This is a genomic window from Streptomyces sp. NRRL S-340 (genome assembly GCF_000720185.1).
Taxonomy (GTDB): domain Bacteria; phylum Actinomycetota; class Actinomycetes; order Streptomycetales; family Streptomycetaceae; genus Streptomyces.
The window spans coordinates 1-56176 of the sequence record NZ_JOIY01000046.1 but is presented as its reverse complement, the minus strand read 5'-3'; the positions used below and the strand labels follow the sequence as shown (position 1 = coordinate 56176).

The following is a 56176-nucleotide window of genomic DNA, read 5'->3' as shown; positions in this document are numbered from 1 at the left end:
CCCGCCTCCGGAACACCCCACCCCACCCGCACCGCCACCCCGCACTGCGCCGCATACGGCCCCAGCACCCCCCTCGTCACCGCCGTCACCGCGCTCGTGTGCGCGGCCCTCGCCGCCGCCACCGGGCCGCGCCCCGAGGCGGCGGTCTGGCTGCTCGCCGCGCCGACCGGTGTGCTGCTCGCGCTCGTCGACCACCGCGTCCACCGGCTCCCGGACGTCCTGACCCTGCCGCTGGCCGCCGCGACCGCGGCGCTGCTGGGCGTCGCCGCGCTCGCACCCGCCGCCTCCGGTTCCTGGCCGGGAGCGCTGCTCGGCGGTCTGGCGCTGGGCGCCTGCTACTTCGTGCTCTTCCTCGTCAACCCGGCCGGCCTGGGCTTCGGCGACGTCAAGCTGGCCCTCGCGCTGGGCACGGTCCTCGGCTGGTACGGCTGGCCGGTGCTGGTCACGGGCGGCTTCGCCGGGCTGTTCTACGGAGCCGTGTACGGGCTGGGGCTGATCGTGCTGCGCGGGGCGGGGCGCGGCGCGACGATGCCGCTGGGACCGTTCATGATCGGCGGTGCGTTCACGGGAGTGCTGCTGGGGGCGGCTGCCGTGGCATGAGACGGGCGGGACGTGGGGAGGAGGGCCGCATGACCGGACTCGGCGTTGTCTTCCGCCCCCAACTGCCCCCCGAGCGGCTGCGTTCGATCGCCCGCCTCGCCGACGAGGCGGGGCTGGAGGAGCTGTGGCTGTGGGAGGACTGCTTCCTGGAGGGCGGGATCTCCACGGCCGCCGCCGCCCTGGCCTGGACGGAGCGGGTCCGGGTCGGCGTCGGCCTGCTGCCCGTGCCGCTGCGCAACGTCGCCGTCACCGCGATGGAGGCGGCCACGCTGCACCGGCTCTTCCCCGGCCGCGCCCGGCTCGGCGTCGGGCACGGCGTGCAGGACTGGATGGGGCAGGTCGGGGCGCGCGCCGAGTCCCCGCTGACGCTGCTGCGCGAGCACCTGGACGCGCTGCGCGCCCTGCTGGGCGGTGAGCGCGTCACCACGGACGGCCGGTACGTGCGGCTGACCGACGTGGCCCTGGACTGGCCGCCGCCCGCGGGCGGCGACGTCCCGGTCCTCGCCGGCGCCACCGGGCCGCGCACGCTCCGCCTGTCCGGTGAGGCGGCCGACGGCACGATCCTGACCATCGCCACCTCCGCGGAGGGGGTCCGCCGGGCCCGCCGGCTCATCGACGAAGGACGCGAGGCAGCGGGCCGCGACGACCCGCACCGCGTCGTCGTCTACCTGCTCACCGCCACCGGCCCCGACGCCGAGCGGCGGCTGCGGGCCGAGCTGGCCGCCGAGGGGCTGTCGGCCGTCCCCGGGCTGGGGGTCGCCGGTGACGCCCCGGACGTCGCCAAGGCCGTGTCGGCGCTCGCCGACGCCGGTGCCGACACGGTGGTCCTCCAGCCGACGGCCGACGAACCCGACCCGGAGGGCTTCGTCCGGTTCGCCGCCCGGCAGGTGCGCCCGCTGGTGTCCTGACGGGACCGGAACGCGCGGAGCGGCGGCGGCCGGTAATCCGGCGGCGGTCCAGGCCCGTACCTGGGAAGATCGCTGCCATGGCAGACCGTCAGGACCGTACGTTCGAGGACCTCGTGGCAGAAGGGGCGGCCGTGCCCACCGAGGGGTGGGACTTCTCGTGGTTCGCGGGGCGCGCCACCGAGGAACGGCCCTCCTGGGGGTACGCCGTGTCGGTGGCCGGCCGGCTGGCCACCGCGGAGGCCGTGCTCGACGTGCAGACCGGGGGAGGGGAGGTGTTCGGCTTCGCCCTCGGCCGGGCCGCCCGCGTCCCGGCGCTCCTGGCCGCCACCGAGGGATGGCCGCCCAACGTGGCCAAGGCCACCGAACTGCTGCGCCCGCACGGTGTCGTGGTCGTCGCCGTGGACGAGGACGCGCCCCTGCCGTTCGCCCGGGGCGCCTTCGACCTCGTCGTCAGCAGGCACCCCGTCCGCCCGCACTGGACGGAGATCGCCCGCGTGCTGCGCCCCGGCGGTACGTACTTCGCCCAGCACGTCGGACCGGCCAGCGTCTTCGAACTCGTCGAGTACTTCCTGGGCCCGCAGCCCGAGGAGGTCCGCCGGGCCCGCCACCCCGAGCAGGAGCGGGCACAGGCCGAGGCGGCCGGTCTCGAGGTGGCCGCCCTGCGGTCCGAGCGGCTGCGCATGGAGTTCCACGACATCGCGGCCGTCGTGCACTTCCTGCGCAAGGTGGTCTGGATGGTCCCCGGCTTCACGGTGGAGGCGTACGAGCCCCGGCTGCGGGAGCTGCACGAGCGGATGACCGCCGACGGCCCGTTCGTGGCGCACAGCACCCGCCATCTCTTCGAGGCCCGCAAGCCGCGCTGAGGGGCCCGCGACGGCCCCGGTGGCCCTCCCCGGCAGCCACAGTTTCCACATCGTTATCGCTTTCCTCTCCCGTCACTGCTCCGTCTGGCGTAAGTTCAGACCAACGAAATTCGCGTGAGCAAAGCCGCGCGGGTGGCATCGCGCAGTGGAGGGGGCTGCGCGGCGCCGGGCCCCCTGATGGCGGCCGCCGTGCCCCGCCCGGCCGTACGCGGCCCCGAGCGCTCTCGGCGTCAAGCGGGTGTGAACGGCGGGGTCGCCCGGGAGGGGTAAGCGAGGACAACTCGCCGAGCGCTCCTCAGATGGCGCAAACCCTTCACATCCTGTCTCATCCGGCCGAATTTCCCTGTGAATTCGCTGTGATCCGGCCAGGACCGGCCAGGGAATGGCAGGTTCCGTACTCGTCGGCCCGTCGCCGGGTGATTCCGGAGAGTAGTTGTGGCGCGCTGATGCACGCAGCATCACTTACGAAGGGTTATGGTGGAAACCCCCCCTCGGGCCGGTCCGTCTCCCCCCCACGGACCGGCCCGTTTTTCTTTCCGCTTCCCTCCGTCCCCTCCGCCCCCTCCGCCTCCTCGGCACCGGTGCCCGTGCGGCGCGGAGCACGGGTCAGGGAGCGGCCGGACGCCGGGGCGCGCGTGAACGCCCGTTGGGGGACCCTGGGGGTGCCGGGGGTAGGCTTCGCCCCGGGGACCGCCATACGGACGAGGCCGCCGCACGGGCAGGGAACGCCCCCGGCCGCGCCTGTCCGATCCATACGGAGGGGCTGACGAACACGTGAACCTGCGCGACAAGCTGCGCAGCCTGCTGGTCAGGCTGTACGCGCGCCGGGTGGAAGGCCACCTGGACCACGCTCAGGTGCCCAAGCACATCGGCGTCATCATGGACGGCAACCGTCGCTGGGCGAAGGCCTCGGGTTCCACCACCGTGCACGGACACCGGGCCGGCGCCGACAAGATCGAGGAGTTCCTCGGCTGGTGCACCGAGACGGACGTCGAGGTCGTCACCCTCTGGCTGCTGTCCACGGACAACTTCGACCGGCCCCAGGACGAGCTGGTCCCGCTGCTCGGCATCATCGAGGACGTCGTCCGCTCGCTGGCCGCCGACGGCCGCTGGCGCGTGCACCACGTCGGCACCATGGACCTGCTCCCCTCCGGCATGCAGGCCGTCCTCAAGGAGGCCGAGGAGGCCACCGCCGACGTCCAGGGGATAGTGGTCAACGTCGCCATCGGGTACGGCGGGCGCCAGGAGATCGCCGACGCCGTGCGCTCCATGCTGCACGACGCCCACGACCGGGGCGTGTCCATGGAGGACCTCGCCGAGGCCGTCGACGTCGAGATGATCGGCCGGCACCTCTACACCCGGGCCCAGCCCGACCCCGATCTGGTCATCCGCACCAGCGGCGAGCAGCGGCTGTCCGGATTCATGCTCTGGCAGACCGCGCACTCCGAGTACTACTTCTGCGAGGTCTTCTGGCCGGCCTTCCGCAAGGTCGACTTCCTGCGCGCGCTGCGCGACTACGCGGCCCGTCACCGCCGCTACGGCGGCTGACCCGGCCGGACGGCCCGCCGGGCCCGTACCCGTCTTCACGAGGAGTTCATCCGTGCGCCGTGCCCCGCTCCTGCATGGCGGTGCACGTTCGAGGGCATAACCCAGGCAGGTCGACACCCGAACCCCGGGTGTCGGATCTCAGCGGGCGGCTCGGGGCCGTCCGCCCGGGAGGCCCGTTGCACCAGCGCGACCGTGCGGTCACAGTGCGGACGAAGACGTGGAGGGCCGGTTCCCGGCCCGCACATCGCGGCCGGCGACCGGCCCCGATGCCCCCACCCTCCCGGCCCGGCATCCACCTCGTCGCTCCCCGACCTCATCCGAGGGGGTACGTCCTTCCGTGGTGACCAGCACAAAGCGCCACAAGCCAGACCGGCGCACCTACGTTCTCGACACCAGCGTCCTGCTGGCGGACCCGAACGCCCTGACCCGCTTCGACGAGCACGAGGTCGTGCTCCCCATCGTCGTGGTCACGGAACTGGAGGCCAAGCGGCACCATCCCGAACTCGGCTACTTCGCCCGGCAGGCCCTGCGCCTGCTGGACGACTACCGGGTCCGGCACGGTCGCCTCGACGCCCCCATCCCGATCGGGGACCTCGGCGGGACGGTCCGGGTCGAGCTGAACCACTCGGACCCCAGCGTGCTGCCCACCGGCTACCGCCTGGGGGACAACGACTCGCGCATCCTCGCGGTCGCCCGCAACCTGCAGGCCGAGGGGTACGACGTCACCGTCGTCTCGAAGGACCTGCCGCTGCGGATCAAGGCGTCCTCCGTGGGACTCCTCGCCGAGGAGTACCGGGCGGAACTCGCCATCACCGACGCCTCCGGCTGGACCGGCATGGCCGAACTGACCCTGCCCGCCGAACAGGTGGACATCCTCTTCGACCAGGGGCACCTCCACGTCCCCGAGGCCGCCGGGCTGCCCGTGCACACCGGGCTGACGATCCATTCGGAGCGCGGCAAGGCGCTGGGGCGTGTCACCCCCGACGGTGCCGTGCGTCTGGTGCGCGGGGACCGGGAGGCGTTCGGCATCAAGGGCCGCAGCGCCGAGCAGCGGATCGCGCTCGACCTGCTCCTCGACCCGGACGTCGGGATCGTGTCCATGGGCGGCCGGGCCGGCACCGGCAAGTCGGCGCTGGCGCTGTGCGCGGGCCTGGAGGCGGTGCTGGAGCGCCGCCAGCACCAGAAGGTGATGGTCTTCCGCCCGCTGTACGCGGTCGGCGGGCAGGAGCTGGGCTATCTGCCCGGCACCGAGGCGGAGAAGATGAGCCCGTGGGCGCAGGCCGTCTTCGACACGCTGTCGGCCGTCACCTCGCGCGAGGTCATCGAGGAGGTCACCGCGCGCGGGATGCTGGAGGTGCTGCCGCTCACGCACATCCGCGGCCGGTCGCTGCACGACGCGTTCGTCATCGTGGACGAGGCGCAGTCCCTGGAGCGCAACGTCCTGCTGACGGTGCTGTCCCGGATCGGCGCGGACTCGCGGGTGGTGCTCACCCATGACGTGGCGCAGCGGGACAACCTGCGGGTCGGCCGCTACGACGGTGTCGTCGCCGTCGTGGAGAAACTGAAGGGGCATCCGCTCTTCGCGCACGTCACGCTGACCCGGTCCGAGCGGTCGCAGATCGCCGCCCTGGTGACCGAAATGCTGGAGGACGGGCACCTCTGACCGTCGTTCGCACAACTGCTCCACTTGGGGGCATATGTGCGGGAGTTGGCGCCGTCCGGCAAAGGCCGAGAGCCTAGCCGGGCGGCGCCGTCGCGCGTGGGCCTTTCCCGGAATCCCGTGGGCCGAACGTGGTGTGAGCTTTCCCACGCAACTCAGAATTGCCTCTCGGCGTTCGGTTACGGCAGAGTCTCATTCCTGTCAGGCCCCGCATACGACACAGTTGTGCCCCCAGCGGCGCAGCGCCCCCAGAGCACCACCCTCAACTCCATAACGGCGTCGTATGCCGCCCGAAGCACCACGCGGCTCTCCCGTCACGGGAGTTGTCCACCGGGCCCGTGCCTCCGTGACCCGTAGTTGGGAGGCCAGTGCCAGGGGCACGATCGCGTCCGCGAGGGTCACCGAAGCGGGCGATGCTGGAAGGAAACCGTGTGAGCCGGATCTCGGTCCGGGGACTCGCAGTGGCCTCCGCCACCGCGGTCACCGCCGTCGGAAGCGTCGTGGGTGTTGCCTCGGGCAGCACCGCGCAGAACAACGACGCCGAAGCGATGGCAGCCGACGCCACCCTCCTCGCGGACATCCCGGTGGGCCAGCAGGCCCCCGTGCAGACCGCGTCCCTCACGCAGCAGGCCGACGCCCAGGCGATCGCCGCGGACGCCAGCGCCAAGAAGGACGCCGAGGAGGCGGCCCGCAAGGCGGCCGCCGAGACCGCGATCGCGAAGAAGGAGGCCGCCGAGAAGGCGGCCAAGGAGGCCAAGGAGCGGGAGGAGCAGAAGAAGGCGACCACCCGCAGCACGCGTGACGCCTCCGACTTCCCCGTCCAGGGCTCCTACACCGTGGCCCAGGTGCAGGCGATCGCCCGGCAGATCGTGCCGAGCGGCCAGTTCCAGTGCTTCAGCAACATCGTGAACCACGAGTCCACCTGGAACTACCAGGCGGTCAACCCCTCCTCGGGCGCCTACGGCCTCGTCCAGGCGCTGCCGGCGGGCAAGATGGCGTCCGCGGGCGCCGACTGGCGGACCAACCCGGCCACGCAGATCAAGTGGGGCCTCAACTACATGAACGTCCGCTACGGCAGCCCGTGCGACGCCTGGTCGTACTGGCAGGTGAACCACAACTACTGAGCCGCCCGGCGTGCTCAACCCCGCGCAGCCCCTCCCCGTCCTAGGGGGAGGGGCTTTTGCCATGTAGCGTCTGTCGGAACGACTCCAGGGGGCGTGGTGGTCAAGGACGGGGGAAGAGGACGGATCATGTCGCGAGTTCCAGGGTGGCTCGGCCGGCTCGGTGCCGGACTGACCGAGATGGGTGAGCGGTTGGACGAGCGTCGCGCCGAGGTGGAGAAGGACCACTCCGCTTCCGAGCCGGAGCCGTCCGCGGACCCGGTGCTGCCCGTCGATCACGTGACCGTCGTCCCCGCCCGTCCCGACCCCGCCCAGGCCGTGCCCTGGGGGGTGCGGGTGGCCGCGGAGGCCGGCTGGCGCGTGCTCGTCCTCGCCGGAACCGTCTGGGTGCTGATGAAGGTCATCAGCGCCGTGCAACTGGTGGTGCTGGCCTTCGTCGCCGCGCTGCTCATCACGGCCCTGCTCCAGCCCACGGTGGCCCGGCTGCGGCGCCACGGGCTGCCGCGCGGGCCGGCCACCGCGCTCACCGCGATCCTCGGCTTCGTCATCATGGGCCTGATCGGCTGGTTCGTGACCTGGCAGGTCATGGAGAACATCGACAACCTCTCCAACCAGATCCAGGACGGCATCGACGAACTGCGCAAGTGGCTGCTGAACAGCCCCTTCCACGTCACCGACAAGCAGATCAACCAGATCGCCAAGAGCCTGCGGGACGCCATCGGCGCGAACACCGACCAGATAACGTCCGCCGGCCTGGAGGGCGTCACGGTCATCGTGGAGGCCCTGACCGGGATCCTGCTGACGATGTTCTCGACGCTGTTCCTGCTCTACGACGGGCGGCGGATCTGGGAGTGGACGCTGAAGCTGGTGCCGGCGGCGGCCCGTCCGGGCGTGGCCGGGGCCGGCCCGCGCGCCTGGCGCACGCTGACGGCGTACGTGCGCGGCACGGTGATCGTGGCGCTGATCGACGCGATCTTCATCGGCCTCGGGATCTACTTCCTGAACGTGCCGATGGCGGTGCCGCTGGCCGTGTTCATCTTCCTGTTCGCCTTCGTCCCGCTGGTGGGCGCGGTGGTGTCGGGCGCGCTCGCGGTGGTCGTCGCGCTGGTCACCCAGGGCGTGTTCACCGCCGTGATGACGCTGGTCGTCGTGCTCGCCGTCCAGCAGATCGAGGGGCACGTCCTCCAGCCGTTCATCCTCGGCCGCGCGGTGCGGGTGCATCCGCTGGCGGTCGTCCTGTCGGTCGCGGCGGGCGGCATGATCGCGGGGATCGGCGGGGCGGTGGTGGCCGTGCCGCTGGTGGCGGTCACCAACACGGTGGTGGGCTACCTGCGCCAGTACTCCCGGGAGGCGGCACTGCGGCACGCCCGGCCGCGGGCGGCCGCGGCGGCCACAGGAGCCCCCGCGCCGGGTACGGCACCGGCGGCCGCCACGGAGGCGGACGCGGCACCGGTGGCGGCGCCCGCCGCGACCGCTCCGCCGGACGGAGGGCCGTCCGAGCCGCCGACGCCCACCGAGGAGACGTAGCCGAGCCGGACGGCGCCGAGGCCCGGGCCGGGATCCTGGCCTTCCGGGCGGGGGAGGCGGTCCCCGCCGCCGAGGCGCACACCACCGCGGCGGGCGGCCCCCGCCGCCAAGGCGCACACCACCGCGGCGCACCCGGCCGCCCGCGCGGGCCCGGACGGCCGGTGAGGGCGGGAGACGGGACGGCGTCCTGGCCCTGCTCCCGGGCACGCGGCTTCCGTAGCAGTGCGTGGCCCGCCGCACGGGCGGCACCACCCCGGTGTCCCGCCCCGGCAACGCGGAAGGGGCCCCACCCGATGCCCGGGCGGGGCCCCTCCTGCGGCGTTCCACGGAATCACTCCGCGAGGACGGCCTCCGCCTCCAGCGTCACACCGACGGCCTGGATCACCGAAGCGATCTTGAAGGCTTCCTGGACGACCTCACGCTCGACGCCCGCCTTGCGCAGGACCTGCTCGTGCGAGTCCAGGCACATGCCGCAGCCGTTGATGGCCGAGACCGCGAAGGACCACAGCTCGAAGTCGGTCTTGTCGACGCCGGGGTTGCCGATGACGTTCATCCGCAGACCGGCGCGCAGGGTGCCGTACTCGTGGTCCGACAGCAGGTGCCGGGTGCGGTAGAAGACGTTGTTCATCGCCATGATCGCCGCCGCGGACTTGGCCGCGGTGTACGCCTCCGGCGACAGGTTCGCCTTCGCCTCCGGCTCCAGCTCGCGCAGGACGATCGGCGACCGCGAGGCGATGGCCGTGGCCAGCACCGTGCCCCACAGCTGCTGCGCGGGCAGGTCGCTGTTGCCGATGACCGAGCCCAGGTTGAGCTTGAGGTCCTTGGCGTAGTCCGGGACGGCGGACTTCAGGGAGTCGAGGGACATGCCTCACTCACCAGCCAGCAGCGCGACCGGGTCGAGGGTCTCGTCGCCCTTGCTCCAGTTGCACGGGCACAGCTCGTCGGTCTGCAGCGCGTCCAGGACCCGCAGGACCTCCTTGGGGTTACGGCCGACCGAGCCCGCCGTCACCATGGTGAACTGGATCTCGTTGTTCTGGTCCACGATGAAGACCGCACGCTTGGCGAAGCCCTCCTCGTCCTCGATGCCCAGCTCGCGCATCAGCTCGTGCTTGGAGTCGGCCATCATCGGGAAGGGCAGCTCGAGCAGGTCCGGGTGGTCCTTGCGCCAGGCGTGGTGGACGAACTCCGAGTCACCGGAGAAGCCCAGGACCTGGGCGTCGCGGTCGGCGAACTCGTCGTTCAGCTTGCCGAAGGCCGCGATCTCGGTGGGGCACACGAAGGTGAAGTCCTTGGGCCAAGCGAAGATCACCTTCCACTTGCCCTCGTAGGTCTTGTGGTTGATCTTCTCGAACTCCTTGCCCTTCTCCAGCGAGACGCAGGCGGTCAGTTCGAACTCGGGGAACTTGTCACCGACAGTGAGCACACGCTCTCCTTGCAGCGAAGAAACACCGGCTTTGCCCGTGTTTCCCATGGGTTGGACCCTCATGATGTTGGCACAGAGTCAATTGATTACGGAAATAGCTACACTCGGTCGGGTTGATCGGAGGTGGTTATCAGTGACCGTCGGCAATGCCGCCAGGCGCAGGAGCCTGCCCAGCCTCTCCCAGTTGCGCGCCTTCGCGGCCGTCGCCGAGCACCTGCACTTCCGGGACGCCGCCGCCGCGATCGGCATGAGCCAGCCGGCGCTCTCCGGCGCCGTCTCCGCCCTGGAGGACACCCTCGGCGTGACGCTCGTCGAGCGTACGACGCGCAGGGTGCTGCTCTCGCCCGCCGGTGAGCGTCTGGCGGTGCGGGCCAAGGCGGTCCTGGACGAGGTCGGGGCGCTCATCGAGGACGCCGAGGCGGTCCGGGCGCCCTTCACCGGCGTGCTGCGCATCGGCGTCATCCCCACCGTCGCGCCCTACCTGCTGCCCACCGTCCTGCGCCTCGTCCACGACCGCTACCCCGACCTCGACCTCCAGGTCCACGAGGAGCAGACCGCGAGCCTGCTGGAGGGACTGTCCGGCGGACGGCTCGACCTGCTGCTGCTCGCCGTGCCGCTCGGCGTGCCCGGCGTCACCGAACTCCCGCTCTTCGACGAGGACTTCGTGCTCGTCACCCCGCTCGACCACCGGCTCGGCGGACGGGAGGGCATACCGCGCGAGGCCCTGAAGGAACTGAACCTGCTGCTCCTCGACGAGGGGCACTGCCTGCGCGACCAGGCCCTGGACATCTGCCGCGAGGCGGGCCGCGAGGACGCGCCGGTGACCACCACCGCCGCCGGGCTGTCCACGCTGGTCCAGCTCGTCGCGGGCGGCCTCGGCTGCACGCTGCTGCCGCGCACCGCGCTCAAGGTGGAGATCTCCCGCAGCAACCAGCTCCTCACCGGCTCCTTCGCCGACCCCGCCCCCGCCCGCCGGATCGCCCTCGCCATGCGCACCGGCGCCGCCCGAGGCGCGGAGTACCGGGAGCTGGCCGCCGCCCTGCGCACCGACCTGCGGGCGCTGCCCGTACGAGTGCTCGACTCCGACGACTGAGCCGCCGGCCGCCCCGGCCCCCGGGCGGCCGTCCCCCCCCCGGCGCACACCGCCCCGAACGCGCCAGGGCCCCTCGCCTCCCGGTGGGAGGAAAGGGGCCCGGGGCGGACGGGGGCCGGCCGGAGGTCACTCCGTGCGCAGGCCCTCCGGGCGCATCATCCGCAGCAGCGGAGGCAGGCTGAGCACGGCCACCGCCAGGGCGATCCCCGCGCCCATGCCGGTCATGGTCAGCACGCTCGGCCAGTCGATGCTCAGTGCCGTGGCCGTCATCTTCAGGAGCACCGCGCCCAGCGTCAGGCCGACCGCCAGCGACAGCAGCAGGCCGAGGGCGATCGGGACCGCGGTCTGCCACAGCACCGACAGGCTCAGCGTGCGCCGCCGGGTGCCGAAGGCGACCAGCGCCGACAGCAGCTTCCTGCGCTCGCGCAACTGCTCCAGCTGGGAGACCAGCAGGCTCGCGCCGATCAGCGCCAGCACACAGGTGGCGCCGACGAGCAGCCCGGTGCGGATGGAGGTGAACTTCTCCGACTGCTGGCTGGCCGTCCAGACCATCACGTCCGCGAACCGGTCCACGTCCGCCGCGGTGTTGCGCACGTACTCGTGCACGTCGTGCACGGAGGCGTCGATCGAGACGTAGACCTGGGCGGAGGGCTGCCCGGCCGCGGCCGGCAGTGCGCCCCGCGTCAGCAGGAAACCGCCGTGCTCCATGCCCGTGGGGTCCGTGATGGCGCGGACCTTCTTCAGGCCCCGCGGCACCGTCCAGCGCACCTCGTGGGGGGCCTCCATCCCCTGGGACGTGTCCATGTACAGCTTCTTGCCGGGCTTGGCCAGGGCCGGGGTGTCCGTGTCGTACTTGGCACCCTGGACGGCGAAGACGTCACCGTCACGGCAGGAGGACAGGGCCGCCACCTCGCGCAGCGCCGCGCAGTCGCCGATGGTCACCTCGGAACTCTGCTTGGGGCCGTCGGGCGAGGCGGCGGTCGTGCTGCCGACGCGGGCGTTCGCCAGCGCGACGGCCTTGCGTACCCCGGGCGTCTGCCGGAACTTCGCGAGGGCCGGGTCGGTCGCGACCCCGTGCGAGAGCTGCACCTGGATCTGCGCCCGGTCGAGGTCGTTCTTGGAGACCTTGGTGTAGTCGCCCTCGATCCCGGCGAACAGCATCTGCAGGGCGATGGCGCCGGCCACCGCGACCGAGATGCCGTTCACCGTGCGGGCCGCGGTGCCGCTGTTCAACTGGAGTCGCCGCACGGCCAGCTGCCAGGAGACCGAGCCGCGGCCCAGCCGGGCGACGACCGCCTCCACGATCCACGGGAGCAGCGCGGTCACCCCGATCAGCAGCAGGATGACACCGCCGGACACCAGGTACTGGTTGAAGTCGCCGTCGCCGCGTCCCTTGCCCATCATCGGGGCGAGCATCGCCAGGCCGGCCACCGGCAGCAGCAGCCGCCACCACAGGCGGCGCCGCGTGGGCTTGGCGGTGCGGACCACACCGAGCGGTTCGATGACCACTCCGCGCAGCGCGAGCAGGGTCACCAGCACCGCTGCCGCCGGGACGGCGACCGCGACCAGCGCGGCCAGCGCCGGAGACGGGTTGAGGTAGCTGGGGAACACGCTGATGCCCACGATCTCCACCGACCCCGCGGCCTCGCGGCCGAGCAGGAAGAAGACGGCGCCGAAGACCAGGCCGAGCAGGGCGCCCGCCAGGGCCTCGCCCGCCGCGATCCGGCGGGTCATCCGGCTGTCGGAGCCGACCAGCCGCAGTGCGGCCAGTCTGCGGTCGCGCCGGTCGCCGCCGAAGCGCACGGCCGCCGTGATGAACACCGCCACCGGCATCAGCAGCACCACGAAGACGACCAGTACCAGCAGGATCAGGACCGGGTCCTGGCGCTCGGGCGTCCGGTGGGGCGAGCCGTACTCGCTGATCCGCGCGGTCTGCCAGCCGTTGATGTGCGGGGCCAGGCCCTCTGCGCCGGCGTAGTAGGCGAGTTCCTGCGAACCGATGAGCCCGCTCTCACTGATCGTCCCGGTCACCCGGTAGGGCAGCCGGCCGCGCAGCAGCCTGCCGTCGTCGGAGTCGAGCAGCTTCTTCAGCGCGGGGGAGACCACCATGTCACCCGGTGCCGGGTAACTGCTGAGTCCGGGCGCGAGCGGGGCGCGCGGTCCCTCGGGCTCCACGAGCCGGCCGCGGATGTCCTTGTCCCCGAACGTCGTGTTGATGTCGGAGATGACGAGCGTGTTGTCGGCCTTGGGCTTGATCTTCTGGCTGTACGTGTAGTCGGAGCGGGCCTGGTCGCGTTCGTGCCGGACCGACAGCGCGGTCGGCAGCGCGGTCGTCAGCAGCAGCAGCGCGACGCCGAGCCCGACGCCGACGGCCGTCAGCAGCACCCGGGTCCAGCCCTCGCGCCCGCCGGTGAAGGCGAACTTGGCGCCCATGCGCAGGTCGCGCGCCCATCTCTGGACGAGGGAGGAGGCGCGCGGCGCCTCGGGCCGGGTGGCGGGGGGCGCCGGGTGGGCACTCATACGACGCGCTCCATGTCCCGTGACTTGCCGTCGCGGACGACGATCTCGCGGTCGGAGTACGCGGCCACCCGTGCCTCGTGGGTGACCAGCACGACGGCGGCGTTGGTGGACCGGGCGGCCTCGGTGAGCAGTTCCATCACGCGCTCGCCGTTGAGCGAGTCGAGTGCGCCGGTCGGCTCGTCGGCGAACAGCACCCGGGGACCGGTGACCAGCGAGCGGGCGACCGCGACGCGCTGCCCCTGACCGCCGGAGACCTCGCCGGGCCGCTTCTTGCCGAGGTCGTCGACCTCCAGCCGGCTCATCCAGGTGAGCGCGGTGCGTTCGGCCTCCTTGCGCGGGGTGCCGTTCAGCCGCAGCGGCAGGGCCACGTTCTCCACACAGGTCAGCTCGGGCACGAGCTGGCCGAACTGGAAGACGAAGCCGAACTCCGAGCGCCTGAGCGCACTGCGCTGCGCGTCGGACATGGTGGCCAGTTCCCGGCCGTCGTAGAGGATCGAGCCCGAGTCCGGGGTGACGATCCCGGCGAGGCAGTGCAGCAGCGTGGACTTGCCGGACCCGGAGGGTCCCATCACGGCGACGACCTCGCCGGGGTGGATGGAGAACTCGGCGCCGTCCAGCGCGGTGGTGGGGCCGTAGGCCTTGCGCAGGTCCTGGGCCGACAACAGGGAGCCGGGGGGAGGAGTCACCGGGTCACCGCCTCACGGAGTTTTTCGAGGCGCGCGGCGGTGAGTTCGAGCCACCGCAGATCGGCCTCCAGATGGAACAGGGCATGGTCGCAGATCAGCTGGTCGGCCAGGTCACCCTTGCGCTTGCGGTCGGTCAGGATCCGCATGCTGCGCAGGTGCTCGGCCCGCTGGGTGTCCAGCACGTCACCCGCGTCGCGCTCGGTGAGCAGGGCCAGGACGACCTTGGTGTAGAGGGTCGACTGGAGGTACGGCTCGGGCTTCTCGGGCGTGGCCAGCCACTGCTCGACGTCCGTGATGCCGGCCGCGGTGATGGCGTAGCGCTTGCGTTCGGGGCCGCCGCCGGCCTCGATCCCGTCGACTTCGACGAGACCGTGCTTCAGCAGCCGCGACATCGTCGAGTAGACCTGGCCGTAGTGCAGCGGCCGGTCGTGACCGAACGTCTCGTCGAAGGCCCGCTTCAGGTCGTAGCCGTGGCGCGGTCCGGACTCCAGGAGCCCCAGAAGGGTGTGACCGATGGACATGCGGAGCACTCTACACACCGTGTATACGCACGATGTATACGCCGGGTGTGCAGTGGGTGGCCCGGTGTCAGGGTGGAGGGTGGAACCGCAGGTGGGAGGCGTTTGTCACGGTTCTGCTACGGGCCGCGGGCGGGCCTGGAGGCCCGGTGGCCGCCGCCCTGTGCGGGCCGGGCGGCGCGTCCCCCGGCCGGGGGCGCGCCGTCGCTGGGCCGGAGGCGGTGGCTGCCGGGGCTACTGCGGTCCCGGCGGTGTCCTGCGCGGGGGCCGGCCCCGGCGGGGCAGCGGGCCGGTCCCGCCCGGCAGGCGGCCCGCGTCCGCGAGGGCGCGGCGCAGCAGGAACTCGATCTGGGCGTTGGCCGAGCGCAGTTCGTCCGACGCCCAGCGCGCGAGGGCGTCGTACACCGAGGGGTCCAGCCGCAGCAGCACCTGCTTGCGCTGCTGCGGCCGGCGCCGGGGGGCGGCTTCGGCGGCCCCCTCGGCTCCCGTGGTCCCCTCGGCCCCCTGGCTCCCCTCGGAGGGATCCGTCGCCGGGGTCACTGGTAGAGCGTCCCCGTGTTGAGCACCGGCTGCGGTGCCCGGTCCCCGCAGAGCACCACCATCAGGTTCGACACCATCGCCGCCTTCCGCTCCTCGTCCAGTTCCACGATGTCCTGCTCGGCGATGCGGGCGAGCGCCGCCTCGACCATGCCGACCGCGCCGTCCACGATCTCGCGCCGGGCCGCGACGACCGCGCCCGCCTGCTGCCGCTGGAGCATCGCGGAGGCGATCTCGGGAGCGTACGCGAGGTGGGTGAAGCGCGACTCGATGATCCGCACCCCGGCCGCCTCCACGCGCGCGTGCAGCTCGACGGCGAGCTTCTCGGTGATCTCCTCCGCGTTGCCGCGCAGGGACAGGCCCCCCTCGTCGTGGGCGTCGTAGGGGTACTCGATGGCGATGTGCCGCACCGCGGCCTCGGTCTGCGTGGAGACGAACTCCAGGTAGTTGTCCACCTCGAAGGACGCCTGCGCGGTGTCCTGGACCTTCCAGACCACGACCGCCGCCAGCTCGATCGGGTTGCCGTAGGCGTCGTTGACCTTCAGGACGGCGGTCTCGTGGTTGCGGACGCGGGTGGAGATCTTCTCGCGGGAGGTGAGCGGGTTCACCCAGCGCAGGCCGTCCTCGCGGATGGTGCCCCGGTAGCGCCCGAAGAGCTGGACGACCCTCGCCTCGCCCGGCGCCACCATGTTCAGCCCCGCCATGGCGAGCAGCGCCGCTATGCCGACCAGGACGCCGGCGACGATCAGCGCGGCCTTGCCGCCGCCGGTCAGGCTCGCCCCTCCGGCGACCAGGGCCACGGCCGCGAGCAGGCCGAGCAGGCCGAGCAGCAGGGCCAGGCCGCCCTTGATGCTGTGCGCCGCGAACTCCCGCACCCGGGGTGCGGGCATCTCGGGCGCGCCGGCCGTGGTCACCGCGGGCGGAGTGGCTGCGGACATGGAGGGTCCCCCGTTTCTCGTGGAGCGTGCGAACGGCAGTCGTAGAAGCTCCTGCCTATCTAAGTGATATCACTTTAACGGCGGACGGCAACCCCCGAACCCTCCCGGACGTCGGTTCACTTGGGGCCGGGTGCTGATTGTCACGTCCCCGAAGGCCCGGATCAGGGCCCCTTTGTCACAGAGAGCGGTGTTAGTTTTCTGAGCTGACCTGAACGACGTATGCGAGTGACAGCCGAGACATCCGAGACGGAAGCGGAGCGAACGGACGCATGGGACGAGCGGAAGAAAGACGAGCGCGACAGCGCGGTGGCCGCCGCGCGGCGCCCCGGCGCTCGACCGTGACACCGGCGACCGGCGTCGGGGACGGCGGCGGAACCGGCGGCGCTGCGGGCGGCCGGGCCGCGGCCCGGCGCGCGGCGGCCCGGCCCGCCAAGGCCAGGAAGAGCGGCATACGCCGCCTGTTCACCTGGAAGAAGATCCTCGGCACCTTCCTCGGCGTCTGCCTGCTCGGCATCGGCGCCTTCGTCGTGCTCTACATGCTGGTGGACATACCCAAGGGCAACGCCGCCGCCGAGCGGCAGAGCAACGTCTACAAGTACAGCGACGGCACCATCCTCGCCCGGGACGGCGAGATTAACCGCGAGAGCGTCTCCCTGGACAAGGTGCCCAAGGACGTCCAGCACACCTTCGTCGCCGCCGAGAACAAGTCCTTCTACCACGACTCCGGTGTCGACCTGCGAGGCACCGCCCGCGGTCTGCTCAACACCCTGACCGGCAAGGGCACCCAGGGCGGCTCGACGATCACCCAGCAGTACGTCAAGAACTACTACCTCACCCAGGACCAGACCGTCACGCGCAAGCTGAAGGAACTGGTCATCTCCCTGAAGGTGGACCAGCGGGAGAGCAAGGACGAGATCCTCGCCGGCTACATCAACACCAGCTACTACGGCCGCGGCGCCTACGGCATCCAGGCCGCGGCCCAGGCCTACTACCGCGTCGACGCCCAGCACCTGACCGTCGAACAGGGCGCCTACCTGGCCGCGCTGCTCCAGGCGCCGAGCCAGTACGACTGGGCGGTGGCCGGTCCCAACGGCAAGCGGCTGGTGCAGGCCCGCTGGAACTACGTCCTCGACAACATGGTCAAGCAGCACTGGCTCGATGCCGGCAAGCGCCAGGCGATGAAGTTCCCGGTGCCCAAGGAGCCCAAGGGCGCGCCCGGCCGCGAGGGCCAGAAGGGCTACCTGATCGAACTCGCCAACAAGCAGCTGGAACAGCAGCTGATGAAGGAACAGGGCATCACGCAGTCCCAGGCGGAGGCCGCGGTCGTGGACCGGGGGTGGACCATCACCCTGAACATCGACCGCAAGAAGCAGGCCGCGCTGGAGGACTCGGTCAAGAAGCAGCTCACCAGCAAGCTCGACCCGAAGAAGCGCAAGGTCGACGCCGACGTCCAGGCCGGAGCGGTCTCCGTCGACCCGAAGACCGGCCGCATCGTCGCGCTGTACGGCGGCCAGGACTACTTCAAGCACTACATCAGCAACGCGACCCGGCGGGACTTCCAGCCGGCCTCCACGTTCAAGCCGGTCATCCTGGCCGCCGCCATGGACGAGGGCGCCAAGACGCAGGACGGCCTGCCGATCGACGCCAACACGATCTACGACGGCACCAGCGAACGCCCGGTCGTCGACCACGGCGCCAAGGTCGGCTTCGCGCCGCCCAACGAGGACGACGTCAGCTACGGGAACATCACCGTCCAGTCCGCCATGAACAAGTCCGTCAACTCCGTCTTCGCGCAGATGGGTGTCGACGTGGGCATGGAGAAGGTGATGGCGACGGCGAAGAAACTCGGCATGGACACCGAGGGCATGCAGGCCGTGCCCGCCCAGACCCTCGGCTCCATGGGCGCGAGCCCCCTGGAGATGGCCGGGATCTACGCCACCCTCGACAACCACGGCAAGAAGGTCACCCCCGGCATCATCGCCGCCGCCGAGAACCGGACCCGGAAGGTCTCCGTCACCGACCCGATCGGGGACCAGGTCATCAGCCGCGAGGCCGCCGACACGGTCACCTCGGTCCTGACCGGCGTGGTCGACGACGGTACGGCGCGGACGTCGGTGGCCGACAACCCGCTGCGCGACGGCCAGCAGGTGGCGGGCAAGACCGGTACGTCCGACAACAACTGGTCGGCCTGGTTCACCGGCTACACGCCCAGCCTGGTCACCTCGGTCGGGCTGTTCGGTGAGAACCCCAAGACCAGCAAGCACACCTCGATGACCGGCGCCACCGGACTCCTCCCGGGCAGCGGACGGATCAACGGCGGTGGCTACCCGGCGCAGATCTGGGCCGGGTACACCTTCGGAGTCATGGGTGACACCAGCAAGTTCGACCTGGACACCACGCAGGGCGCGGCCAAGCAGATGCCGAGCCGGACGCCGTCGATGACCCAGTCGCCCAGCCACTCGCCGTCGATGTCGCCGAGCCACTCGCCGACGCAGCCGTCCCACTCCGCGAGCCAGCCGCCGCCGAGCCACTCGGCGACGCAGTCGCCCAGCCACTCGCCGTCGATGTCGCCGAGTCACTCGCCGACCGCGCCCGACCCGTCGACCAGCACCTCGACGGACAACCCGCTCGACCCGAACGACCAGCAGCACCTGCACGACCGGATGCCCGGGCAGTAGCCGACGCCAGGACACCGCGCAGACGGCGGCCGGGAAGCCGGGAGCACGACGGCGGAAAGCCGGGAAGGCCGGGAGGACGAGGGCGTCGCCCTCGTCCTCCCGGCCTTCCCGGCCCGTACGGTCAGCCGCGGTGCAGCTCGAACCACACCACCTTGCCGGTGCTCAGCCGGGTCGCGCCCCAGCGCCGGGCCAGCCTGTTCACCAGGTACAGGCCCCGGCCGCCCTCGTCGGTGGCCCGCGCCTGCCGCAGCCGCGGCAGCTGCGGCACGTCGTCGCCGACCTCGCAGCGCAGCACGTCCGTGCGCAGCAGCCGCAGCGTCACCGGGCGGGAGGCGTACCGCACCGCGTTGGTGACGACCTCGCTGACCAGCAGCTCCACCGAGTCGGTCAGCTCCTCCAGACCCCAGCGCGCCAGCGCCCGGCGGGCCAGCCGGCGCGCCCGCGACGGAGCGGAGTCCTCCGGCTCAAGGAACCAGTACGCCACGTCGCTCGGCGCGATCCCGTCGAAACGGGCGGCCAGCAGCGCGATGTCGTCGTCCCGGTCACCCGGGCCGAGCATGTCCAGCACCTCGTCGCACAGGGCTTCCAGGGGCGGTGGATGGTCGGGCCCGGTGAGCTGCGCGGTCGCCGCCAGCTTCTCGCGCAACTGCTCTATGCCGGTCCACACGTCCCGCAGCCGGGACTCCACCAGACCGTCGGTGTACAGCAGCAGCGTGCCACCGGCCGGCGCGTCCAGCTCCACCGCCTCGAAGTCCACGCCGCCCACACCGATCGGCGCGCCCGGCGGCACCCGCAGCACCTCGGCCCGGCCCCCCAGGTGCAGCAGCACGGGCGGCGGATGGCCGGCGTTGGCGATGGTGATGCGGTGCGAGACCGGGTCGTAGACCGCGTACAGGCAGGTCGCCATGCGGTCGGTGCCCAGGCGCTGCGCCTGTTCGTCCAGGTGGTGCAGCACCTCCTGCGGCGGCAGGTCGAGGCCCGCCAGCGTCTGCGCGGTCGTGCGCAGCTGGCCCATGATCGCCGCAGACGTCATGGAGTGCCCCATCACGTCACCGACGACGAGCGCGACCCGGCTGCCGGGCAGCGGGATCGCGTCGTACCAGTCGCCGCCCACCCGCGCCGTCTCGGCGGCGGGCAGATAGCGCGACGCGAGCCGTACACCCGTGGGGCGCGGCAGCGTCTCCGGCAGCATGGTGCGCTGCAGTTCGTCGGCGATGTACGCCTCACGCCCGTACAGCACCGCCTTGTCGACACCGAGCGCGCTGTGCGTGGCCAGCTGGGCGGCGACCAGCAGATCGTCGGCCTCGAACGCGGGGCGGTCGGGGCGCCGCAGGAAGAGCGCGGCACCGATGACACGGCGCCGCCCGCGCAGCGGCGCGAGGATCGTGCGCTGCCCGCCGGGCACCGCCAGCTCCGAGTCCTCGCCGAGGAGTTCGGCCAGCGCTGCGCCCGCGGACGGGGTGTCGGTGAACACCGGCCGCACCCCGCGCAGCACCTCACCGAGCGCACTGCCGGGCCGTACCTCGCACAGTTCGTTGGTGACCACGGACAGCTCCGCCGGCTGCTCGGGCGGCGGCACGGGCAGGAACCCGGCCTCCAGGTCCCGGTCGGCCGGGATCCGGTCGGTGCGGCGCAGCCGCAGCACGAGCGGGCCCACCGGCCGCTCGTCGCCCACCGGCAGCGGCTCGCGCAGATAGACCAGGATCGCGTCGGAGAACGTCGGCACGGTCGCCCGGCACAGACCCATGACGATCTCGTCCAGGTCCATACCGCGCGCGATGCGCCGCGTCGCCGCGCCCACGAACCGCAGCCGGTCGCCGTCGCGGCGCATCGGCAGCGGCCGCCCCGGCGGCAGGCCCTGCCCGGTCCGCCGGTCCGGCCCGTCGGATCCCTGCCGGTCCGGCCCGCCGGGCGGGCCCGCCGCGTCGGGGGCCGCGGTGCCCGAGGAGACCGCCGGGTCCGCGGGACCCGCCGGAGGCACGGGGTCCGCGGGGACCGTACGGGCCGTCCCCGCGCCGCCGGCGGTACGCGCCGTCGCCTCCGGCTGGGCGGGAATGCCCTCCGGGGCGGGGCGCGGCCGGTGCGGATCGGGCTCGGCGGAGGCGGGCTGGGAATGCTCGGACCCGGCCCCGGCCGAACCGTCGGCGGCGGTCGCCGTGCCGGAACGCGGGGCGGCCCCGGAGGGCTCGCCCTGCGCGGCGCGCGCCGCGGGACAGGGGGTCGCGCCCTCCGCGCGCGACTGCAGCGGTAACGCCGTCTGCGGCGGCTGCGGGGTACGCAGAAGGGCCCCACGGGAGTCCGTGGGGTCGGCGCCCGGCTGGGGGCGTTCGAAGGAGGTCGGCTGCTCCGTCACGCGTGTCGCATCCATCCGTCCGGGGCCGCGCGCCGGGCGCGCGGTTCGTCCCGCCGAAGACCCGATACCCGGAACACGTGCCCCGGGAACGGAATTCCGGCGTGGTCAGAGGCTGTTCCTGTGCCACCGGCGGGCCGTATGCGCCCCGCTCGGGTCGTGCCCTGGTACCCCTCGCTCACGTCCTGCCGCCCCTCGGTGACATACGGTCAGACTGTCGGCCGGACACGGGAGTTGCGCCGGCCACGTGCCCCCCTGCGCCCTTGCGGAGGACGATCCTACGGTTCCTGTCCGGGGGCGCATCAAGGGTCTCATGAGGACACATGCGCGGGCGTACGGTCCCAGTCCTGTGGCAGTGACGGTACCGCCCAGGACGGGTCCGGGCGCCAGTGCTGCCAGTCGTCGCGGAACGGCGGGCCCCAGGCGCGGATCACGTCCACCGCGCGGCGGCCCGCGGCCCGCACGCGCGCGGCCAGCGCGTCGTCCACCAGGCCGTCCCGCTGCGCCTGCGCGAACTCGTCCTCGTCCCGCCACTGCCAGCCGCGGTCCGGCTGCACGGTGATGTCCAGGAAGTGGTCCTCGGAGTCGACGCCGCCCGCCCAACGGGCCAGCGGCTCCTCCAGGTTCACGTACCAGTTCTTGAACCGCCAGCCCGGTTCCCAGAACAGCCACACCGACCATGGCTCGCCGGGCCGGGCCAGCTTCAGCACGCCCGTGCCGAACCAGCGGTCCCGCTGCACCGCCCGGGGCTTGGTGTAGCGGGACGCCAGGGGTTCGAGGTGCACGGGCGTCCCGTCGGCGAGGACCGGCCTGACGCACTCGGTGCCGGGCGCCAGCCACACCGCCAGCAGCTCGGCGTCGTCACGCACGACGGTCACGGGGCGCGCGATGTGGAAACCCGGGCCGCCGTTCGCCCGGTAGCGCCACAGGATCCGGCTCCCGGGAGCCCAGTGGGCCGTCGCGCCGTCCGCCTTCACGTCTCTCACCGCTCCGTCGTCTGCCATGCACAGATATTAGGTGTCATGGCCATGGGACGGGACGGTCGGCGTCACGGTTCACACCGGTGCGCCGCGCCCGCCGTCACGGGCGCGTCATCCGCAGGACGTCCAGCGCCTCGTCGAGTTGCGCGGCCGTCAGGTCGCCGCGCTCCACGTACCCGCTCTCCAGGACGACCTGGCGGATCGTCTTCTGCTCGGCGAGCGCCTTCTTGGCGACCTTCGCGGCCTCCTCGTAGCCGATGTACTTGTTGAGCGGGGTGACCACCGAGGGCGAGGACTCGGCGTACTCGCGGGCCCGCTCGCGGTGGGCGGTGATGCCGTCCACGGTGCGGTCGGCGAGCAGCCGGGAGACGTTGGCCAGCAGCCGCACCGACTCCAGCACGTTCTTGGCGATGACCGGCAGCATGACGTTCAGCTCGAAGTTGCCCGCGGCGCCCGCGGTGGCGACGGTGGCGTCGTTGCCGACCACCTGCGCGGCGACCATCAGGACGGCCTCGGGAACGACCGGGTTGACCTTGCCGGGCATGATCGAGGAACCGGGCTGGAGGTCGGGCAGGGAGATCTCGGCGAGTCCGGTGCGGGGCCCGGAGGACATCCAGCGCAGATCGTTGGCGATCTTCGTCAGGCCCACGGCGATGGTCCGCAGCTGCCCGCTGGTCTCCACGATCCCGTCCCGCGCGCCCTGCGCCTCGAAGTGGTCGCGGGCCTCGGTGAGCGGCAGCCCCGTGACGCGGGCGATCTCCTCGATGACGGCGGCGGAGAAGCCGGGCGGGGTGTTGATGCCGGTGCCGACGGCGGTGCCGCCCAGCGGCAGTTCGGCCAGCCGGGGCAGGGAGGCCCGCAGCCGCTCGACGCCGTAGCGCACCTGGGCCGCGTAGCCGCCGAACTCCTGGCCCAGGGTGACGGGCGTGGCGTCCATCAGGTGAGTCCGCCCGGACTTCACGACGTCCGCGAACTCCTCGGACTTGCGGGACAGCGCGTCCGCGAGGTGCTCCAGGGCGGGGATCAGGTCCCGGGTGACGGCGGCGGTGGCGGCGATGTGGATCGAGGAGGGGAAGACGTCGTTGGAGGACTGGGAGGCGTTGACGTGGTCGTTGGGGTGCACGTCGCGGCCCAGGCGCTCGCTCGCGAGGGTGGCGAGCACCTCGTTGGTGTTCATGTTGGACGAGGTCCCGGACCCGGTCTGGAACACGTCCACCGGGAAGTGCTCGTCCCACGTGCCCGCGGCGACCTCCTCGGCCGCGGCCTGGATCGCCTCGGCGACGTCCTTGTCGAGCACCCCCAGTTCCGCGTTGACCTTGGCGGCGGCGCCCTTGATCCGCGCGAGCGCCTCGATGTGGGCACGCTCGATCCGCTGCCCGGAGACGGGGAAGTTCTCCACGGCCCGCTGCGTCTGGGCCCGCCACTTGGCGTGTGCGGGAACCTGGACCTCGCCCATGGAGTCGTGCTCGGTGCGGTATTCACTCATACCGGGTACAGCGTGTCAGGGGGCGGGCTTGTTCCGGCCGTTGGGCCGGATGGGGGTGGGCGGCCGGGGGGCCGCCCCCCTCGGGATCAAGGGAGATCCACACCCGGATGCCGGGAGTGGGCGCGGAACGGAGGTCGCGATGGGGCACGAGGAGTTCCTGGCGGAGGCGGTGCGCCTGGCCACGGAGTCGGTGGAGCACGGCTGGGGCGGCCCGTTCGGCGCCGTGATCACCCGGGACGGCGAGATCCTCGCCCGCGGCCAGAACCGCGTCCTGCTGACCGGCGACCCGACCGCACACGCCGAGATGGAGGCCATCCACAAGGCGTCCCAGCTCCTCAACCCGCGGGCGCCCACCATCTCGGAGGACCACCGGAACGAGGGCACCCTGCGATACGTGCCGCGCCCCGAAGGCTCCCCCGACCCCGTTCCGCAGCGGGCCCGGATGCTCCAGGGCTGTTCGATCTACGTCAGCGGCGCTCCCTGCCCCATGTGCATGAGCGCCGTCTACTGGGCGCGCATCGACAGCGTCTACTTCAGCTGCGACCAGGACGCCACGCGGAAGATCGGCTTCGACGACGCCTTCCAGTACGAGGACTTCCGAAAGCCCCTGGACCGGCGCCGGATCCACATCGAGCAGATCTTCCCGGAGCTGGGCGCGAAGGCGTACGAGGCCTGGGAGGCCAAGCCGGACCGCCACCCGTACTGAACCGCGCCGCGCGACCGCGCGACGGGTGGGGCCCCCGGCGACCGCCGACCGCCCCACCCGTCGCGCGAGGGATCAGCCCAGGCCGGGCCCCCGCACCGGGATGCTGGTGAACGTCGGCTGCGGGGCCGGGTCCTGGAAGAAGTCGTTGCCCTTGTCGTCCACGACGATGAACGCCGGGAAGTCCTCGACCTCGATCTTCCAGACGGCCTCCATGCCCAGCTCCTCGTACTCCAGGACCTCGACCTTCTTGATGCAGTCCTGGGCGAGGCGGGCCGCCGGGCCGCCGATGGAACCCAGGTAGAAACCGCCGTGCGCGTCGCACGCGTCGGTGACCTGCTTGCTGCGGTTGCCCTTGGCGAGCATCACCTTGGAGCCGCCGGCCGCCTGGAACTGCTCGACGTAGGAGTCCATCCGGCCGGCCGTGGTCGGGCCGAAGGAGCCGGAGGCGTAGCCCTCGGGGGTCTTGGCCGGACCGGCGTAGTACACCGGGTGGTCCTTGAGGTACTGCGGCATGCCCTCGCCGGCGTCGAGGCGCTCCTTGATCTTCGCGTGCGCGATGTCCCGGGCGACGACCAGCGGGCCGGACAGCGACAGCCGGGTCTTGACCGGGTACTTGGTCAGCTCGGCGAGGATCGAGTCCATCGGCTGGTTGAGGTCGATCTTCACGACGTCACCGGACTCGTCCAGGTGCTCGTCGGTGGTCTCCGGCAGGAACCGCGCCGGGTCCGTCTCCAGCTGCTCCAGGAAGACGCCCTCCGCCGTGATCTTGGCGACCGCCTGGCGGTCCGCAGAGCAGGAGACGGCGATGGCGACCGGGCAGGACGCGCCGTGCCGGGGCAGGCGCACCACGCGCACGTCGTGGCAGAAGTACTTGCCGCCGAACTGCGCGCCGATGCCGATCTTCTGCGTCAGTTCGAAGACCTTCTCCTCCAGCTCCTTGTCCCGGAAGCCGTGGCCGAGCGGGGAGCCCTCGGCGGGCAGGTCGTCCAGGTAGTGCGCGGAGGCGTACTTCGCGGTCTTCAGCGCGTACTCCGCGCTCGTGCCGCCGACCACGATCGCCAGGTGGTACGGCGGGCAGGCGGCCGTGCCCAGCGAACGGATCTTCTCCTCCAGGAACTTCATCATGGAGGACTCGTTCAGGACGGCCTTCGTCTCCTGGTACAGGAAGGACTTGTTGGCGCTGCCGCCGCCCTTGGCCATGAACAGGAACTTGTAGGCGCCGCCGTCGGTGGCGTACAGCTCGATCTGGGCGGGGAGGTTCGAACCGGTGTTCTTCTCCTCCCACATCGTCAGCGGGGCCATCTGCGAGTAGCGCAGGTTCAGCTTGGTGTACGCGTCGTAGATGCCGCGCGAGAGGGCCTTCTCGTCCTCGCCTTCGGTGAGGACGTTCTGCCCGCGCTTGCCCATGACGATCGCCGTGCCGGTGTCCTGGCACATGGGCAGCACGCCCGCCGCCGCGATGTTCGCGTTCTTCAGCAGGTCCAGGGCGACGAACTTGTCGTTCGCGCTGGCCTCCGGGTCGTCGATGATGCGGCGCAGCTGCGCGAGGTGGGCCGGGCGCAGGTAGTGCTGGATGTCGTGGATCGCCTCCTCGGCGAGCTTGCGCAGCGCCTCCGGCTCGACCTTGAGGAACGTACGCCCGTCGGGCCCCTCGGCGGTGGAGACGCCCTCGGACGTCACCAGCCGGTACGGAGTGGTGTCCTCACCCTGGGGGAGCAGATCGGTGTACGCGAACTCAGGCATCTCAGCCCATTCCTCACTCTACGGACGGCTGCCCGCCGACGCTGGCGGGCACCGACCAGCGTAGAACCTGCCACCGGTGGCGGGTCTGTGAGGTCCCGCTCAGTTCCCGCCGGGTTCCCCTGCCGCAGAGGTGTCGCGATCTATCGTGTTTGGGTAGGCTGCTGCCGTGGACCTTCAGAAGCAGACCGCGCCCCCTGCCACGGAGCTGCGCGCCTCGGACGCCGACCGTGACCGCATCGCCGACATGCTGCGCGACGCCCTCGCCGAGGGCCGCCTCACGGCCGACGAGCACGCCGAGCGCGTCGAGGGGGTGCTGAACGCCAAGACGGTCGGCGAGCTGGAGGTCTTCATCCAGGACCTGCCCGCCGCCCACCGGAGCCGCACCTCCGCCGCGTACGCGCCGAACCGCCCTGACGACGGCGAGATACTCCCGCAGGCCGACGAGAACGTGGTGGCGGTGTTCAGCGCGGCCACCCGCAAGGGCCGCTGGCGCGCCGGGCGCCGGCTGCACGCGTACTCGGTCTTCGGCAGCGTCGAGATCGACCTCAGCGAGGCCACCTTCGAGTACCAGCAGGTCGTCATCAAGGCCGTCTCCGTCTTCGGGGACATCCGGATCCGCGTCCCGGAGAACGTGTCGCTGCGCGGCACCGGCGGCGGCGTCCTCGGCAACTTCGAGGTGGACACGCTGGACGCGGCCGACCCCGACGCGCCCGTCGTCTACGTCGACGGCTGGGCCGTCCTCGGCAACGTGGAGGCGCGGCCCAAGCGCGGCAAGCTCGTCGCGGACATCCTCGACCGGGTGCAGCGCAAGGTCGACAGGCATGTGCGCAAGCACCTGTGAGCAAACGGCCGGTTCACCACTGAGTGCATAGGCCCGCGCACAGCGGGTAGGCCTTGCTGCATCGTCTCTCGCTCGCGAAGCCGTCGTCAGGAGTAGACCGTGCTGCAACCGCCGCATTCGTCCCTGCAGGTCGCTGCCGTACCGGCCCAGCGGGGGCCGGTGCGAGACAGGGACCAAGACGCACCGTGGCACACCGAGGCGGTGTGCAGGCGCGACGAGGCCGGCCTGTTCTTCGCACCCTCGAAAGAACCCACGGCCGCGCGGCTGTCCCGCGAGGAGGCGGCCAAGCGGGTCTGCGCCCGCTGTCCCGTGATGGTCGAGTGCCGCGAGCACGCGCTGCTGCAGCCCGAGCCGTACGGCGTCTGGGGCGGCCTGACCGCCGCCGAGCGCCGCGTGGTCCTGGCCCGCCGCAGGCGCCGCGACCTGGAACTGAACACGGTGGCCCGCGCGACGGGCCGCATAGCGGCAGCCGGCTAGCGGGGCGGCGGCCCGGCAGGGGAGGCGGGCCCGGCGGGGGATGCCGGGCCGGTCGGGGCGGGCGGCTCCGGGCTTTGAGTTCCGGGCTGTCTTCGGTCTTCGGTCTTCGGGGGCAGCCGGTTTCCAGGACGGCAGCCCGGATTCGGCTCAGGGCGCTGCCGCCGGTTGGCAGTACGGCAGGCCGGCGGTGCGGTTGTCCTCCCCACGGCGAACGGGGCGCCCCCTCCGCACCGGGGGCGCCCCGTTCGCCGTGCCGGGCGCAGGCCGTCGGCTCGGCGGGCCGGTCGTCCGGCAGGCCGGGCCGGGCCGCTACTTCGCGCGGTCGAAGTCGATCGCGCTGTACGCGCGCAGCTTGCTCAGCCGGTGCTCGGAGTCGATCCGGCGGACCGTGCCGGACTTGGAGCGCATGACGATCGAGTCGGTCGTCGCCGTCTCCGAGCGGTAGCGCACCCCGCGCAGCAGCTCGCCGTCGGTGATGCCGGTGGCGACGAAGAACACGTTCTCGCCCGTGACCAGGTCCTCGGTGGTCAGGACGCGGTCGAGGTCGTGCCCGGCGTCGATCGCCCGCTGCCGCTCCTCGTCGTCCTTGGGCCACAGCTTGCCCTGGATCGTGCCGCCCAGGCACTTCACGGCGCAGGCCGAGATGATGCCCTCCGGCGTGCCGCCGATGCCGAGCAGCAGGTCGATGCCGGTGCCGTCGCGCAGCGCCAGGATGGACCCGGCCACGTCACCGTCGGAGATCAGCTTGATCCGGGCGCCGGTCTCCCGGATCTCCTTGATGATGCCCTCGTGCCGCGGCCGGTCGAGGACGACCACGGTCACGTCCTCGGGCGTGGCCCGCTTGGCCTTGGCGACCCGCTTGATGTTCACCGACACCGGCGCGTCGATGTCGACGAAGTCGGCGGCGTCCGGCCCGGTGACCAGCTTGTCCATGTAGAACACGGCGGACGGGTCGAACATGGCACCGCGCTCGGTGGCGGCCAGCACGGCGATGGCGTTGGGCATGCCCTTGGCGGTCAGGGTCGTGCCGTCGATCGGGTCGACGGCGATGTCGACCTCCGGGCCGGTCCCGTCGCCCACGCGCTCCCCGTTGAAGAGCATCGGGGCCTCGTCCTTCTCCCCCTCGCCGATGACGACGACGCCGTTCATCGAGACGGTGGAGACGAGGGTCCGCATGGCACGGACCGCGGCGCCGTCGGCGCCGTTCTTGTCGCCGCGCCCGACCCAGCGGCCCGCGGCCATCGCGGCGGCTTCGGTCACCCGGACGAGTTCGAGGGCGAGGTTGCGGTCGGGAGCCTCGGAGGGGACATCGAGCTCGGACGGCAAGTGATGATGCTCGGTCATCGGAGCGCACCTTTCTGATACGACGACGGCCGGATGAGGGTTCTGGCCACGACTCTATCGTCGGACGGACAGAATGAGCAGGGGACCCCACGGATGAGCGGATCGGACACCTGCGACGATAGGGGGCGTGGCAGGTTCGAACGGCAAGCAGAAGACAGTCCGGGGCACGATCCTCTCCCTGATCGTGATCATGGCGACGGCCGGCGTCGTCTACCTCTTCGTCCCGCACGACGATCACGCTCCCGACATCAAGCGGGTCGACTACCGCGTCGAACTGCTCACGGCGCGCCGCGCCGCCTCCTACCCCGTGGCCGCGCCCGAGGGTCTGCCGGACACGTGGAAGGCCACCTCGGTCCGCTACCAGGCCGACCAGGGAGACCGCTGGCACCTGGGGTTCCAGGACCCCGACGGCCAGTACGTGGCCATCGAGCAGTCCACGCAGAAGCGCAAGGACTTCATCGACGACGCCAGCCAGGGTTCCCGCGCGACCAAGGTCACCCAGAAGATCGGCGGCCGCACCTGGACCCGGTACAGCGGCGGCCGTTACGACGCCCTCGTGTCGGAGGGTGCCAAGGGCGACACCACGGTGGTGGCGGGTACGGCCTCCTTCGCCCAGCTGACGAAGATGGCCCAGGCACTGCAGACGTCCTGAGCGGGCCGCCCGGCGCGGACCGCCGCCCCGGCTTCCCCGGGGCTCGTCGAGCCCCCGGTCCGCCAGGCCCCTCGGCCTGCTTCGGCCCCCTCGTCCTGCCTGGGGCGTCTCCTCCTGCGTCGGGCCCTCCGGCGTTCGTCCGGCTGGGGCGCGCCGCCTGCCGCCTGCCGCCTGGCCCGTCCGCGTCCGCCTGCCGTCGGCATCCCGGCCCCAGCCGCGGTCCGCCTGCCCGCCCGGCCAGCCACCGTTCGCGGGGCCGCCGCGTCCGGCGGCCCGTCACCGTGTGCCCGCGGCCGTCGCACGCGGCGCCCGCCACCGTGCGTCTGCGGCCGTCCCCCGTCGCGACCCTCCACAGCGCGTCCGCGCGGGCCGTCGCCGGGCCTGTGCGGGTGCCACCGGTCCCGCGCGGCCTGTCACGGGACCTATGTGCCCTGTCACCGAGCCCGTGCGGCCCGCCACCGAGCCCGTGCGGTCTGTCCGCCCGTAGCGACCCCCCACCGCACGCCCGCGCGGCGCGTCACGCCGCGCGCCCCCTCACCGCTCGTCCCCCTCCTCGTCCCCGTCCTGCGCGGCCTCCTCGGCCAGTGCGGCGTCCAGCCGGGCGCGGGCGCCCTCCAGCCACCGCCGGCAGACCTTGGCCAGCTCCTCGCCCCGCTCCCACAGCGCGAGGGACTCCTCGAGGCTCGTCCCGCCCGCCTCCAGGCGCCGGACGACGTCGATCAGCTCGTCCCGCGCCTGCTCGTAGCCCAGCGTCTCGTCGGCCGCCGGTGTCCTGCTCGTCATTGACTCTTCCCTGTCTCGACCCGAACCGTGAACTCGCCCTCGGCGAGCCGCGCCCGCAGCGTCTCCTGCTCCGTCACCTCGCCGGGATCGCGGACCACATGCCCGTCGGCCCGCTGCAGCACGGCGTACCCGCGCCGCAGCGTCGCGGCGGGGGAGAGGGCCACCACGCGCGCGTGGGTGTGCCCCAGCTCGGAGTCGGCGCGGTCCAGCAGGTGCCGCAGGGTGCGCCGGCTCCGGTCCAGCAGCGCGGCGACCTGGTCGGCCCGCTCGTCGATCATGCGGTGCGGATCCTGTATGACGGGCCGGGAGAGCGCGTGGGCGAGGCCGCGCTCCTCCCGTTCGACGTGCGCCTGTGCGCACCTGCGCGCGCGGTCGCGCAGCTGCCGTACCCGCTCCGCCTCCTCGCCGACGTCCGGCACGACCTTCTTGGCGGCGTCGGTGGGCGTGGAGGCGCGCAGGTCGGCGACGTAGTCCAGCAGCGGCGTGTCCGGCTCGTGGCCGATCGCCGAGACGACCGGCGTCCGGCACGCGGCGACCGCGCGGACGAGCTGCTCGTCGGAGAACGGCAGCAGGTCCTCCACGCTGCCGCCGCCGCGCGCCACGACGATCACGTCCACGTCGTCGAGCGCGTCGAGTTCCTTGACGGCCTGCACGACCTGCGGGACGGCGTGCACCCCCTGCACCGGTACGTTGCGCACCTCGAAGCGGACGGCGGGCCAGCGGTGCCGGGCGTTCTCCAGGACGTCCCGCTCGGCGGCGGAGGCCCGGCCGCACACCAGTCCGATCAGCTGCGGCAGGAAGGGCAGGGGCTTCTTGCGGTCCGGCGCGAAGAGCCCCTCCGCCGCGAGGGTCTTCTTCAGCTGCTCCAGGCGGGCCAGCAGCTCACCGACGCCCACCGGCCTCATCTCGGCGGCCCGCAGCGACAGCTGCCCGCGCGGGGCGTACCACTCGGGCTTGGCGCGCACGACGACCCGGGCGCCCTCGCCCACGACGTCCGCGACGGCGTCGAACACCTCGCGGTAGCACGTCACACCGACGGAGATGTTGTACGACGGGTCGCGCAGCGTCAGGAACACCACCCCCGCGCCCGGCCGCCGCGACAGCTGCGTGATCTGCCCCTCGACCCAGACCGCGCCGAGCCGGTCGATCCAGCCGCCGATGAGCCGGGAGACCTCACCGACGGGAAGCGGGGCTTCGGGGGACGTGGAGACAGCCATGCCCGCGAGCGTAACGGTCACCACCGACAACGCGGGCGCCCGGCGACGACGCGGGCGCCCGCCCGGAGCGAGGGCACCGCATGAGTCCTTCCGGCGCTCCGTGCCCCCTCGGGATCTTCGACGCTCCGTGGGCGGCCTTACGATGGGGCGCATGACTGCTACGTCTGGCCGCCGTGTCCTGCTCGCCGCCCCCCGGGGCTACTGCGCGGGCGTGGACCGCGCCGTGATCGCCGTCGAGAAGGCCCTGGAGCAGTACGGGGCCCCGGTGTACGTCCGGCACGAGATCGTCCACAACAAGTACGTCGTACAGACCCTGGAGAAGAAGGGCGCCGTCTTCGTCGAGCGGACGGAGGAGGTGCCGCCGGGCAACATCGTGATGTTCTCGGCGCACGGTGTCGCGCCCGTCGTGCACGAGGAGGCCGCTCGGGGCCGCCTCGCCACCATCGACGCCACCTGCCCCCTGGTCACCAAGGTCCACAAGGAAGCCGTCCGCTTCGCCAAGGAGGACTACGACATCCTCCTGATCGGGCACGAGGGCCACGAGGAGGTCATCGGCACCTCCGGTGAGGCCCCCGACCACATCCAGCTCGTCGACGGCCCCGAGGACGTGGCGAACGTCGAGGTGCGCGACCCGTCGCGGGTGGTCTGGCTCTCCCAGACGACCCTGTCGGTCGACGAGACCATGGAGACGGTCGACGCGCTGAAGGAGAAGTTCCCGCAGCTGATCTCGCCGCCCAGCGACGACATCTGCTACGCCACGCAGAACCGTCAGCTCGCCGTCAAGCAGATGGGCGCCGAGGCGGACCTGGTCATCGTGGTCGGCTCCCGCAACTCCTCCAACTCCAAGCGGCTGGTGGAGGTCGCCAAGCTGGCGGGCGCGGACCGGGCCCACCTGGTCGACTTCGCCGACGAGATCGACGAGGCCTGGCTGGAGGGCGTCACCACGGTCGGCGTGACCTCGGGCGCCTCCGTGCCGGAGGTCCTGGTCGAGCAGGTGCTCGAATGGCTCGGGCAGCGCGGATTCGGGGACGTGGAGATCGTCAAGGCGGCCGAGGAGTCGATCACCTTCTCGCTGCCCAAGGAGCTGCGCCGCGACCTGCGCGAGGAGGCTGCGGCACTGGCCGCCGAGCGCGGCGGGTCGGGCACGGCGGAAGGCTGAGCGGGCCCGCGTCCCCGAGCGGGGACGCGGCCGGCGTGACTGTCGGTGGCACGCCGTAACGTGGAGCCATGCAGATCTTCGGTGTGGACATCGGCGGATCGGGGATCAAGGGTGCCCCGGTGGACCTCGACAAGGGCGACCTGGCCCAGGAGCGCCACAAGGTGCTCACCCCGCACCCGGCGACCCCCGACGGCGTGGCCGACGGTGTCCGGGAGGTCGTCGCCCACTTCGGCTGGACCGGACCGGTCGGACTGACCTTCCCCGGCGTGGTCACCGGCGGCGCCACGGTGCGCACGGCGGCCAACGTCGACAAGAGCTGGATCGACACCGACGCGCGCGCGTTGTTCGGCGAGCGGCTGGGCGGGCTGCCGGTGACCGTCGTCAACGACGCGGACGCGGCGGGCGTCGCCGAGATGCACTTCGGCGCGGGCCGCGGCCGCGGCGGCACCGTCGTGCTGCTCACCTTCGGCACCGGCATCGGCAGCGCGGTCTTCGTCGACGGCGTCCTCGTCCCCAACACCGAGCTGGGCCACCTGGAGCTGGACGGCCACGAGGCGGAGAAGAGGGCTTCCAGCAAGGCCAAGGACGACGGTGACCTGTCCTGGGAGCAGTGGGGCCACCGCGTGCGCAAGTACCTCGCCCACGTGGAGATGCTCTTCTCCCCGGAGCTGTTCATCATCGGCGGCGGAGTCAGCCGCAAGGCCCACAAGTTCCTGCCCTGCCTGGAGGGCGTCCGGGCGGAGATCGTCCCGGCCCGGCTCCAGAACAACGCGGGCATCGTGGGCGCGGCGATGCGCGCGGCGGAGGGCGGCGCGGGCGAGGCGTGAGACGGCGGCGGGAGGCCGCCGGGCGTGACGGGGAGACGGCGGGACGGGATGACGGGAGGCTGCTGCCGGGGGTGACGGGGAGATCGCGGGGCGGGGCGGCGGGAGGCCGGCCGCTGCCGGGGGTGCCGGACTGAGGGGCCGCACGGTGCCGGAGGCGCCGGAATGGGGGTGCACGCTGCCGGGGGTGCCGGACTGAGAGGCCGCACGGTGCCCGAGGTGCCGGAATGGGGGTGCACGCTGCCGGGCTGAGGGCCGCCCGGCCGGGAGGTCACCCGCGCCTGCGGGCCGCCGCCCCCGGCCCTGCCCCCGCACGCTCGGACGCTCGCGCCCCCGCCCGTTCCGCTGCCCTGGCGGGCGCCGACGCGGCCCGCCGCACCAGCGCCGTGACCCCCGCGATCAGCGTCCCGGCGTACAGCCACACCGCCTGGGTGGCGAGGGCGCTCACCAGGCCCATGAGCGTGCCGAGGAGCCCCTCACCGCCGTCGGCCACCGGCAACAGTCCCACGGCGAACCCGATGGGCACCACCACGGGCGCGCTCAGCAGGTCGCCCCTGCGGATCCACACGGCGGTCAGCACGCACACCGGCAGGAACAGCACTCCGTACACGGCCGGTGAGGCGTCCAGGAGCAGGGCGTCCAGACAGCCGAGGACGAACATCACCGCCCCGCAGAACAGCCCGCCCCCGAGCCCCGTCAGCCGGGGGTTGGGCACCTGGCGCAGCCGCTGTATGACAGGGGGCGGGGCGTGATCCCGTGCGGCGACGGGGAGGCGCCGGGCAGGACCCGGACGCTGTGCCGGACGCCGGTCCGCGGCGCCGCCCTGCCCGTGCGCCTGCCCTCCGTCCCGGCGGCGGGGCGACTGCGTACGCCGCTTGGCCGCCTGCGAGGGCAGCGGCGGCCTGCCGCGTCGCGGTCCGTGCTGCTGAGGTCGCGTCCAGTGTTGCTCCACTGGACCAACCTAGGTCTGTTTATGTGTTGAATAGGCCGTTTGACACGCCGCGCGGGTGTGGCGGTCCTGTGGTGACCGGTCGGCTGGCCAGGCGTCCGAACCGTCGCCAAGACGGGACGCCGCACGCCGTAGACTGGTGGATCGGCCCCCTGGCCCCCAGTCTCCTCACGTACGGGAAGTCGCAACGTGTCGCTCACGATCGGAATCGTCGGTCTGCCGAACGTCGGCAAGTCGACCCTGTTCAACGCCCTGACCAAGAACGACGTGCTCGCGGCCAACTACCCGTTCGCCACGATCGAGCCCAACGTCGGTGTCGTGGGCGTACCGGACGGTCGCCTCGCCCAGCTCGCCTCGATCTTCAAGTCGGAGCGGATCCTTCCCGCCACGGTCGACTTCGTCGACATCGCCGGCATCGTGCGCGGCGCCAGCGAGGGGGAGGGCCTGGGCAACAAGTTCCTCGCGAACATCCGCGAGTCGGACGCGATCTGCCAGGTCATCCGCGCCTTCAAGGACGAGAACGTCGTGCACGTCGACGGCAAGGTCTCGCCCAAGGACGACATCGAGACGATCAACACCGAGCTGATCCTCGCGGACCTCCAGACGATCGAGAAGGTCCTCCCGCGCCTCCAGAAGGAGTCGCGGATCAAGAAGGACGTGGCGCCGAAGGTCAAGGCCGTCGAGGAGGCCAAGGAGATCCTGGAGAAGGGCGACACCCTCTTCTCCCACGGCATCCTCCAGGGCACCGAGCGCGCGGAGCTGCTGCACGACCTCCACCTGCTCACCACCAAGCCCTTCCTCTACGTCTTCAACGTCGACGAGGACGAGCTGACCGACGAGGACTTCAAGAACGAGCAGCGCGCCCTGGTCGCCCCCGCCGAGGCGATCTTCCTCAACGCCAAGCTGGAGGCGGACCTCGCCGAGCTGGACGAGGAGGAGGCCCTGGAACTCCTGGAGTCCGTCGGCCAGCACGAGCCGGGCCTGGCCACCCTCGCCCGCGTCGGCTTCGACACCCTCGGCCTGCAGACCTACCTGACGGCCGGCCCCAAGGAATCCCGCGCCTGGACCATCAAGAAGGGCGCCACCGCCCCTGAGGCCGCCGGTGTCATCCACACCGACTTCCAGAAGGGCTTCATCAAGGCGGAGGTCATCTCCTTCGAAGACCTCATCGAAACCGGCTCCGTCACCGAGGCCCGGGCCAAGGGCAAGGCCCGCATGGAGGGCAAGGACTACGTGATGCAGGACGGGGACGTGGTGGAGTTCCGGTTCAACGTGTAGCGGGTGACATACCACCACGTCGCTGACCTGGCAAATATGCAGGTCAGAAGGGGTCCGGCTCTTCGGGGCTGGGCCCCTGGTTTTTTCCCGTGCTGGGATGGTGCTGGGATAGCTGACACCCCTCGTCACCTGTCATCACCCCTGCTCATCCCTACCGTGCTGGGATCGTGCTGGGATGGGATGGGGGTGCCCGTGCTGGGATTTGCGTGAGCGGGGCGCTGACCGAGCTGTGAAGGTAGTGCAGACGTGGCACTTTTCCTACTCGTTTGACACAATCGGGGGTATGGCTGAGGCGACGTACAGCATCGGGGAAGGGCCAGCGACGCGGGTGAGCTTGTCGCTGCCGGAGGGGACCGCGGAGGCGATCCGGGCTCGCGTGGGCAAGCGGGAGTTCTCCGCGTTCATCGCCGAGGCGGTCGAGCGTGAGCTGCGCGGGCAGGTCCTGGACGAGTACCTGGCGGACTACGAGAGCCGCAAGGGGCCGGTCTCCGAGCCGGCTCGTCAGCGGGCGCGGCAGGTCTTCGACGAGGTGTTCGCCGAGGAGGCCGAGTGGCCCGCCGCAGGCTGAGTCACGAGGGGACGCTCGTCCTCGACAGCGAGGGACTCTCGAAGCTGCTCGCTGACGAAGAACAGGTGGTGGCTCTGATCGCTGAGGCGCGCTCGCGTGGCATGGAGGTCGTGATCAGTGCGCTCACCATCATCGAGGCCGTCCACGCCCGTACGAACAAGTCACGCCTGAACTGGGTGCTTTCCGGGCTGCGGGTCGTCCCGGTCGGTGACGAGGAGGCGAGGGCTGCCTCGAAGTTGCTGATGAATGCCGGATTGCACGGACACAAGTACGCGATCGATGCGGCCGTTGCCGAGGCCGCGCTGCGACAGCACCGCCCCGTGGTCATGCTGACTTCCGATATTGACGACATGGCCAAGCTGTGCGGCGAGCGGGTCCGGCTCGTGGCGGTGTGATTTCCCTTGGTCCGGCTCAGTAGGAGCGGGGTCCGTAGGGGCTCCAGTGACCGAGGAAGGGCTTGAGGTCGTCGCCGCTGGGATTCGGCGGCGTGGGCGGTTTCGGCGCTGAGACCGATTCGGTGAGGTTTTGGAGGTGCGCGTCCGCGAACGCGAGCCACGCCTCGACCTCGGTCCGCTCCTGCCCGGGCGGAAGTGATGTGGCATGGACGCCTACTGCTGCGACGTATTCAGTCAGGCGCCTGGCCTGGTACCAGGTGTCCGCCTGTTCTTCGAGCTGTTTGACGCGGTAGGCGTGGGCGTAGGCGGCGTGGGCTTCCTGCACGGCGGCTTCCCAGCGCTTTTGCTGTACCTCTCTGGCTTGCTGGTCTGCAAGGCGTTTGCGTTCTGCGGCTTCGCCGCGGAGTCCGACCTCCTGCACGATCTCGGCGAGTTGTTCTTCCAGAGGCCGGTCGGGGAGATCTGCCCATTCGCTTGCACGGTGCGGGCTGCCGCCACGGAGTATGAAGCGTAGGCGGCTGGAGGGGGTGTAGTCGAAGCGGGGGATGCGCATCCATGAGTGCTTCTTGGCGTCGGCGAGTTCCTTGTCTGTGGGGACGTGTTCGTTGCGGTCCTGTTCTTGGAGGACGAGGAATCCGACACTTTCGCCGTGGGCGGTGATGGAGAAGTGCGGTGGTGCCTTGCGGCGCCGATGGGGCGGGGGCGCGCCTTGTGTGGTTCCGAGCGATGCCTTGTGACCTTGGGCTGTGGTGGTGGCGATGAGGGTTTGGATGATGCGCAGGGCTCGGCCTTGGAGGGGTTTGGTCAGGCCCATGGGCTGCGGTTGCTTTTGGAGGGCGGCCACGACGGCATGGGGTTTGGTGAGTCTGGCCGGCACAGGGAGCGGGGTGAGTTCCGCGAGGCGCCAGGCAGGGATGTCGACCAGCTTGATCTCGTAGCCGCGGTGAGTGCGGTATCCGTGGATTTCCTGCGTGTGGGGGATCTTGCCGGACTTGCGGGCGGCGTTGACCCGTGACGCCCAATTCACCGCGTGCGGGCCGGATCCGATGGGCTTGATGAGACAGCCGTCGTTCGCAACGGCCAGTTCATCGAGTAGCTGGTCCGCGTAGTTCGCAAGGGCCTTCGGCACGGCTCGGGGGCGCGGCGGTGCCGATTTTCGGGCGGGGCGCTCCGGCGGTCGGGTGCTCTGCTCCACGGGGTGGATGCCGCGTTCGATGAGATGCTGCCGCCCCTTCTCGGTGAGGTGGGCGCTCCAATTCCCGCGGCGTTTGGTGACTTTGATGAGCCCTCGGTTCTGCAGGGCTTGTCCGCTGGTCTTGTACGTGCTGTCTGGCCAGACTCCGTCGGGACACCCCTGGCCCACCCAGCCGAGCACGGCCTGCTGCCGCTTGTTGAGGGCCTGTTCCATGTAGCCTCCCGCCGTTCCCTGAATGCCCTGCACCCGGAGACGATGCCCGCTGCCCTTGCGGGAATTCTGGGCTGCTGAAAGGACTCCTCGTTCGGATGAGAGATATAGAGGGCGTGTTTACGGCGAGAGTCCCGGGCGGCTACGCAGCCTCGTCGCGCATGGTGGACTGGGCCGACTCGCTTTCGACGCCGATGACTTCGACGGTCACGCCGCGAGCGGCGAGGGCCTTCGCGGTCTGGGCCAGGGTGATGGCGGAGAACGGGAAGAGGGAGTCCGGCGTGAGCTTGGCTCCGTCCTTCAGAAGGATCGCGAAGACGACGCGGCGCGGGGTGAAGTCCTCGGGGATGCTGCGGGCCGGATCGCTGTTGACGTGTACGGACCGGGCGAACTCCGCGCGTACGGCCGCGTTCTCGAAGAGGAGCTCAACGGAGACGCGCGCCTGGCTGAACAGGTGACTCAGCGGGCTTGAGGAGTGCGCGGGCTTCACGAGGACAAGAGTGTCGTCCTCGGTGAACAGGTCGCAGATCTCGACGGAGTTGCTTGCCCGAAAGGGGTTGTGGACATTCTTCTTGTCCAGGCAGACCCAGCCGCGACGGGCCTGGGCGGCCAGCTTGTTGTAGTCGCCTTCGTCTACGGGACGCATCACGCGCATACCCTTCTTGTTGAGCTTCTCGACGAGCGGCCAGCGGGGGAGATCGACGGAGGGCGCGTCGGGGAACAAGGGAGCCACGGTCTCGTTGACGTTGCGCAGGTAGCCCGCCCCGAGCTCGTACCACTCACCGTCGAGCAGACAGAACGTGCGGGAGCCGAGGGAGAAAGTGGCCTCGATCCACTTCATGGCGGTTTCCTTGGACAGGGCTTCCAGGGAGGCGGTGCGCGGGGCGAGCGCGGTCCGTGCGGAGAGCGTGTCACGAAACAGTTCGACGGTGCCCTGCCGGAGCGCCGTGACGCGGGCGCCTGCCTTGATCACACGGGCCCGCTCCAGGACGTAGTCGAGACTGAACTCGTCCCGGAGGTGGGGCGGGCAGGACCCGATCTTGATGGTGCAGGCGGTGGACCGGGGCAGGTCGGTGCTCTGGGAGAAGGGGACGGCGGTGATGATCCGGCCGTCTGCGGGACGGCCGAGCGTGGCGTCCAGTTCCGCGTCGAGCGCGTCGATGAGGGAAGGGTCCTTGACCGCGGTGATGTGCTCGACGAAGGCCAGGTCGGGGTGGGGAACGACGTGCTCGCAGATCGCGGCGATGGCGCGGATGTCCTTGATCAGTGTGGCGGGGGTGGTGCCGAGTTTGATACGGAGACCGATGCCGCCCTCCGCGGTCATGGCCCCGTTCCTGGTGCCGCTCCCTGCGGTGAGGTCGACTTCGTCGAGGTAGCCGCCGAGGTGGCGGATGATCCGCCCGTGGTCCCGGAGTCCGAGTGCCGGTACGGAGGCGCCGGCATGGATCAGGGAACTGTCGATGCGCGCCTGGCCGAGGACGCTGGCGGTGAAGTCCCGCACCTGACGCGGGTTGATGGCGCGGATACCGAAGGACAGACCGAAGTGCGCGTCCTTGAGCTGGCCGGGGAGAAGCCGGTAGCCCTGGTCGAAGCCGATCGCGTACACCGTGCCGTCGACGGCGAGCATCAGCAGTGCGCCGGTGCGCTGCTCGCTCTGCAGCAGGTCCGACTCGTCGGTGAGCCGGAGGATGTCCTTGCCCCAGGCGGCTTCCTCCTTCGCTACGGCGAAGGACACCGCGAGGGCGGGAACTCCCATGTGATCGCTGACGTCGCGCACGACCGCGCCCAGGGTGTCGAGGGCGTCGACGTCGAGGGCTTCGAGCATCGACTCAGGGGTCGCCTTGATGTGGGTCAGGCGGTACAGGGTGCGCTTCGACGCGGTGCTGGACACAGAGGTCTCCTGGGGCGAGGTTGCGGTGCGCTTCGGTAACACGAGCGGCCTTACGGGACGGGTGGTGTCGAGGCGGACAGGGGTGAGTGCCCGGCAAGGGAGCGGAGGTGCGGCGATGAGGACGCCGGTGCGGTCGGACTCGTATGGGGCTGGCGTCCCGGCGGGTGGTGCCGGGGTGATGGTGACGAAGGTGCCAGAAAATTGTCGGTGAAATTGTTTGAGGATCTGATAACCCTGGTTATCAACCGCTGGCGAAGCTGAGAGCTCGACCGGCTGTAGCGTGTGAGGTGCCCTGGGAGAAACGTTCTCGACCGAGAGCACGAGGCAGTCGTCACGAAGGGAGCGGAACCGCATGGCTGGCACACGTGAAGCAACCGCTCCCATCCTGCCCGAGGAGATCTCCTGGCGGATTAGTTACGCCGAAATCGGGACGTTGGCCCAGGTCCAACGTCCCGTCGTCACCACCTGGGCCCGCCGGCACACGGATTTCCCCGAACCCGTCGCGTACGAGGGAGCCAGCCCGCTCTTCGACGGCCGTGAAGTCGCCGAATGGCTTCTGTCCACCGGCCGCGGTAATGCCGACGCCGGCCAGATCCGGGCGGAGCTTGTGCTGCACACCCTGTCTGCCTGGCGGCGCGCGATCCCCGCTCGCACGCTGGTCGACACGGTGACCGCACTGCTCTGCCTGCGCCAGCTCCTCGACGAACCGCTCGCCGACCTGTCCTGGCAGGCGATCCTGGAGCGTGCCGCCGAGACCGACTTCGACGACACCTTCCTCCAAAGAGAGCTGCGCGACCTGCCCGACGCTGACCGTCAGGGCCCCCTGCTCGCCATGCTCGCCGACCAGCTCACCGAGGCCGCCTACACCCCGGCCGAAGCGCTCGAACGAGTCATGGACGCACGCCGCCGCCTGGGCTGCGACGACCTCGTCGCCGATGAACCGATTCCGCTGGTGAGCCGCACGATGGCCCGCCTGACCGGCCTCGCGCGACTGAACGAGCGCGAAGAAGGGGCAACGGCCGCCGTCCTGCATCCCCGCAGCGGCGATCTACTGGTCGCCCTGCGTGAATCCGTGTCCGATGCCGAGGACTCACCCTTCTTCCTCTCCGCGGACTCGATGCCGGACCTGGCCCGGCTCGCCCGTCGCCGCCTCATGGCACAGGGCGTCCAGGAATTCGAGATGGACCTTGCCGACGGCGAGGAACTGGCCACGGAAGACTGGGGAAACCCGCACGTCATCGCCTGCTGCCTGCCCTATGAGGCGGCCGAGACCCGCAGCCCGCTCGCCGTCCTGCAGTGCCTGCAGGATCTCACCGACCTCCTCGCCGAGGACCGCACGGCCGTCGTCCTGGGACCCGCCGACGCGCTCGTCCGGCCCCTGCCCGCACGCGGGGAAGCGGACCGTCTGCGCCGGGACTTCCTGGAACAGCACCTCCTCAAGGCCGCGATCAGCCTCCCCGAAGGCGTACTCCCCTTCCGCCCGGCCCACCGCACCGCGATCTGGATCCTGCACCGCACCCCCGAAGACAAGCGCACCGGCCAGGTCCTCCTCGCCGACCTCTCCTCACGCGGCCTCACCCTGCAGACCCTGGACGCGTTGGCCGAGGACATCGACATCTTCCGCGACGCGGGCTGGCGGGCGGACAGCCGCCACGAACCGCGCAACGCCGCCGTCGTCCGGGCCACCGCGCTGACCGGCGCACCGGGGGCCGCGTTCACCCCCCAGCACCGCCCGCACGCCAACCGCTACACCCGCACCGTCGTCGAACGCCCGGCCCGCATCTCCGAGACCGAACTCCGGCTCCAGCAGCTAATCGACGCCACCCGTAGCGCACTCGACCACGCGCCCACGATCCGTGCCAACGCCGTCCTGCGCCCCGACGACCAGCCGGCCCGCCGCACCACCGTGGCCCGCCTGCTCAAGGACCGCCGCCTGCGCCGGCTGCCCGGCCACCGCATCGCCGCCGAACACCTCCTAACCGGCTGCGCGGGCCACTACACGGTCCTCACCCCGGCCGAGATCACCGGCAGCGCGCCGGTCGGAAGCCACCGCATCGACCGCGCCGTACTCCTCAACACCTACGAGCACGCCTACTTCACCGAACCCGGCGACATCGTCGTCACCGCCACCCCGAGCTTCGGCGCGTACGTCGACGACGAGGGCCTGTCGGTGGTCGCCTTCCCCGCCCGCGTCCTGCGCGCACGGTCCGACGCCGAGCACCTTGTACGGCCTCGCGTCCTGGCGGCGCTCCTGCGCTCGGCGGCTACCGAACACCGGCGGGTGAGCGGCGCGGTCCGCTCCGCCCGCCGCATAGAGGACCTCCTCATCCCCGACCTCCCCGGCGACGAGGCCGAGCGTTACGACGCGCTCCTGGCCGACATCGCCCGCCGCACAGCCCTGCTGCGACAGCACGCGGCGGCCCTCGACGACCTGACTTCCCTGACCGCCGCCGGCCTCGTCGACGGCACGCTGACCCTCACCGAACCACCTCTCGTCCGACCCTCGTCCGACTCTTGAAGGAGACCCGAGCGCCCATGCCTCCCCGGAAGAAGAAGCCTGCCGACCAGGCGGAGCTGTTCACCGCCTCCACGCCCAAGGAGATCCAGGCCATCCTCTGGAAGGCCGCCGACAAGCTGCGCGGCTCCATGGACGCCAACCAGTACAAGGAGTTCGTCCTTGGCCTGATCTTCCTCAAGTACGTCTCCGACGCCTTCGAGGAGCGCCGCGAACAGCTCGCCAAGGAGCTCGCGGAGGAAGGCATCGCCGAGGACCGCCTGGAGGAGTTCCTGGAGGACCAGGACGAGTACACCGGGCACCACGTCTTCTGGGTCCCTGAGAGCGCCCGCTGGTCTTCGATCTCCGCCAACGCCAAGAGCGGCAACGTCGGCGAGGTCCTCGACCAGGCGATGGACGCCATCATGAAGGCCAACCCGTCGCTGACCGGCGTCCTCCCCAAGATCTTCAACAAGGACAACGTCGACAAGAAGCGCCTGGCCGAACTCGTCGACCTCATCACCGACGCCCGCTTCGGCGGCAGCGACGACAAACCCGCCCAGGACGTCCTCGGCGAGGTCTACGAGTACTTCCTCGGCAACTTCGCCCGCGCGGAGGGCAAGCGGGGCGGCGAGTTCTACACCCCGAGCAGCGTCGTCCGCCTGCTGGTGGAGGTCCTGGAGCCGTACGAGGGCCGCGTCTACGACCCGGCCTGCGGCTCCGGCGGCATGTTCGTCCAGGCCGCCAAGTTCATCGAGGCCCACCGTGGCCGGGGCCACAAGGCCGACATCTCCGTCTACGGCCAGGAGCTCAACGAACGTACCTGGCGCCTGGCCAAGATGAATCTCGCGATCCACGGCATCGACGGCAACCTCGCCGCCCGTTGGGGCGACACCTTCGCCGACGACAAGCACCCGGACCTTAAGGCCGACTACGTCATGGCCAACCCGCCCTTCAACATCAAGGACTGGGCGCGCAACGAGTCGGACCCGCGATGGAAGTACGGCGTCCCGCCGAGGGGTAACGCCAACTACGCCTGGCTCCAGCACATGATCAGCAAGCTGGGGGAGCGGGGAACGGCCGGCGTCGTCCTTGCCAACGGCTCGATGAGCAGCCAGCAGAGCGGTGAGGGCGAGATCCGGCAAGCGCTGGTGGACGGCGACATGGTGGCGTGCATGGTCGCCCTGCCGGCCCAGCTGTTCCGGACGACGGCGATTCCGGCCTGTCTGTGGTTCCTGGCGAAGGACAAGTCGCCGGGGGGCGTGAATGGGCAGAAGGTCGCTGCTGCGGACCGGCGGGGCGAGATCCTGTTCATCGACGCCCGGGACATGGGCGAGATGGTCGACCGTACTGAGCGCGTCCTGACGGAGGACGACCTCAAGAAGATCGCGGGGACGTACCACGCGTGGCGCGGGACGACGAGCGCGAAGGACGCGGGGGAGACGTACGCGGATGTGCCGGGGTTCTGTGCCAGCGCGGACCTGAAGACGATTCAGGAACACGGGTACGTGCTGACGCCGGGGCGGTACGTCGGAGCGGCCGAGGTGGAGGAAGAGGACGCCGAGGCGGTCGCTGACAAGATCGCGCGGCTGACGGGGGAGCTGTACGAGCTGTTTGACAAGTCGGACGAGCTGGCCAAGATGGTGCGCGAGCAGCTGGGGAGGGTCGATGTCTGAATGGACTCGCACTACGCTTGACCAGCTTGTGAAGCTGCGTCGTGGCCACGACCTTCCGACGACGAGCCGGAACCCGGGAAATGTTCCAGTGGTCGGAGCGGCTGGGCCAAGTGGATTTCATGACACGGCGATTGCGAAGGCCCCCGGCGTCGTTGTTGGGCGCGCTGGGGCTTCCATGGGGCACGCTACATACTGCGCCGAAGATTTTTGGCCGCTCAATACTTCGCTTTACGTGACTGACTTCATGGGGAATGACCCTAGGTTTGTCTATCACCTGCTGGGGGAGATCGACTTTTCTGGATACAATTCCGGCGCTGCCCAGCCAATGCTTAACAGGAATTACATCACGCAGATTCCCATTAGTCTTCCGGAACCTGATGAACAGCGCGCCATTGCGGCTGTACTTGGGGCGCTGGACGACAAGATCGTCGTCAATGAGCGCATCGTGGCTGCGGCGATGGAGCTGGGTGCGGCGAAGGCGGCGCAGGTTTCGGCGTCGGCGATGGAGTCGGCGGTGCTGGGTGACATCCTTGAGTTGAAGTACGGGAAATCCCTGCCCGCTGCCCGGAGGGTCGCCGGAGAAATTCCCGTGTTCGGGAGCGGTGGAATCAGTGGAACGCACATTGAGGCCCTGCTTGAGGGGCCCGGGATTATTGTCGGCCGCAAGGGGACGGTTGGGTCGGTTTATTGGTCGGAGGGTGGATTCTTCCCAATTGACACGACATTCTATGTGGTGTGTCGCGGTAATGGGGTGTCCATGGAATACGCGTACTTTCTCCTCAAGGGATTGGGGCTGGAGGAGATGAACTCGGATTCAGCTGTTCCTGGACTGAACCGGGATAGGGCTCTGTCGGTCCGGATCAAGGTTCCGGACGCGCACTCCATCCAGCGGTTCACAGTGGAAGCACGGGAGCTTTTCGCGATGTCGCGGGTGCGCGAGCAGGAGAACCAAACCCTCGCCACCCTCCGCGACACCCTCCTCCCCCAACTCATGTCCGGCCGGATCCGCGTCAAGGACGCCGAGAAGATTGTCGAGGACCACGTATGACCACGCACGGGAACGACGACGGCAGCAGCGACACCCCCAACAGCCCCGACACCTCCACCCCCGACAACTTCCGCCCCCTCGAAATCGACTGGGAGTTTCTCGCCCTCGAAGAGCTCGTGGAGCTCGACTGGCCGAAGGCCGAGGGCAATGAGCTCGCCCCCGGCTCCGGGCATCGCCGTTCCTGGGACGACCTGATCCTCTACTCCGATCTCCGCGAGGCCATCGAGCGGCTCAACCCCGACCTCCCCCCGGAGGCCGTCCGTGAGGCCCTCGCAACCGCCGCGACCCCGACCTCCCAGGACACGTACGAGGAGAACCGGACCGCGCACGGCTACCTGACCGACGGCATCCACTCCGTCACGTACACCGACGCGCTCGGCGCCGAGTACACGCCGACCGTCCGGATCGTCGACCTGGAGAACGCGGACGCGAACACGTACCGCGCGGTCCGCCAGGTGACCGTGATCAACGGTGAGCGCAACCGCCGCTTCGACCTCGTCCTGTACGTCAACGGTTTCCCGCTGGCCGTCATCGAGCTCAAGCGGGCCGGCGACCCGAACGCCACCCTCGCTGCCGCGCACACCCAGATCCGGCACTACGTCGAGGAGTTCCCGACCGCCTTCCGCTACAACGCGGTCGTGCTGCTCTCCGACGGGATCACCGCGAGGTACGGCACCCCCTTCACCCCGTACGAGCACTTCGCCCCGTGGAACACCGACGAGTTCGGCGCCCGCGTGGACACCGTGGACGCTGCCGCCGTCCACGCCGACGCCGATGCCGACGTCCCGACCGGCCAGGACCTGGCCCTGCACGGCCTGTTCACCCAGCCCCGCTTCCTCGCCCTCGTCCGGTCTTTCATCAACTTCGTGCCCGCCAAGCGCATGAAGCGGATCGCGAAGCCGCACCAGTACTTCGCGGTCACCCGCGCCGCCGACGCCGTACGCCGCGCCGCCGCGACCGACGGCAAGGCCGGCGTGGTCTGGCACACCCAAGGCTCGGGCAAGTCCGAGGAGATGGTGCTGACCACCAACCTCGTCATGCGCGACCCCGCCCTGCACAACCCCACCGTGGTGGTCGTCACCGACCGTACCGATCTCGACGACCAGCTCTTCGACACGTTCAAGGAGAGCGAGGTCCTCCCGGAACAACCCCACCAGTTCCTCAACCGCGCCGCACTCCGCGATGAGCTCGCCGCCAAGCGCACCGGCGGCATCCTCTTCACCACCCTGCAGAAGTTCGGCCGTACCAAGCAGGAGAAGGAGTCCGGGACGGACCACCCGCTCCTCTCCGAGCGGCGCAACATCGTCGTCGTGGTCGACGAGGCCCACCGCAGCCACTACGACCACCTCGACGGCTACGCCCGCCACCTGCGCGACGCCCTCCCGCACGCCACGCTCCTCGCCTTCACCGGCACCCCGATCTCCGAGGCCGACCGCAACACCCGCGAGGTGTTCGGCGACTACATCGACACCTACGACCTCAAGCGGGCCGCCGACGACGGCGCGACCGTGAAGGTCTACCACGAGAGCCGCGTCGTCCAGCTTGTCCTCGACCGCGACGTCGACCCCACCGCCATCGACAGCGAGGCCGACCGCATCACCGACGGCCTGGACGACACCGAGCGCACCCGCGTCGAGCAGGCCGTCGCCACCATGAACGCCATGTACGGCGCCCCCGCCCGGATACGTGACCTGACCCAGGACCTGGTCGAACACTGGGAAGCCCGCCGTGCGGCCATGCTGCCCTTCGTCGCGGACGCCGACGACGCACCCGGCGGCGCCCCCGGCAAGGCGATGCTCGTCTGCGCCACCCGCGAGATCTGTGTCCGCGTCTACGACGCCCTGCGCGAACTGCGCCCGGACTGGCACACGGACGACCCCACCACCGGCGCCATGAAGATCGTCTACTCCTCGGACTCCCGCAAGGACTCCGAGGAACTGCGCGCCCACGCCCTGCGCGACTCCCAGCGCAAGGCCGTCATCAACCGCGCCAAGGACCCCGAGGACGAACTCCAGCTCCTCATCGTCAACAACATGCTCCTGACCGGCTTCGACGCGCCGTCCATCCACACCATGTACCTGGACCGGCCGCTCCGCGGTGCCGGCCTGATGCAGGCCCTCGCCCGCGTCAACCGCCGCTTCCGCAAGAAGGAGGAAGGCCTCCTCGTCGGCTACGCCCCGCTCACCGAGAACCTCCAGAAGGCCATCGCCGAGTACTCCGCCGACGACCAGGCCGACCGGACCCTCGGCCAGGACATCGACCGAGCCCTGGACGAACTCCGCAACGAGTACGACATCCTCGACCAGATGCTCCTCGGCTGGAACTGGCGCGAACGCCTCTCCCGCCCCGACGCGAAGGCCTTCGTCAAGGCGGCCTACACCACGGCCGAGTACCTCCGCAGCCCCGCCACCCCGGGCAACAACCCCGACCAGCTCGACGACCCGAATCAGACCCTCAGCCGCCGCTTCCGCGAACACGGCTACCGCCTGGAACGCTTCTTCGCCCTGGCCGGCTCATCCGCCGACATCTCCTCCCGGTTTACCGACCAGCCGTATTGGAAGCGCGACATCCAGTTCCTCGTCGAGGTCCGTACGTATATGGCGAAGCTCGACGCCATGGACCGCGAAGCCCAGGGCCTGCCCGTCGCCCGCGACGTCGCCCTCTACCTCTCCCAGCTCACCTCCGCCGTCGTGGAGACCGGCGGCGTCACCGACCTCTTCTCCGAGGCCGGACTGGACAAGGCCGACCTCACCCACCTCAACGACGCCCTCGTCGGCCGCCTGCAGAACAGCGAAACCCCACACCTGGCCGCCGAAGCCCTGCGCCGCCTCGTCGAGCAGAAGATGCGCGAGCAGACCCGGCACAACATCGTCCGCCAGACCGCTTTCTCAGAGCGCCTTCAGGACCTGATGACCCGCTACATGCGTCAGCAGCTCACCAGCGCCGAGATCATCGCCCAGCTGGTGGAACTGGCCAAGACGGTTGCGGAGGACGCGCGGCGAGGTGAGAAGTTCACCCCGCCGCTGGGCGACGACGAACTCGCCTTCTACGACGCGGTCGCCGACCTCGGCAGCGCCCGCGACCTCATGGGCGACGAGATCCTCTCCGGCATCGCCCGGGACCTCGTGGTCCAGGTCCGCAAGAACCTCAAGAAGGACTGGATCGCCCGCGAACCGGTCCGGGCCAGGCTCCGCGCCACCATCAGGCGCCTCCTGGCCCGTCATGGCTACCCGCCGGAGCAGTCTAAGGAAGCGATCGACCTGGTGATCCGCCAGATGGAACACTTTGCCGACAAGTGGTCCCAGGACGGCTCGACCGCCGACGCATAGCCCTCGCTCATCTTGCTTCTGGCCCCGGCAAGCGTCTGCTTGCCGGGGCGATCGTCTGCCCGACCGGATGTCCTTCGTGGGGTCGGCAGGGGCTGCGCCCGACCGCCTTATGGCAAAAGCAAATTCCCGTGCTGCGAGACGTGAGGTGCGTCAGGCCACTACTTTCAAGTCCGCGGAACGAACCGCAGAACTGCTAACTGCTGGTTGAACCGAGGGAGTTGTGGCATGTCGCAGCGAGCGCTGCTGTTGGTGGTGGTCGTCCTGGCGTCCGTGGTGGTGGGGCTCGTGGCCGGCATCCTCGATTTCGTGGGCGCGGGAGAGGTCGTCACGGCCATCCAGAACGGTGGTGCCGCCTGCGGAGCCGCTGTTCTCATCGGGCTGGCGGTCGTCTCCTGGCTGAGGTCGTCGTGACCCAGGAGGAATGGGCGAACGAAGAGGGGCGGCTGAAGTACCGGCGAGTGCTGCGGGCCGTCGAGAAGCTACGCAGCGTCGCCGATGCTGCGACGACGTACCGGCTTGCCTTTCAAGTGGTCTACCTTCACTGCTGGTCCCGCCATGGATCACTGGCGGAGGTGGACCGGTTGTGGGGGCCGGGTTCGGAGTCAGCGGGGGCCAGGCTCGGCGCAGTGTGGCCGCATACGCCCGTTGCTCGCGCCCACAGTCTTCCTGCGTATCGCGACGAAGGTGTGAGCCGTCCCTTCGAGCTCATCGACCCGGCCCTCCGTGAGCTGATCGCGGAGGTGCGGCAGCTGGATCCGGACCCGAGGCTCCTTGACGTGCTCCTCGACACGTACTCGACACGCTATGCGCGTGGCGATGACTACTTCACGTCAAACGACCTAGCACACCTCTTCGCGGGGCTGGCCGCTCCCCGAGGAGGCGAGATTGTTCGGGACCCGGTGTGCGGCAGCGGGCGACTGCTGCGCGCCGCCGCACACCGGGCTCGGGCACAGGGGGGTGAAGTGCGCTTGTCCGGTGCGGATATCAGCCGGACGGCGCGTTATGCCGCAGCCGTCAACCTCGCCCTGCACGGATTCCTTGCCGACCTCGGCAAGGAAGGAGCTGACACCCTCAGGGCCGGCACTTCACCGATACCGGCCGACGTGATCGTCGCCAACCCTCCTGTGAACCAGCGGGACTGGGGGCACGGTGAACTGAAGGACGACTGGCGGTGGACCCTGGGGGTGCCACGTCCGGGTAACGCGAACTTCGCCTGGGTCCAGCACATCCTTGCCGATCTCACGCCACAAGGACGGGCCGTCGTTCTGCTGTCTTCCGGCGCGGCGCACAGCAGCAACAGCACCGACGGACTGATCCGCCGTGGGCTGCTGGAGAACGGTCTGGTCGTGGGCGTCGTGGCCTTGCCGACGTGGCTCTTTCCGCACGCCAGCGCGAGCACGGCGCTGTGGCTGCTGGCCAAAGGGGAGCGGCCGCACTCCGATCAGGTCTTGTTCGCGGATGCAGGGAAACTGCCAGCGGTGAAGGAGGGGCAGCGGCGCCACTTCGCAAAGGACTCGGCCGAACGCCTGCTGCAGATCTTCGGTGAATGGCAGGGACTTCGACGCCGTGAGGGCGAGGGGGACCCTGAATCCGTCCCATGGTGCCGTGCGGCGAGGTACGAGGAAATCGCTGAGGCGGGCTTCGATCTGACTCCCGCACGCTACGTACGGAACGGGGGCACCGCGCAGTTGCATTCAAGTGACGGAGACCGGAACCGGAAGGCCGAGCTGTATGAGTGCATGGATCGTAGCGCCGCAGCCAGGAACCGCGTCCGTGATGCCCTGGAGAGCAGGCATGACTACAGAATCGGATGATGTCCCCACTCCGTGGCCCGTCGTTGAGTTGCGTGAGTTCCCTGGGGTCGAGTACGCCGCCTACGGAATTGCGCGACAGCAGAAGGCATCCGGCGGAATCCCGATGATCCGCGCCACAGAGATCGTCGAGGGAGGTGTGTACGTCCAGGAGTTCACATTTGTGCCTCCCGATGTGGCCAGACGCCACCCACGCAGCACGCTGAGGTCTGGGGACCTCCTTGTCGTGCTCGTGGGGCGTGTGGGGGAGGCGGCAGTTGCAGGGGAGGAGCACGCAGGATGGAATGTCGCCAGGTCGCTCGCGGTCGTCCGCTGGACACCAGAGGGCCGCGCCCAACAATGGGATCTGTGGCTTCGATGGTGGCTGAAGACCTCGCAGAGCCAGAGCTATCTCACGCTGTCCGCGTCGAACGCCGAGCACATGACCTTGCCTCTGCAGGCACTCAACCGACTTCCCGTGCCAGTGCCTCCAGCGCCGGTGCGGGAGAGGCTGCTTTCGCTGATCTCGCTTGCTGAGCGCAAGAATGCGTTGAACACCCGGATTGTGTCTTGCGCGACGGAACTAGCGGATGCGCATTTCATGGAGGCGCTGCAGACGTGCGGGCAAGGTCCCGATACCGAGCGTGCAGTGGGCGAAGTGTGTCAGGTTACGGCTGGTGTGGCACAGTCTCTGCCGGACAGCGAGCAGTCGGGTATGCCGTGGGTGTCTCCCCGCGAAGTACTGAACTGCAAGACAGTACATCTGGGTGCAGTGACTTCACGCACCGTGGCGCAAGCGGAGGTTGTATGCCCGTCCGGCAGCCTCTTGATCGCGCCCCGTCCCGGGGAGGTGCGGACCGTGCTCACTACTACCCCGGTAGTGCCAGGTCGGCGGACGCTCGCGATTTACACGGAGTCCGAGGTCGATCGGATGTGGTTGTTGCACTCGCTGCGTTACCGGAGGCGGGAGTTGACGGCCGTTACGCAGGGTGAGCAGGCCCGCGCGATGAGGCGCAAGGACTTTTCCCGTTACAAGATCCCCTGGCCGACCGATGCGGTGAGGCGGGACTTCGCCAGGCGTGCTGCTGCCCTGCACGACCTCGCCTACGCCTCCGCCAGGGAGCGACACGTGATGGAGGAGCTGGTGGTGCACGAGCTGGAGAAGGGGGGCCTGGCGCGTCTCACCTCGGCCAGCTGAATGCCGAGCTGATCCACGTTGCCCCTCTCTGGAGCACGGAATCCAACGCTCTGAACGAACGGCGCAGTACCGCGCGCACCGTTTCTCCGCTGGCGGTCCGAGAGAGTCCTGACCAGCCATGTTTGGGCGCCACCGGCAGGACTCGAACCTGCCGCCAAGCGCTTAGAAGGCGCCTGCTCCACCCGCTGAGCTATGCAGGCTGACCTGCGACAGCGCGGAAGCTTCTGACTAGGCCCCGCCAAACCGGGGGCATACGGGATCTGTGGACGCTCGCGCCGGCCTCGAGGTCTGGACGTGCATTCTGGGCGGCGGCCAGGCGTCGGAGCTGGCCGCTGACGTCCGGGGAGACCGCGAGTGAGCGCGAGCGCTGTGCTGCTCTGCGAGGTTCGGTGCGGTGGCACGAGCCTGATGTGGCGCTCGTAGAAGTTCCGCAGACTTCAGGCGTGTGCGGGCGCTTCCGGGTAGCGTTGGCGATCTTCGGTGTTCTTGTACTTTGTCGCGCATCCCGTGCTGGGATCGTGCTGGGATGTGCCTGCATTCTCGCAGGTCAGAGCCTTGTGGGGTAGTTCCGCTTCAACGTGTAGCGGCCGACCAGCCGCTCTGCCCGGTCTGGCCGGCATACAGGCCGGACAGGGTCCGACTCTCCGGGGTCGGGCCCTTTCGGTTTTTTTCCTGTGCCTCGATCGTGCCGAGAAGGAATCAGGACGCCCGTGCTGAGCGCGTGCTGAGCGCGCATCTGTGGTGCTCAGGATCGGCTGGTGGGGGAGCAGGCGCCGGTGAAGCCGCTTCCGGAGCTGTGCGTGAGTCGCTGTTCCACAGTCGTGAAGAGCGCGTAACCGGGGGGCGTGGGGCGGAGGTGACAGTCAGCTCGTCCGGGGGAGGGACGGGAGCCCGCACCGCCCGGCTCCTCGGCGGCTGACGCCTCCCTCATGCCCCGGTCCCGCCGCGCCGGCGGCCCGGCGAGGTCGGCCGCTGCCGCTCCGCGGGCCCCCCGTTCCGGCCGGAGGGCCGCCCCGCCGCGCACCGGTCCGCGCAGTGGGAGGATGCGGGCAGCGTGAGAGAGGGGCGGGACGGGTGGGGCACGACGGGCGGGAAGCGGTCGCGAGGGGAGCGCGGCTGCACGAGGCGGCGCAGGCCGTGGTCGGCGACCACGACAGGGCCGCCGAGGCGGTGCGGGCGGCACTGAAACCGCTCCATGACGCGGCGGTGGAGCGGGAACTCGACGCCATCCCGGTAGCCCGGCTGCAGGACGTCACCGAGGGGCGTCTGCGGCTGGGGAACCTCGAGAAGAGCGGACTCGGCACGGTGGGCCGAATCCTGGAAGCGGGCCCCTACCGGCTGCGGCAGATCCCCGGTGTCGGGCAGCGCACGGTCGATCAGGTGCTCGCCGCCGCTCGCCGGTTCTCCGAAGCCGTGCACGAGACCGTGGCGGTCCGTATCGACGTGGACCGGCCGCAACCGGGCACCACCGCACTCGTCATGGCCCTGCACGTGCTGGTGGAGGCCGGTCCGGAGGGGCGGCGCGCGGTGGAAGCGGCCACCGCCCTGTCGGAACGGCTCGGCCCGTTGCTGGCCGACGCCAGACCCGCCACCGGACGTCTGCGGATGCTTCTGGCGGGCCGGGAGAAGCGGGCCCGTGCGTCGGCCGCGGTGACGGAGGTCCGGTCGCTGGCGGAGGACGCGGACCGGGCGGGCCTGGCGGAACTGTTCGCCCAGGCGTCCGCGGACCTGCTGCGGCCGTCGACCGACCTGGCGGCCTGGACGGACTTCGAACTCCGCTCCGCCGAGTACTACAGCCTGCTCGCCGAGATCACCGGACGGCGGCCCGACGCCGCGGCTGCCGAGGGCTTCCTGCCCGACGAGGTCGCCGAGCGGGTCCGCGCGCAGCAGTTGGACGACTCGTGCCGACGGGTCTCCCTCCGTGGCTACCAGGCGTTCGGCGCGCAGTTCGCCCTGGCCCTGCGTAAGGTGATGCTCGGCGACGAGATGGGCCTCGGGAAGACCATCCAGGCGATCGCCGTGCTGGCGCACCTGGCGGCCGAGGGGCAGAGCCACTTCATGGTCGTCTGCCCGGCGAGCGTCCTCGTGAACTGGACCCGGGAGATCGAAGCCCGTAGCACTCTGGCCGTCAGGGTGCTCCACGGCCCCGACCGCCACGCCGCGTTCGCCGACTGGAAGGGGCGGGGCGGTGTGGGGGTGACCACGTTCGACGCTCTGCGCGGTTTCCCGGCGCCGGGTGGCGGGGAGGTCGGCCTGTTCGTGGTGGACGAGGCGCACACCGTGAAGAACCCGCGGGCCAAGCGCTCTCAAGCGGTCGCGGTGTGGGCGGATCACTGCGAGCGCGTTCTCTTCATGAGCGGAACCCCCATGGAGAACCGGGTCGTGGAGTTCCGCAACTTGGTCGCGATGCTGGACCGCGGTATCGCGGACTCCCTCGGCGAGGGGGACGCGCCGGCCGGATCGAGCGCTTTCCGCAAGGCCGTCGCCCCGGTCTACCTGCGGCGCAACCAGGAAGACGTGCTGACGGAACTCCCGAGTCTCCAGCAGACCGACGAGTGGGAGGAACTCAGCGACTCGGACGAGGAAGCGTACCGGGAGGCCGTGCGGGCAGGGAACTTCATGGCGATGCGCCGGGCCGCGTATGCGCGCCCCGGGAAGTCGGCCAAACTGGACCGACTGCGGGAGATCGTCCGGGAGGCCGGCGAGAACGGGCAGAAGACGGTGGTCTTCTCCTACTTCAAGGACGTGCTGGACGTGGTGGGCGAGGCGCTCGGGGCAGGATCCGACGGCGCCCCCCTGTTCGGCCCGCTCACCGGCGGTGTGCCGGCCGGCCGGCGGCAGCAGATCGTCGACGACTTCGCCGCGGCCCGCGGCCCGGCGGTGCTGACCGCGCAGATCCAGGCGGCGGGCGTCGGCCTCAACATGCAGGCCGCCTCCGTCGTCGTCATCTGCGAACCGCAGATCAAGCCGACCATCGAGCACCAGGCCGTGGCCCGGGCCCACCGCATGGGCCAGGTCAGGCCGGTCCGTGTGCACCGTCTCCTCGCCACTGGGGGAGTGGACGAACGCATGGTGCGGATGCTGGAGGAGAAGACGCGTTTGTTCGACGCCTACGCGCGGCGCAGCGCCGTGGCCGAAGCCACCCCGGACGCGGTCGACGTGTCGGACGTGGAACTGGCCCGGCGGATCGTCGAGGACGAACAGGCACGCCTCGGAATGCTGGACGCAAGGCCCGCCACGTCCGCCGGGTGAGCCGGGGACCGCCTGGTCAGCGTCCCCGGCCCGGGCGGAGCGTTCCGGACGTCATTCGGCCCGCGGCGGGTGAGCTTGTCGAGGTCCAGGGTGATGCCGAAGGGGACGGGGCGCTTCAGGGTGCCGCGGAAGATGCCGGCGGGGGCGTAGGCGCGGGTCGGTACGTCGGGTCCGTAGACGTGGACGACGGGGAGCCGTGCTCGCCCTCGATGCACCGGTAGTGCGGGACGCCGGCCTGTGCGTACTCGCGCAGTCCGACCGTGTGGTCGCGCTGAGCGGATTCCGGGGAGACGACCTCGACGACGAACTGGACCTCGGACGACGGCCTCGTGAGCCATGCCCCGGATGAACGTCCACCCGTGTGACCTTGTTCACCATGCGCATGACATGGGGCGCGTGAGGGGAGCGCCCCGGGCGTCCCGCACCGGCCACGACACCGTGCTGTGGCCGGTGCGGGGCAGTCGGGCGCCGGGGGGTGAGCGGTGCGGCCGGTGGCCGAAGACACCAGGTCGTGGACGGTATGCCGGTCGTTTCCGCGTACGTCCCCACGTATCCTCGGCTCGGGACGGCGGGCCGCGGATCGGGAGGTGTCAGGCAGGTGGAGTTCCGGCTGCTCGGATCCGTCGCCGTGATCACGGAGAACGGCGACCTCGCCCCCGGCCCCGTCAAGCGTTCCAGCCTGCTGGCGATGCTGCTGCTGCGGCCCAACACCGCGGTCAGCGTCGACCAGCTGACGGCCGCGCTGTGGGAGGACGAGCCGCCCACCCACTTCAAGACCGTCCTGCAGGGGCACGTCTCGCGGCTGCGCGCCCTGCTCGCCGCGCACGGCGCCCGGGACTACGGGATCGAACTGACCACCCAGGGCACCGCGTACGAGCTGCAGATGCCCGAGTCCCTGGTCGACGCCCACCGGTTCGAGGAACTCGTCGCCCTCTCCCGGGCGCAGCGCCTGCCCGCCGACACCGTGCGGATGCTGCGCGAGGCCCTGGCCTGCTGGCAGGGCCCCGCGCTCACCGGAACGGTGCGCAGCGGGCCGCTGGAGGCGGCGGCAGGCGGTCTGGAGGACCTGCGGCTGGCCTCCGTGGAGGCCCTGGCCGAGGCGTACGGGCAGCTCGGAGAGCACGGCCGGGCCGCCGCCGTCCTGCGTACCGAGGCCGTCGCCCACCCCCTGCGGGAGTCCCTGGCCGCCGCGCTGATGCTGGCGCTCGGCCGCTCAGGGCGGCAGTCCGACGCGATCAACTGGTACCACCGCACCCGGCGGCTGCTCGCCGACGAGCTGGGCGTGGACCCCGGCGACGCCCTCACCGAGGCGTACGCCGCCCTGCTGCGGTCTCCTGAACCCGCCCGACCGGCGCCCGCGCCCCAGGCCCCTGTTCCGGCTTCGGCACCGGCTCAGGTGCCCGGGCCTGCGCCCGCCCCGCCGGCCACAGCGCCGTCCCCGGCCTCCCCACCCGGCCCGAACACCGCCACCGCCCCGGCCACCGCCACGGCCGCTGCGGCCACTGCCTCTGCGGCCCCGCCGCCCCCGGTCGGCCAGCCTGCCCAAGTGGGCACGCCTGCCACGCCGACGGCCCCTGCCACGCCTGCTACGCCGGCCGCCTCTGCCAGTCCCGCCACCCCCGCCACGGCGGTCCCGTCAGACGCCGCGGTCTCAGCGGACACACCCCTGTCTCTTATACACATCTGACGCTGCCGACGACTCCTTACGTGTAGATCTCGGG

44 protein-coding genes and 1 pseudogene are annotated in these 56176 nt (G+C 70.8%); 27 read left to right on the top strand and 18 right to left on the bottom strand.

Annotated elements, in window-relative coordinates:
• The 7 genes from IG64_RS30410 to IG64_RS30380 form a co-directional block, all read left to right on the top strand.
• Positions 1-600 (top strand): prepilin peptidase (locus IG64_RS30410; protein WP_051813516.1); only part of this gene is annotated, 600 nt, incomplete at its 5' end.
• Between the two features lie 29 nt (positions 601-629).
• Positions 630-1508 (top strand): LLM class flavin-dependent oxidoreductase, encoded by an 879-nt coding sequence (locus IG64_RS30405; protein WP_037862028.1) that lies wholly within the window; start codon positions 630-632, stop codon positions 1506-1508.
• A gap of 77 nt (positions 1509-1585) precedes the next feature.
• Positions 1586-2371: a methyltransferase domain-containing protein gene (locus IG64_RS30400; protein ID WP_037862027.1), complete on the top strand. Its 786-nt coding sequence runs from the start codon at positions 1586-1588 to the stop codon at positions 2369-2371.
• Positions 2372-3145: 774 nt separating this feature from the next.
• Complete coding sequence (locus IG64_RS30395) at positions 3146-3919, top strand: isoprenyl transferase (protein ID WP_037862026.1); 774 nt, start codon at positions 3146-3148, stop codon at positions 3917-3919.
• Between the two features lie 337 nt (positions 3920-4256).
• Complete coding sequence (locus IG64_RS30390; protein ID WP_037862025.1) at positions 4257-5582, top strand: PhoH family protein; 1326 nt, start codon at positions 4257-4259, stop codon at positions 5580-5582.
• A gap of 428 nt (positions 5583-6010) precedes the next feature.
• Positions 6011-6703 carry a transglycosylase SLT domain-containing protein gene (locus IG64_RS30385; RefSeq protein WP_199811682.1) on the top strand — a complete coding sequence of 231 codons (693 nt, stop codon included), beginning with the start codon at positions 6011-6013 and terminating at the stop codon, positions 6701-6703.
• Between the two features lie 126 nt (positions 6704-6829).
• Positions 6830-8227, top strand: a complete 1398-nt coding sequence (locus tag IG64_RS30380) for an AI-2E family transporter (RefSeq protein WP_051813514.1) — start codon at positions 6830-6832, stop codon at positions 8225-8227.
• 331 nt (positions 8228-8558) lie between these two features.
• Here IG64_RS30380 and IG64_RS30375 read toward each other — a convergent pair whose 3' ends face one another.
• Both IG64_RS30375 and IG64_RS30370 read right to left on the bottom strand, forming a co-directional pair.
• Positions 8559-9092 (bottom strand): alkyl hydroperoxide reductase, encoded by a 534-nt coding sequence (locus tag IG64_RS30375; RefSeq protein WP_037862023.1) that lies wholly within the window; start codon positions 9090-9092, stop codon positions 8559-8561.
• Between the two features lie 3 nt (positions 9093-9095).
• Positions 9096-9650, bottom strand: coding sequence for a peroxiredoxin (locus tag IG64_RS30370; RefSeq protein WP_037862022.1), 555 nt, complete (start codon positions 9648-9650; stop codon positions 9096-9098).
• Positions 9651-9783: 133 nt separating this feature from the next.
• Between IG64_RS30370 and IG64_RS30365 the strand changes: the two genes are divergently transcribed.
• Positions 9784-10743 (top strand): LysR substrate-binding domain-containing protein, encoded by a 960-nt coding sequence (locus IG64_RS30365; protein WP_078884311.1) that lies wholly within the window; start codon positions 9784-9786, stop codon positions 10741-10743.
• 126 nt (positions 10744-10869) lie between these two features.
• Here the strand turns inward: IG64_RS30365 and IG64_RS30360 are convergent, their stop codons facing one another.
• From IG64_RS30360 to IG64_RS30340, 5 genes are all read right to left on the bottom strand, one after another.
• On the bottom strand, positions 10870-13263 hold the full coding sequence (locus IG64_RS30360; protein WP_051813512.1) for an FtsX-like permease family protein: 2394 nt from the start codon (positions 13261-13263) through the stop codon (positions 10870-10872).
• Positions 13260-13949 carry an ABC transporter ATP-binding protein gene (locus IG64_RS30355; protein ID WP_037862020.1) on the bottom strand — a complete coding sequence of 230 codons (690 nt, stop codon included), beginning with the start codon at positions 13947-13949 and terminating at the stop codon, positions 13260-13262. Before IG64_RS30355 ends, IG64_RS30360 begins: the two co-directional genes overlap by 4 nt.
• Positions 13946-14470: a PadR family transcriptional regulator gene (locus IG64_RS30350; protein WP_037862019.1), complete on the bottom strand. Its 525-nt coding sequence runs from the start codon at positions 14468-14470 to the stop codon at positions 13946-13948. Before IG64_RS30350 ends, IG64_RS30355 begins: the two co-directional genes overlap by 4 nt.
• Before the next feature lie 231 nt (positions 14471-14701).
• Positions 14702-15007, bottom strand: a complete 306-nt coding sequence (locus IG64_RS30345) for a hypothetical protein (RefSeq protein WP_051813510.1) — start codon at positions 15005-15007, stop codon at positions 14702-14704.
• Entirely contained in the window at positions 15004-15942 is a 939-nt protein-coding gene (locus IG64_RS30340; RefSeq protein WP_037862017.1) for an SPFH domain-containing protein, read from the bottom strand. The genes IG64_RS30345 and IG64_RS30340 overlap by 4 nt, the downstream gene beginning before the upstream one ends.
• A gap of 269 nt (positions 15943-16211) precedes the next feature.
• Here IG64_RS30340 and IG64_RS30335 point away from each other — a divergent pair, with 269 nt between their 5' ends.
• Positions 16212-18620 carry a transglycosylase domain-containing protein gene (locus IG64_RS30335; RefSeq protein ID WP_037862015.1) on the top strand — a complete coding sequence of 803 codons (2409 nt, stop codon included), beginning with the start codon at positions 16212-16214 and terminating at the stop codon, positions 18618-18620.
• Positions 18621-18741: 121 nt separating this feature from the next.
• Here the strand turns inward: IG64_RS30335 and IG64_RS30330 are convergent, their stop codons facing one another.
• From IG64_RS30330 to IG64_RS30320, 3 genes are all read right to left on the bottom strand, one after another.
• Positions 18742-20988 carry a SpoIIE family protein phosphatase gene (locus tag IG64_RS30330; RefSeq protein WP_420710010.1) on the bottom strand — a complete coding sequence of 749 codons (2247 nt, stop codon included), beginning with the start codon at positions 20986-20988 and terminating at the stop codon, positions 18742-18744.
• 293 nt (positions 20989-21281) lie between these two features.
• The gene (locus tag IG64_RS30325) at positions 21282-21974 is read right to left on the bottom strand and encodes a DUF402 domain-containing protein (protein WP_037862012.1); all 693 of its coding nucleotides are present in this window, start codon (positions 21972-21974) and stop codon (positions 21282-21284) included.
• Between the two features lie 76 nt (positions 21975-22050).
• Positions 22051-23436: a class II fumarate hydratase gene (locus IG64_RS30320; protein WP_037862011.1), complete on the bottom strand. Its 1386-nt coding sequence runs from the start codon at positions 23434-23436 to the stop codon at positions 22051-22053.
• Positions 23437-23575: 139 nt separating this feature from the next.
• Between IG64_RS30320 and IG64_RS30315 the strand changes: the two genes are divergently transcribed.
• Positions 23576-24142, top strand: coding sequence for a nucleoside deaminase (locus IG64_RS30315; protein WP_037862009.1), 567 nt, complete (start codon positions 23576-23578; stop codon positions 24140-24142).
• A gap of 72 nt (positions 24143-24214) precedes the next feature.
• On the opposite strand, the gene IG64_RS30310 is transcribed toward IG64_RS30315, so the two are convergent.
• On the bottom strand, positions 24215-25885 hold the full coding sequence (locus IG64_RS30310; protein ID WP_037862008.1) for a fumarate hydratase: 1671 nt from the start codon (positions 25883-25885) through the stop codon (positions 24215-24217).
• A gap of 166 nt (positions 25886-26051) precedes the next feature.
• Between IG64_RS30310 and IG64_RS30305 the strand changes: the two genes are divergently transcribed.
• Positions 26052-26726 (top strand): DUF1707 SHOCT-like domain-containing protein, encoded by a 675-nt coding sequence (locus IG64_RS30305; protein ID WP_037862007.1) that lies wholly within the window; start codon positions 26052-26054, stop codon positions 26724-26726.
• A 99-nt stretch (positions 26727-26825) separates the two neighbouring features.
• On the top strand, positions 26826-27203 hold the full coding sequence (locus IG64_RS30300; RefSeq protein WP_037862005.1) for a WhiB family transcriptional regulator: 378 nt from the start codon (positions 26826-26828) through the stop codon (positions 27201-27203).
• Positions 27204-27512: 309 nt separating this feature from the next.
• On the opposite strand, the gene glpX is transcribed toward IG64_RS30300, so the two are convergent.
• The gene (gene glpX / locus IG64_RS30295; protein WP_037862003.1) at positions 27513-28547 is read right to left on the bottom strand and encodes a class II fructose-bisphosphatase; all 1035 of its coding nucleotides are present in this window, start codon (positions 28545-28547) and stop codon (positions 27513-27515) included.
• Between the two features lie 127 nt (positions 28548-28674).
• Between glpX and IG64_RS30290 the strand changes: the two genes are divergently transcribed.
• Positions 28675-29199, top strand: a complete 525-nt coding sequence (locus IG64_RS30290) for a DUF4245 domain-containing protein (protein WP_037862001.1) — start codon at positions 28675-28677, stop codon at positions 29197-29199.
• A 534-nt stretch (positions 29200-29733) separates the two neighbouring features.
• On the opposite strand, the gene IG64_RS30285 is transcribed toward IG64_RS30290, so the two are convergent.
• On the bottom strand, positions 29734-29982 hold the full coding sequence (locus IG64_RS30285) for an exodeoxyribonuclease VII small subunit (protein WP_037862000.1): 249 nt from the start codon (positions 29980-29982) through the stop codon (positions 29734-29736).
• Positions 29979-31199, bottom strand: a complete 1221-nt coding sequence (xseA, locus tag IG64_RS30280) for an exodeoxyribonuclease VII large subunit (RefSeq protein ID WP_037861998.1) — start codon at positions 31197-31199, stop codon at positions 29979-29981. Before xseA ends, IG64_RS30285 begins: the two co-directional genes overlap by 4 nt.
• A gap of 142 nt (positions 31200-31341) precedes the next feature.
• Here xseA and IG64_RS30275 point away from each other — a divergent pair, with 142 nt between their 5' ends.
• Both IG64_RS30275 and ppgK read left to right on the top strand, forming a co-directional pair.
• A complete protein-coding gene (locus tag IG64_RS30275; protein WP_107474401.1) occupies positions 31342-32358 on the top strand; it encodes a 4-hydroxy-3-methylbut-2-enyl diphosphate reductase in 1017 nt (338 codons plus the stop codon).
• Positions 32359-32426: 68 nt separating this feature from the next.
• A complete protein-coding gene (ppgK, locus tag IG64_RS30270) occupies positions 32427-33185 on the top strand; it encodes a polyphosphate--glucose phosphotransferase (protein WP_037861997.1) in 759 nt (252 codons plus the stop codon).
• 268 nt (positions 33186-33453) lie between these two features.
• On the opposite strand, the gene IG64_RS39565 is transcribed toward ppgK, so the two are convergent.
• A complete protein-coding gene (locus IG64_RS39565) occupies positions 33454-33897 on the bottom strand; it encodes a DUF6542 domain-containing protein (RefSeq protein ID WP_420710009.1) in 444 nt (147 codons plus the stop codon).
• A gap of 423 nt (positions 33898-34320) precedes the next feature.
• Between IG64_RS39565 and ychF the strand changes: the two genes are divergently transcribed.
• The 3 genes from ychF to IG64_RS30250 all read left to right on the top strand — a co-directional run bounded on the left by ychF (position 34321) and on the right by IG64_RS30250 (position 36372).
• Positions 34321-35409 carry a redox-regulated ATPase YchF gene (gene ychF / locus IG64_RS30260; RefSeq protein WP_037861996.1) on the top strand — a complete coding sequence of 363 codons (1089 nt, stop codon included), beginning with the start codon at positions 34321-34323 and terminating at the stop codon, positions 35407-35409.
• 283 nt (positions 35410-35692) lie between these two features.
• On the top strand, positions 35693-35977 hold the full coding sequence (locus tag IG64_RS30255; protein ID WP_028438980.1) for a hypothetical protein: 285 nt from the start codon (positions 35693-35695) through the stop codon (positions 35975-35977).
• Positions 35959-36372, top strand: a complete 414-nt coding sequence (locus IG64_RS30250) for a PIN domain-containing protein (protein WP_037661709.1) — start codon at positions 35959-35961, stop codon at positions 36370-36372. Before IG64_RS30255 ends, IG64_RS30250 begins: the two co-directional genes overlap by 19 nt.
• A 16-nt stretch (positions 36373-36388) precedes the next feature.
• On the opposite strand, the gene IG64_RS41725 is transcribed toward IG64_RS30250, so the two are convergent.
• Positions 36389-37780, bottom strand: a complete 1392-nt coding sequence (locus tag IG64_RS41725) for a hypothetical protein (protein WP_199811681.1) — start codon at positions 37778-37780, stop codon at positions 36389-36391.
• Between the two features lie 139 nt (positions 37781-37919).
• Positions 37920-39668: a DUF6119 family protein gene (locus IG64_RS30235; protein ID WP_037861994.1), complete on the bottom strand. Its 1749-nt coding sequence runs from the start codon at positions 39666-39668 to the stop codon at positions 37920-37922.
• A gap of 352 nt (positions 39669-40020) precedes the next feature.
• Between IG64_RS30235 and IG64_RS30230 the strand changes: the two genes are divergently transcribed.
• The 8 genes from IG64_RS30230 to IG64_RS30190 all read left to right on the top strand — a co-directional run bounded on the left by IG64_RS30230 (position 40021) and on the right by IG64_RS30190 (position 54455).
• Complete coding sequence (locus IG64_RS30230; RefSeq protein WP_037861993.1) at positions 40021-42186, top strand: hypothetical protein; 2166 nt, start codon at positions 40021-40023, stop codon at positions 42184-42186.
• Positions 42187-42203: 17 nt separating this feature from the next.
• Positions 42204-43838, top strand: a complete 1635-nt coding sequence (locus IG64_RS30225) for a type I restriction-modification system subunit M (RefSeq protein WP_037861992.1) — start codon at positions 42204-42206, stop codon at positions 43836-43838.
• The gene (locus tag IG64_RS30220; protein ID WP_078884309.1) at positions 43831-44886 is read left to right on the top strand and encodes a restriction endonuclease subunit S; all 1056 of its coding nucleotides are present in this window, start codon (positions 43831-43833) and stop codon (positions 44884-44886) included. The genes IG64_RS30225 and IG64_RS30220 overlap by 8 nt, the downstream gene beginning before the upstream one ends.
• Positions 44883-48215, top strand: coding sequence for a type I restriction endonuclease subunit R (locus IG64_RS30215; protein WP_037861989.1), 3333 nt, complete (start codon positions 44883-44885; stop codon positions 48213-48215). The genes IG64_RS30220 and IG64_RS30215 overlap by 4 nt, the downstream gene beginning before the upstream one ends.
• A gap of 225 nt (positions 48216-48440) precedes the next feature.
• Positions 48441-48626 (top strand): hypothetical protein, encoded by a 186-nt coding sequence (locus IG64_RS30210; RefSeq protein ID WP_018100890.1) that lies wholly within the window; start codon positions 48441-48443, stop codon positions 48624-48626.
• Positions 48623-50029: an N-6 DNA methylase gene (locus tag IG64_RS30205; protein ID WP_234438661.1), complete on the top strand. Its 1407-nt coding sequence runs from the start codon at positions 48623-48625 to the stop codon at positions 50027-50029. The genes IG64_RS30210 and IG64_RS30205 overlap by 4 nt, the downstream gene beginning before the upstream one ends.
• Complete coding sequence (locus IG64_RS42525; RefSeq protein WP_234438660.1) at positions 50010-51203, top strand: hypothetical protein; 1194 nt, start codon at positions 50010-50012, stop codon at positions 51201-51203. Before IG64_RS30205 ends, IG64_RS42525 begins: the two co-directional genes overlap by 20 nt.
• A gap of 1074 nt (positions 51204-52277) precedes the next feature.
• Positions 52278-54455 (top strand): DEAD/DEAH box helicase, encoded by a 2178-nt coding sequence (locus tag IG64_RS30190; protein WP_078884308.1) that lies wholly within the window; start codon positions 52278-52280, stop codon positions 54453-54455.
• 68 nt (positions 54456-54523) lie between these two features.
• Here the strand turns inward: IG64_RS30190 and IG64_RS42520 are convergent.
• Positions 54524-54771: pseudogene (locus tag IG64_RS42520) on the bottom strand (Uma2 family endonuclease); the annotation flags it as partial.
• A gap of 282 nt (positions 54772-55053) precedes the next feature.
• Between IG64_RS42520 and IG64_RS30185 the strand changes: the two are divergent.
• A complete protein-coding gene (locus IG64_RS30185; protein WP_051813504.1) occupies positions 55054-56142 on the top strand; it encodes an AfsR/SARP family transcriptional regulator in 1089 nt (362 codons plus the stop codon).
• The last annotated feature ends 34 nt before the right edge of the window (positions 56143-56176 follow it).

Bases quoted from the DNA above. Each gene is read 5' to 3' on its own strand.
- IG64_RS30405 (WP_037862028.1), top strand. From the start codon at position 630: ATGACCGGACTCGGCGTTGTCTTCCGCCCCCAACTGCCCCCCGAGCGG.
- IG64_RS30400 (WP_037862027.1), top strand. From the start codon at position 1,586: ATGGCAGACCGTCAGGACCGTACGTTCGAGGACCTCGTGGCAGAAGGG.
- IG64_RS30380 (WP_051813514.1), top strand. From the start codon at position 6,830: ATGTCGCGAGTTCCAGGGTGGCTCGGCCGGCTCGGTGCCGGACTGACC.
- IG64_RS30375 (WP_037862023.1), bottom strand. From the start codon at position 9,092: ATGTCCCTCGACTCCCTGAAGTCCGCCGTCCCGGACTACGCCAAGGAC.
- IG64_RS30360 (WP_051813512.1), bottom strand. From the start codon at position 13,263: ATGAGTGCCCACCCGGCGCCCCCCGCCACCCGGCCCGAGGCGCCGCGC.
- IG64_RS30350 (WP_037862019.1), bottom strand. From the start codon at position 14,470: ATGTCCATCGGTCACACCCTTCTGGGGCTCCTGGAGTCCGGACCGCGC.
- IG64_RS30340 (WP_037862017.1), bottom strand. From the start codon at position 15,942: ATGTCCGCAGCCACTCCGCCCGCGGTGACCACGGCCGGCGCGCCCGAG.
- IG64_RS30335 (WP_037862015.1), top strand. From the start codon at position 16,212: ATGGGACGAGCGGAAGAAAGACGAGCGCGACAGCGCGGTGGCCGCCGC.
- IG64_RS30330 (WP_420710010.1), bottom strand. From the start codon at position 20,988: ATGGATGCGACACGCGTGACGGAGCAGCCGACCTCCTTCGAACGCCCC.
- IG64_RS30325 (WP_037862012.1), bottom strand. From the start codon at position 21,974: ATGGCAGACGACGGAGCGGTGAGAGACGTGAAGGCGGACGGCGCGACG.
- IG64_RS30320 (WP_037862011.1), bottom strand. From the start codon at position 23,436: ATGAGTGAATACCGCACCGAGCACGACTCCATGGGCGAGGTCCAGGTT.
- IG64_RS30315 (WP_037862009.1), top strand. From the start codon at position 23,576: ATGGGGCACGAGGAGTTCCTGGCGGAGGCGGTGCGCCTGGCCACGGAG.
- IG64_RS30310 (WP_037862008.1), bottom strand. From the start codon at position 25,885: ATGCCTGAGTTCGCGTACACCGATCTGCTCCCCCAGGGTGAGGACACC.
- glpX (WP_037862003.1), bottom strand. From the start codon at position 28,547: ATGACCGAGCATCATCACTTGCCGTCCGAGCTCGATGTCCCCTCCGAG.
- IG64_RS30285 (WP_037862000.1), bottom strand. From the start codon at position 29,982: ATGACGAGCAGGACACCGGCGGCCGACGAGACGCTGGGCTACGAGCAG.
- xseA (WP_037861998.1), bottom strand. From the start codon at position 31,199: ATGGCTGTCTCCACGTCCCCCGAAGCCCCGCTTCCCGTCGGTGAGGTC.
- IG64_RS30275 (WP_107474401.1), top strand. From the start codon at position 31,342: ATGGGGCGCATGACTGCTACGTCTGGCCGCCGTGTCCTGCTCGCCGCC.
- ppgK (WP_037861997.1), top strand. From the start codon at position 32,427: ATGCAGATCTTCGGTGTGGACATCGGCGGATCGGGGATCAAGGGTGCC.
- IG64_RS30255 (WP_028438980.1), top strand. From the start codon at position 35,693: ATGGCTGAGGCGACGTACAGCATCGGGGAAGGGCCAGCGACGCGGGTG.
- IG64_RS41725 (WP_199811681.1), bottom strand. From the start codon at position 37,780: ATGGAACAGGCCCTCAACAAGCGGCAGCAGGCCGTGCTCGGCTGGGTG.
- IG64_RS30230 (WP_037861993.1), top strand. From the start codon at position 40,021: ATGGCTGGCACACGTGAAGCAACCGCTCCCATCCTGCCCGAGGAGATC.
- IG64_RS30225 (WP_037861992.1), top strand. From the start codon at position 42,204: ATGCCTCCCCGGAAGAAGAAGCCTGCCGACCAGGCGGAGCTGTTCACC.
- IG64_RS30220 (WP_078884309.1), top strand. From the start codon at position 43,831: ATGTCTGAATGGACTCGCACTACGCTTGACCAGCTTGTGAAGCTGCGT.
- IG64_RS30215 (WP_037861989.1), top strand. From the start codon at position 44,883: ATGACCACGCACGGGAACGACGACGGCAGCAGCGACACCCCCAACAGC.
- IG64_RS30210 (WP_018100890.1), top strand. From the start codon at position 48,441: ATGTCGCAGCGAGCGCTGCTGTTGGTGGTGGTCGTCCTGGCGTCCGTG.
- IG64_RS42525 (WP_234438660.1), top strand. From the start codon at position 50,010: ATGACTACAGAATCGGATGATGTCCCCACTCCGTGGCCCGTCGTTGAG.